The 56,124-nt window shown below is 66.9% G+C and carries 51 protein-coding genes and 1 riboswitch (2 of these 52 running past the window's edge); of the genes, 33 read left to right on the forward strand and 18 right to left on the reverse strand.

Annotated features, from left to right (window positions below):
• The 8 genes from ACA097_RS14555 to ACA097_RS14590 all read left to right on the forward strand — a co-directional run.
• On the forward strand, nt 1-2,077 hold the 3' portion of the coding sequence (locus tag ACA097_RS14555) for a DUF2339 domain-containing protein (RefSeq protein WP_371364108.1). 1,541 nt of this gene lie to the left of the window's left edge; only the last 2,077 of its 3,618 coding nucleotides appear in the window; its start codon lies beyond the left edge, outside the window; it ends in the stop codon at nt 2,075-2,077.
• Nucleotides 2,074-3,441: a DUF3999 domain-containing protein gene (locus tag ACA097_RS14560; RefSeq protein WP_371364111.1), complete on the forward strand. Its 1,368-nt coding sequence runs from the start codon at nt 2,074-2,076 to the stop codon at nt 3,439-3,441. The genes ACA097_RS14555 and ACA097_RS14560 overlap by 4 nt, the downstream gene beginning before the upstream one ends.
• A gap of 148 nt (nt 3,442-3,589) precedes the next feature.
• Complete coding sequence (gene estP, locus ACA097_RS14565) at nt 3,590-5,506, forward strand: esterase EstP (RefSeq protein ID WP_371364113.1); 1,917 nt, start codon at nt 3,590-3,592, stop codon at nt 5,504-5,506.
• 77 nt (nt 5,507-5,583) lie between these two features.
• Nucleotides 5,584-6,114, forward strand: coding sequence for a lactoylglutathione lyase (gene gloA, locus ACA097_RS14570; RefSeq protein ID WP_160288653.1), 531 nt, complete (start codon nt 5,584-5,586; stop codon nt 6,112-6,114).
• 137 nt (nt 6,115-6,251) lie between these two features.
• Nucleotides 6,252-7,262: a class 1 fructose-bisphosphatase gene (locus ACA097_RS14575; protein ID WP_043256041.1), complete on the forward strand. Its 1,011-nt coding sequence runs from the start codon at nt 6,252-6,254 to the stop codon at nt 7,260-7,262.
• Entirely contained in the window at nt 7,262-7,870 is a 609-nt protein-coding gene (locus ACA097_RS14580; RefSeq protein ID WP_043256039.1) for a DUF924 family protein, read from the forward strand. Before ACA097_RS14575 ends, ACA097_RS14580 begins: the two co-directional genes overlap by 1 nt.
• 72 nt (nt 7,871-7,942) lie before the next feature.
• Nucleotides 7,943-8,197 carry an outer membrane protein assembly factor BamE gene (bamE, locus tag ACA097_RS14585; protein WP_043256038.1) on the forward strand — a complete coding sequence of 85 codons (255 nt, stop codon included), beginning with the start codon at nt 7,943-7,945 and terminating at the stop codon, nt 8,195-8,197.
• A gap of 1 nt (nt 8,198) precedes the next feature.
• On the forward strand, nt 8,199-8,750 hold the full coding sequence (locus ACA097_RS14590) for a lipocalin family protein (protein ID WP_371364116.1): 552 nt from the start codon (nt 8,199-8,201) through the stop codon (nt 8,748-8,750).
• Nucleotides 8,751-8,797: 47 nt separating this feature from the next.
• On the opposite strand, the gene ACA097_RS14595 is transcribed toward ACA097_RS14590, so the two are convergent.
• Entirely contained in the window at nt 8,798-10,162 is a 1,365-nt protein-coding gene (locus ACA097_RS14595; RefSeq protein ID WP_371364118.1) for a formimidoylglutamate deiminase, read from the reverse strand.
• Nucleotides 10,163-10,263: 101 nt separating this feature from the next.
• Here ACA097_RS14595 and hutC (ACA097_RS14600) point away from each other — a divergent pair, with 101 nt between their 5' ends.
• The gene (hutC, locus tag ACA097_RS14600; RefSeq protein WP_371364120.1) at nt 10,264-11,016 is read left to right on the forward strand and encodes a histidine utilization repressor; all 753 of its coding nucleotides are present in this window, start codon (nt 10,264-10,266) and stop codon (nt 11,014-11,016) included.
• Nucleotides 11,013-11,600: a HutD family protein gene (locus ACA097_RS14605; protein ID WP_043256032.1), complete on the forward strand. Its 588-nt coding sequence runs from the start codon at nt 11,013-11,015 to the stop codon at nt 11,598-11,600. The genes hutC (ACA097_RS14600) and ACA097_RS14605 overlap by 4 nt, the downstream gene beginning before the upstream one ends.
• 188 nt (nt 11,601-11,788) lie before the next feature.
• Here the strand turns inward: ACA097_RS14605 and hutC (ACA097_RS14610) are convergent, their stop codons facing one another.
• Together hutC (ACA097_RS14610) and hutH are read right to left on the reverse strand one after the other, a co-directional pair.
• Nucleotides 11,789-12,532, reverse strand: coding sequence for a histidine utilization repressor (gene hutC, locus ACA097_RS14610; RefSeq protein ID WP_371364122.1), 744 nt, complete (start codon nt 12,530-12,532; stop codon nt 11,789-11,791).
• Between the two features lie 83 nt (nt 12,533-12,615).
• Nucleotides 12,616-14,145: a histidine ammonia-lyase gene (hutH, locus tag ACA097_RS14615; RefSeq protein ID WP_371364124.1), complete on the reverse strand. Its 1,530-nt coding sequence runs from the start codon at nt 14,143-14,145 to the stop codon at nt 12,616-12,618.
• A gap of 680 nt (nt 14,146-14,825) precedes the next feature.
• Between hutH and hutU the strand changes: the two genes are divergently transcribed.
• The 6 genes from hutU (at nt 14,826) to hutG (ending at nt 22,354) form a co-directional block, all read left to right on the forward strand.
• Nucleotides 14,826-16,505 carry a urocanate hydratase gene (gene hutU / locus ACA097_RS14620; protein ID WP_371364126.1) on the forward strand — a complete coding sequence of 560 codons (1,680 nt, stop codon included), beginning with the start codon at nt 14,826-14,828 and terminating at the stop codon, nt 16,503-16,505.
• Between the two features lie 10 nt (nt 16,506-16,515).
• Nucleotides 16,516-17,691: a CaiB/BaiF CoA-transferase family protein gene (locus ACA097_RS14625; RefSeq protein WP_043256011.1), complete on the forward strand. Its 1,176-nt coding sequence runs from the start codon at nt 16,516-16,518 to the stop codon at nt 17,689-17,691.
• Nucleotides 17,681-18,826 carry an acyl-CoA dehydrogenase family protein gene (locus ACA097_RS14630; protein ID WP_043256009.1) on the forward strand — a complete coding sequence of 382 codons (1,146 nt, stop codon included), beginning with the start codon at nt 17,681-17,683 and terminating at the stop codon, nt 18,824-18,826. The genes ACA097_RS14625 and ACA097_RS14630 overlap by 11 nt, the downstream gene beginning before the upstream one ends.
• A gap of 110 nt (nt 18,827-18,936) precedes the next feature.
• Nucleotides 18,937-20,334, forward strand: a complete 1,398-nt coding sequence (locus ACA097_RS14635; RefSeq protein WP_043256007.1) for a cytosine permease — start codon at nt 18,937-18,939, stop codon at nt 20,332-20,334.
• Between the two features lie 15 nt (nt 20,335-20,349).
• A complete protein-coding gene (gene hutI, locus ACA097_RS14640; protein ID WP_371364129.1) occupies nt 20,350-21,558 on the forward strand; it encodes an imidazolonepropionase in 1,209 nt (402 codons plus the stop codon).
• A complete protein-coding gene (gene hutG, locus ACA097_RS14645) occupies nt 21,551-22,354 on the forward strand; it encodes an N-formylglutamate deformylase (RefSeq protein WP_043256003.1) in 804 nt (267 codons plus the stop codon). The genes hutI and hutG overlap by 8 nt, the downstream gene beginning before the upstream one ends.
• Before the next feature lie 116 nt (nt 22,355-22,470).
• Here the strand turns inward: hutG and ACA097_RS14650 are convergent, their stop codons facing one another.
• From ACA097_RS14650 to ACA097_RS14660, 3 genes are read right to left on the reverse strand one after another with little or no spacing between them, the layout of a single operon-like run.
• Nucleotides 22,471-22,932: a M23 family metallopeptidase gene (locus tag ACA097_RS14650; RefSeq protein ID WP_371370521.1), complete on the reverse strand. Its 462-nt coding sequence runs from the start codon at nt 22,930-22,932 to the stop codon at nt 22,471-22,473.
• 47 nt (nt 22,933-22,979) lie between these two features.
• Nucleotides 22,980-23,453, reverse strand: coding sequence for an NUDIX domain-containing protein (locus ACA097_RS14655; protein ID WP_371364131.1), 474 nt, complete (start codon nt 23,451-23,453; stop codon nt 22,980-22,982).
• A complete protein-coding gene (locus ACA097_RS14660) occupies nt 23,450-23,884 on the reverse strand; it encodes a hypothetical protein (RefSeq protein WP_371364133.1) in 435 nt (144 codons plus the stop codon). Before ACA097_RS14660 ends, ACA097_RS14655 begins: the two co-directional genes overlap by 4 nt.
• Before the next feature lie 109 nt (nt 23,885-23,993).
• Here ACA097_RS14660 and pip point away from each other — a divergent pair, with 109 nt between their 5' ends.
• From pip to ACA097_RS14695, 7 genes are all read left to right on the forward strand, one after another.
• Complete coding sequence (gene pip, locus ACA097_RS14665) at nt 23,994-24,965, forward strand: prolyl aminopeptidase (RefSeq protein ID WP_371364135.1); 972 nt, start codon at nt 23,994-23,996, stop codon at nt 24,963-24,965.
• Entirely contained in the window at nt 24,962-25,399 is a 438-nt protein-coding gene (gene dtd / locus ACA097_RS14670) for a D-aminoacyl-tRNA deacylase (RefSeq protein ID WP_371364137.1), read from the forward strand. The genes pip and dtd overlap by 4 nt, the downstream gene beginning before the upstream one ends.
• Before the next feature lie 215 nt (nt 25,400-25,614).
• Entirely contained in the window at nt 25,615-27,189 is a 1,575-nt protein-coding gene (locus ACA097_RS14675; protein ID WP_160288640.1) for a glucan biosynthesis protein G, read from the forward strand.
• Nucleotides 27,182-29,764: a glucans biosynthesis glucosyltransferase MdoH gene (gene mdoH, locus ACA097_RS14680; protein ID WP_371364139.1), complete on the forward strand. Its 2,583-nt coding sequence runs from the start codon at nt 27,182-27,184 to the stop codon at nt 29,762-29,764. Before ACA097_RS14675 ends, mdoH begins: the two co-directional genes overlap by 8 nt.
• A 228-nt stretch (nt 29,765-29,992) precedes the next feature.
• The gene (locus ACA097_RS14685) at nt 29,993-30,790 is read left to right on the forward strand and encodes a transporter substrate-binding domain-containing protein (RefSeq protein ID WP_043255990.1); all 798 of its coding nucleotides are present in this window, start codon (nt 29,993-29,995) and stop codon (nt 30,788-30,790) included.
• Between the two features lie 72 nt (nt 30,791-30,862).
• On the forward strand, nt 30,863-31,825 hold the full coding sequence (locus tag ACA097_RS14690) for an amino acid ABC transporter permease (RefSeq protein WP_043255988.1): 963 nt from the start codon (nt 30,863-30,865) through the stop codon (nt 31,823-31,825).
• Nucleotides 31,818-32,552, forward strand: coding sequence for an amino acid ABC transporter ATP-binding protein (locus ACA097_RS14695; RefSeq protein WP_371364142.1), 735 nt, complete (start codon nt 31,818-31,820; stop codon nt 32,550-32,552). Before ACA097_RS14690 ends, ACA097_RS14695 begins: the two co-directional genes overlap by 8 nt.
• 181 nt (nt 32,553-32,733) lie before the next feature.
• Here the strand turns inward: ACA097_RS14695 and ACA097_RS14700 are convergent, their stop codons facing one another.
• From ACA097_RS14700 to ACA097_RS14725, 6 genes are all read right to left on the reverse strand, one after another.
• Nucleotides 32,734-34,791 (reverse strand): DEAD/DEAH box helicase, encoded by a 2,058-nt coding sequence (locus tag ACA097_RS14700; protein WP_371364144.1) that lies wholly within the window; start codon nt 34,789-34,791, stop codon nt 32,734-32,736.
• A gap of 242 nt (nt 34,792-35,033) precedes the next feature.
• Entirely contained in the window at nt 35,034-36,101 is a 1,068-nt protein-coding gene (locus ACA097_RS14705; protein WP_160288637.1) for a hypothetical protein, read from the reverse strand.
• A 61-nt stretch (nt 36,102-36,162) separates the two neighbouring features.
• On the reverse strand, nt 36,163-37,008 hold the full coding sequence (gene metF / locus ACA097_RS14710; RefSeq protein WP_043255981.1) for a methylenetetrahydrofolate reductase [NAD(P)H]: 846 nt from the start codon (nt 37,006-37,008) through the stop codon (nt 36,163-36,165).
• A 62-nt stretch (nt 37,009-37,070) separates the two neighbouring features.
• On the reverse strand, nt 37,071-38,480 hold the full coding sequence (gene ahcY / locus ACA097_RS14715; RefSeq protein WP_160288636.1) for an adenosylhomocysteinase: 1,410 nt from the start codon (nt 38,478-38,480) through the stop codon (nt 37,071-37,073).
• A 22-nt stretch (nt 38,481-38,502) separates the two neighbouring features.
• Nucleotides 38,503-38,607: riboswitch (S-adenosyl-L-homocysteine riboswitch) on the reverse strand.
• A 159-nt stretch (nt 38,608-38,766) separates the two neighbouring features.
• Entirely contained in the window at nt 38,767-39,990 is a 1,224-nt protein-coding gene (locus tag ACA097_RS14720) for a CaiB/BaiF CoA transferase family protein (RefSeq protein ID WP_371364147.1), read from the reverse strand.
• Between the two features lie 68 nt (nt 39,991-40,058).
• Nucleotides 40,059-41,240 (reverse strand): acyl-CoA dehydrogenase, encoded by a 1,182-nt coding sequence (locus tag ACA097_RS14725; RefSeq protein WP_043255976.1) that lies wholly within the window; start codon nt 41,238-41,240, stop codon nt 40,059-40,061.
• Between the two features lie 216 nt (nt 41,241-41,456).
• Here ACA097_RS14725 and ACA097_RS14730 point away from each other — a divergent pair, with 216 nt between their 5' ends.
• The 5 genes from ACA097_RS14730 to ACA097_RS14750 all read left to right on the forward strand — a co-directional run bounded on the left by ACA097_RS14730 (nt 41,457) and on the right by ACA097_RS14750 (nt 44,864).
• Nucleotides 41,457-42,365, forward strand: a complete 909-nt coding sequence (locus ACA097_RS14730) for a LysR substrate-binding domain-containing protein (RefSeq protein WP_371364149.1) — start codon at nt 41,457-41,459, stop codon at nt 42,363-42,365.
• 104 nt (nt 42,366-42,469) lie between these two features.
• Complete coding sequence (locus tag ACA097_RS14735) at nt 42,470-42,877, forward strand: acyl-CoA thioesterase (protein ID WP_043255972.1); 408 nt, start codon at nt 42,470-42,472, stop codon at nt 42,875-42,877.
• Nucleotides 42,878-42,955: 78 nt separating this feature from the next.
• Complete coding sequence (locus tag ACA097_RS14740) at nt 42,956-43,786, forward strand: EamA family transporter (protein WP_371364151.1); 831 nt, start codon at nt 42,956-42,958, stop codon at nt 43,784-43,786.
• 97 nt (nt 43,787-43,883) lie between these two features.
• Entirely contained in the window at nt 43,884-44,270 is a 387-nt protein-coding gene (locus ACA097_RS14745; protein WP_043255968.1) for an MAPEG family protein, read from the forward strand.
• A gap of 135 nt (nt 44,271-44,405) precedes the next feature.
• On the forward strand, nt 44,406-44,864 hold the full coding sequence (locus tag ACA097_RS14750; protein ID WP_043255966.1) for a cytochrome c: 459 nt from the start codon (nt 44,406-44,408) through the stop codon (nt 44,862-44,864).
• 107 nt (nt 44,865-44,971) lie between these two features.
• Here ACA097_RS14750 and ACA097_RS14755 read toward each other — a convergent pair whose 3' ends face one another.
• On the reverse strand, nt 44,972-45,358 hold the full coding sequence (locus ACA097_RS14755; protein WP_371364154.1) for a DUF1090 domain-containing protein: 387 nt from the start codon (nt 45,356-45,358) through the stop codon (nt 44,972-44,974).
• 146 nt (nt 45,359-45,504) lie between these two features.
• Here ACA097_RS14755 and ACA097_RS14760 point away from each other — a divergent pair, with 146 nt between their 5' ends.
• Complete coding sequence (locus ACA097_RS14760) at nt 45,505-46,500, forward strand: PHB depolymerase family esterase (RefSeq protein WP_371364156.1); 996 nt, start codon at nt 45,505-45,507, stop codon at nt 46,498-46,500.
• Here the strand turns inward: ACA097_RS14760 and ACA097_RS14765 are convergent.
• The 5 genes from ACA097_RS14765 to ACA097_RS14785 form a co-directional block, all read right to left on the reverse strand.
• Nucleotides 46,479-47,222: a metallophosphoesterase gene (locus tag ACA097_RS14765; RefSeq protein ID WP_371364158.1), complete on the reverse strand. Its 744-nt coding sequence runs from the start codon at nt 47,220-47,222 to the stop codon at nt 46,479-46,481. The two genes, ACA097_RS14760 and ACA097_RS14765, sit on opposite strands and share 22 nt — an antisense overlap.
• Before the next feature lie 52 nt (nt 47,223-47,274).
• Nucleotides 47,275-48,936, reverse strand: coding sequence for an NAD-dependent DNA ligase LigB (ligB, locus tag ACA097_RS14770; RefSeq protein WP_371364160.1), 1,662 nt, complete (start codon nt 48,934-48,936; stop codon nt 47,275-47,277).
• A 142-nt stretch (nt 48,937-49,078) separates the two neighbouring features.
• Complete coding sequence (gene metK / locus ACA097_RS14775) at nt 49,079-50,269, reverse strand: methionine adenosyltransferase (protein ID WP_043255957.1); 1,191 nt, start codon at nt 50,267-50,269, stop codon at nt 49,079-49,081.
• A gap of 17 nt (nt 50,270-50,286) precedes the next feature.
• Entirely contained in the window at nt 50,287-51,288 is a 1,002-nt protein-coding gene (locus tag ACA097_RS14780) for a metalloregulator ArsR/SmtB family transcription factor (RefSeq protein ID WP_043255955.1), read from the reverse strand.
• Nucleotides 51,289-51,334: 46 nt separating this feature from the next.
• The gene (locus ACA097_RS14785; protein WP_371364163.1) at nt 51,335-51,460 is read right to left on the reverse strand and encodes a hypothetical protein; all 126 of its coding nucleotides are present in this window, start codon (nt 51,458-51,460) and stop codon (nt 51,335-51,337) included.
• Nucleotides 51,461-51,545: 85 nt separating this feature from the next.
• Between ACA097_RS14785 and tkt the strand changes: the two genes are divergently transcribed.
• The 4 genes from tkt to ACA097_RS14805 all read left to right on the forward strand — a co-directional run.
• Complete coding sequence (gene tkt / locus ACA097_RS14790; RefSeq protein ID WP_043255953.1) at nt 51,546-53,543, forward strand: transketolase; 1,998 nt, start codon at nt 51,546-51,548, stop codon at nt 53,541-53,543.
• 57 nt (nt 53,544-53,600) lie between these two features.
• Nucleotides 53,601-54,638 (forward strand): erythrose-4-phosphate dehydrogenase, encoded by a 1,038-nt coding sequence (gene epd / locus ACA097_RS14795; protein ID WP_371364165.1) that lies wholly within the window; start codon nt 53,601-53,603, stop codon nt 54,636-54,638.
• A gap of 34 nt (nt 54,639-54,672) precedes the next feature.
• The gene (locus tag ACA097_RS14800; RefSeq protein ID WP_043255951.1) at nt 54,673-55,836 is read left to right on the forward strand and encodes a phosphoglycerate kinase; all 1,164 of its coding nucleotides are present in this window, start codon (nt 54,673-54,675) and stop codon (nt 55,834-55,836) included.
• A 99-nt stretch (nt 55,837-55,935) separates the two neighbouring features.
• Nucleotides 55,936-56,124: the 5' portion of an MliC family protein gene (locus ACA097_RS14805; RefSeq protein WP_043255949.1), read on the forward strand. It continues 153 nt past the right edge of the window; only the first 189 of its 342 coding nucleotides appear in the window; it begins with the start codon at nt 55,936-55,938; its stop codon lies beyond the right edge, outside the window.

Raw genomic sequence — 56,124 nt, forward strand, 5'->3', positions numbered from 1 at the left:
CTGGCTCGGCCTGCGCCAGGGCCGCTGGCTGGCACGCGCCTTCGCGCTGCTGCTGCAGGCTGGTGCGGCCATCGCCTTCCTCGGCTCGTTGCGTTCGGGTGTGGATAACCTGCTCGACGGTGCGCCGCTGGGCGCCCTGATGCTCGGTGCGGCGCTGCTGTTCAGCTACTGGCAACTGCGTCGCCAGGGCGCTGTCGGCCTGTTCGACTGGGAGTCGCGCTGCCAGCCGGTACTGGCGGTGTTCGGCCTGGCGTTCGTCTACCTGATTGCGCCCCTGTGCTTCGCCGTGCCGGGCACCGCCATGAGTTGGGCGCTCGCGGGTCTGGCCACGCTGCTCGCAGGTCTGCGCCTGCGTTCGCGGACCTTCCTGTTCTGCGCCTTCGCCGTGCAGTTGCTCGGCGGTGCGCTCTTCCTCGCCAACCTGCGTGCGGCGGATGCCGGCAGCGGCGTGCTGGGCAGCGGCTGGACCGGCCTGTTCGGCGCCAGCCTGATCGGCCTGGCGCTGATCGTCGGCATGCTGCTGGCTGCGCGCGACCCGCTGGTGCGCGACGACCGTCGGCTGATGCTCGGCCTCAGCGGCGTGCTGCTCGCCGGTCTGGCCTTCGTCAACCTGGCGGTGCTGTTCGTCCTGCCCTGGCGCAGTGCAGCGGCGGTGTGGGCCGGCAGCGGTTTGCTGATCCTCTGGCTGAGTTTGGTCCTGCAGCAGCGCGCCAGTTTCGTCTTCGGTCTTGTGCTGCAGGTGCTGGGTGGCGCGGCGCTGCTGTTCAGCGGTCAGGCGTTGCTGGGTGGTCTCTCTGGCGAGGGCCTGACGCCTTTCGCCCACAGCGGCTTCTGGTGCCCGGCGGTGCTGGCGCTGGCGGCGCTGGTCGGCGCCTGGCGCTTGCATCGTGCCGCTCAGGCGGATGATCCGATGGACCTGGGAGTATTGACCCTCGAGCGCCTGTCGCAGCTCTTGCTCGCCTGGGGCGCTGGCTGGTGGGCGTTGACCGCGCTGTGCGAGATCACTCGCTTCGTGCCTTCGGCCATGCGTGAGCATGTGGCGGTATTGGTCGCTGCCTTGAGTGTGGTGCTGTGGACGCTGATTGCGCGCCGCGAGCAATGGCCTGCGCTGGCGCTGGCGTGCCTGGCCCTGACGCCGCTGGGCGTGTTCGCCCTGGCGAGCGCCTTCCACCTTCAATACCAGCCGCTGGCGGAACTTGGCTGGCTCGGCTGGGGCGCGCTGTTCGCCGCGCACCTGTGGTCGCTGCGCAAGCTGGAACCGCTGCTGCCGTCGCCGCCGCTGCGTGCCGCTCATGTGTTGGGCTGCTGGCTGCTGCTGACGGTCCTGGCGCTGGAATTGCGCTACGCCTTCCTGACCCTCGCCGAGCACTACAACGCCTGGCGCTGGCTGGGTTGGGCGCTGGTGCCCAGTGCCTACCTCGTCCTTGTTGGCACCCGTCCGAACCTGCCTTGGCCGGTGGCGGCCTTCCCCCGCGAATACCGCAGCATTGCTGCTGCGCCGGTTGCCGTGGTGCTGCTCGGCTGGTTCTGGCTGGTCAACCTGTTCAGCGATGGCACAGCGCAGCCCCTGCCATACCTGCCGCTGCTCAACCCGCTGGAGCTGGGCATGCTGATCGTCCTGGCGGCGATCTTCCGCTGGAGCCGCGAGGGCCTGCCGCCGCTCGGCCTTCCAGTGGAGCGCGTGCGCCTGCCGGTGCAGGCCGTGCTCGGCGCCTCGCTGTTCGCCTTGCTGACCATGGCGGTGTGCCGCACCGCGCACCACTGGGGCGGCGTGCCTTTCGCGGCGGACGCGCTGCTCGACTCGATGCTGGTGCAGGCCGGGCTTTCCATCGTCTGGACGCTGATCGCCCTCGGCCTGATGGTCGGCGGCCACCTGCGCGCGCGGCGCGACCTGTGGATGGTCGGCGCGGCGCTGATCGGCGTGGTGGTGATCAAGCTGTTCTTCGTCGAACTGGGCAACAGCGGCAGCCTGGAACGCATCGTTTCCTTCATCGGCGTCGGCGTGCTGCTGCTGATCGTCGGCTACTTCGCTCCCTTGCCACCGCGCCGTGCGGAACAGGAGTTACCCCCGGCATGAAGCTTCATTCCCTCGTTTGCTTCCTCGGCCTGGCGACCGGATTCGCCAGCGCCGCGGAAAACCTCGCCGATTATCCGCAGCAGGCACCGCTCACGCTGCAAGGCGAGGGCCCCTGGTATCGCCTGCAGGTGCCGATGGCGGTGCAGCTGGCGGCGAAGCATGCCGACCTGCGCGACCTGCGCGTCTTCGACAAGGAAGGCGAGGCTCTACCCTATGCGCTGAACGTGGTTTCCGCCCAGGCCAGCAGCACCGAGCACAGCGCCACGGCGCGGTTATTCCCGCTCTACGGCGCGGCGGCCGATCCCGGCCAGCAACCCGGCCTGCGCATCCAGCGCAGCACCGTCGGCACCGTGGTGGAAGTGCTGAGCGATACGCCGCCGGCGACGGGCGAAAGGCGCAGCGGCTGGCTGCTGGATGCCGGCGACGCTGACTTCCCCTTCGAACGCCTGGCGCTGGACTGGAACAGTAGCGCCGAGGGCTTCCAGCACTTCCGCATCGAAGCCAGCGACGACCTGCAGCACTGGCGCCCCTGGGGCGACGGCCAGCTCGCGCGGCTGAGCTTCAACGGCGAGCGCATGGACGTCAGCGACATATCGCTGCCAGGCCAGAAGGCCCGCTACCTGCGCCTGCTGTGGGCGAACGGGCAGGAAGCGGTCGAGCTGAAAGGCGCGCGCCTGCAGGGGCGAACCGACATGGCGGCCGCCACGCCGCTGGTGTGGTCGGAGCCCATTGCTGGTCGTCGCGAGAGCGATGGCAGTTTCCGCTGGGACCTGCCCTTGGTGCTGCCGCTGGAGCGCGTGCGCTTCAGCCTCGATCCGGCGCAGCAGCACCTGATGGCGCCGGTGGCGCTGTCAGGGCGCACCGGCAAGGGGCAGGGCGAGCAGGAGGGCTGGTATCCGCTGGCCCGTGGCGTGCTCTACGACCTGCCGATGGAGGGGCGCCAGGTTCGCCAGGACGAGCTGACGCTGGCGGGCAGCCCGGTGCGCCAGTTGCGCCTGGTCACCGACGAACGCGGCACCGGATTGGGCTCTGCGGCGCCGAGCCTGAGCGTGGCGATGCGCGCCAGCGAGCTGGTGTTCCTGGCTCGTGGCAGTGCGCCCTACAGCCTCGCGCTGGGCAAGGCGGACGCACATTCGGCCAGCTTGCCGCTGAGCGTGCTGATCCCCGGCTATGACGCGCAGAAGCCTGCACCGATTGGCCAAGCCAGCCTCGCAAGCCCGTTGCAGGGCGCCAGTGCAGCAGCGCAGGCGGTAGGCGAGGGCAACTGGAAGCGCATCGGCCTGTGGGCGGTGCTGCTCGCCGGCGTGGCGCTGCTCGGGGGCATGGCGTACAGCCTGCTGCGTGGGGGCAAGACGAGCGCCTGAGCGGCTTTTGCGTCGAAAAGCGAAGGAATCGGGGAAATCACGCCAGCTTATGTAGGGAAAAGCGTCAAGAACGCTACTCTGCGTGAATCTTCTGATACTGTAATTCGCGTTGTGCACTACCAATAAGAACAAGCACGGAGTCTGCAGAATGATCAAACAGGTGCTCACGCCCCTGGCCGCCGCCTGCCTGCTCGGCATCGCCGGCCAAGCCTCGGCTTCCCCCTCCCCGTATTCGACCATGGTGATCTTCGGCGACAGCCTCAGCGACGCGGGGCAGTTCCCCGACGCCGGCGGCCCGGCCGGAGCTTCCACGCGCTTCACCAACCGCGTCGGTCCAACCTACCTGGACGGCAGCGGCGAGATCTTCGGCCCCACCGCGGCCATGATCATCGGTGGCCGCCTAGGCGTTTCCGCCGCCGACCGTGGCCCCTCGACCTCGCTGGTGAATGCCGCCAACGGCCTGCCTGACGGCAACAACTGGGCAGTGGGCGGCTACCGTACCGACCAGATCTACGACTCCATCACCGCGCCGGGCGGCTCGGTGGTCAGCGCCAGCGGCCAGACCCGTACCCGCGACGGCTACCTGGTCGGCCGCCGCGCCGACCCAAACGCGCTCTACTACCTCACCGGCGGTGGCAACGACTTCCTCCAGCTGAGGATCACCAACGATCCGACCGCGCGGGCCGCCGCCGGACGCCTGGTGGACAGCGTCAATGCGCTGAACCAGGCCGGTGCGCGCTACATCATGGTCTGGCTGCTGCCCGACCTCGGCCTGACCCCAGCCACCAACGGTACAGGGCTGCAGGCTTTCGGCACCCAGCTCAGCGGCATCTTCAACGAAGAACTGGTGAGTGAGCTGTCCGCCAGCGGCGCCAACGTCATTCCGCTGAACATCCCGAAAATGCTCGGCGAAGTGCTGGCGGACCCCGGCGCCTATGGCCTGGCCACCGGGCAGAACCTGGTGGGCACCTGCTTCAGCGGCAACAGCTGCCCGGAGAACGCCACCTACGGCCGCCACGGCGCCAGCCCCGATCCGACCAAGCTGATCTTCAACGACGGCGTGCACCCGACCATCGCCGGGCAGACGATCATCGCCGACTACGCCTACTCGATCCTGTCCGCGCCCTGGGAGGCGAGCCTGCTGCCGGAGATGGCGCTGGGCACCCTCAATACCTTCCAGGACACCCTGCGCAGCCAGTGGCTGGCCGACTGGGGCGAGTGGCAGCGCGTCGGCCAGTGGCGCGGCTTCATCAGCGGCGGCGGCCAGCACCTGGACTACGACGACCAGGACAGCGCCGCCAATGGCGACGGCTTCGGCTACAACCTGAACCTCGGCGGCAGCTACCGCCTCGACGAGGCCTGGCGCATCGGCGTCGCAGCCGGCATCTACGGGCAGAAGCTGGAAGCCGGCCCCGAGGACTCCGACTACAAGCTCAACAGCTACATCGGCAGCCTGTTCGCGCAGTTCCAGCAGGATCGCTGGTGGGCCGACGCCGCAGTCAGCGCCGGGTATCTCGACTACGCGGACGCCAACCGCAAGTTCGCCATCTACAAGCGCACCGTCGAGGAGAAGGCCGACACCAACGGCAACCTGATCGCCTTCAGCGGCCGTCTCGGCTACGACATCGCCCAGGGCGGCGAGAACTGGCACCTGTCGCCCTTCGTCAGTGCCGACTGGGCGCGGGTGAAGGTCGATGGCTACACCGAAGGCAGTGGCGATGCCGAGGCGATCTCGTTCAACGAGCAGAACCGCTACTCGCGGCGCCTGGGTGCGGGTCTGCAGGGCAAGTACGACCTATCGAACGAAACCCGGCTGTTCGGCGAAGTGGGTGTCGAGCGTGAATACGCCGACGACACCCAGAACATCGGCATGAACCTCACCAGCCTGTCGACGCTCGACTTCACCCTGCAGGGCTACACCCCGCAGAGCCACATGCAGCACGCGACCCTCGGCTTCGACCAGAAGCTGACCCCGGAACTGTCGCTGCGCGGCGGCTACAGCGCGCACCGTAGCGACGACAACCTGCAGCAGGGCGTGAACCTGGCCCTGAGCCTGGACTTCTGACCCGGTAGTAGTCCGCTGTTACCCCGTGAGGCGGGTGCGTCGCTAGAATGGCCGCCCGCTTCACGAGGACCTTCCGCATGAGCTTCACCACCGAGCTGCAACCCGGCATCTGCGCGGAGCCGGACGCCGTCACCCAGGACTACGTGTTCAACCACACGATGCTGCGCGTCAAGGACCCGCAGAAGTCGCTGGACTTCTACAGCCGTGTGCTGGGCATGCGCCTGCTGCGCCGCCTGGACTTCGAAGAGGCGCGCTTCTCCCTGTACTTCCTCGCCCACACCCGCGGCGAGCAGGTGCCCGAGGATGTGTCCGAACGCCAGCGCTACACCTTCGGCCGCCAGTCGGTGCTCGAGCTGACGCACAACTGGGGCACGGAAAACGACGACAGCCAGTACCACAACGGCAACGGCGAGCCGCGCGGTTTCGGCCACATCTGCTTCGCGGTGCCGGACATCCACGCCGCCTGCGCGCGCTTCGAGGCGCTCGGCGTGTCCTTCGTCAAGCCGCTGGACCGCGGCATGAAGAACATCGCCTTCATCGCCGATCCGGACGGCTACTGGATCGAAATCGTCCAGGCCGACCTGAACGGCGCCATCGGCCGCGACTGACGGCCGCGGGAAGCAGGGAACCGCGCGTCAGCCGTGGGCTCCAAGCAGGGGCTGGTCGCGCCGCACAGGAGGCGGCGCGATCGATTCCACGCTAGAATGCGCGCTGTTTTTTTCCTACTTCTCCCTCGGAGCCGTCCATGTCCCGCGTTACCCTGAGCCGCTACCTGATCGAGCAGACCCGCAGTCACAACACCCCGGCCGACCTGCGCTTCCTCATCGAGGTGGTGGCGCGCGCCTGCAAGGAAATCAGCCATGCCGTGTCCAAGGGCGCCCTCGGTGGCGTGCTCGGCAGCATGGGCACCGAGAACGTGCAGGGCGAGGTGCAGAAGAAGCTGGACGTGATGTCCAACGAAATCCTCCTCGAAGCCAACGAGTGGGCCGGCAACCTGGCCGGCATGGCCTCCGAGGAGATGGACCACCCCTACCAGATCCCCGGCCGCTATCCCAAGGGCGCCTACCTGCTGGTCTTCGATCCGCTGGATGGCTCCAGCAACATCGACGTCAACGTCTCGGTCGGCACCATCTTCTCGGTCCTGCGCTGCCCGCAGGAGCACCTGAGCCAGAACGACAGCCTGAGCGAGGAAGCCTTCCTCCAGCCGGGCACCAAGCAGGTCGCGGCCGGCTACGCCATCTACGGCCCGCAGACCATGCTGATCCTGACCCTGGGCAATGGCGTGAAGGGCTTCACCCTGGACCGCGAGCTGGGCAGCTTCGTGCTGACCCACGAGAACATCAGCGTGCCGACCAGCACCGCCGAGTTCGCCATCAACATGTCCAACCAGCGCCACTGGGAAGCTCCGGTGAAGCGCTACGTCGACGAGCTGCTGGCCGGCAAGGAAGGCCCGCTGGGCAAGAACTACAACATGCGCTGGATCGCCTCGATGGTGGCCGACGTGCACCGCATCCTGACCCGCGGCGGCGTGTTCATGTACCCGCGTGACGCCCGCGAGCCGGAGAAGCCCGGCAAGCTGCGCCTGATGTACGAAGCCAACCCGATGTCCTTCATCATCGAGCAGGCCGGCGGCGCCGCTACCAACGGCACCCAGCGCATCCTCGACATCAAGCCGGAAAGCCTGCACCAGCGCGTCGCCGTCTTCCTCGGTTCGAAGGAAGAAGTCGAGCGCGTCACCGGCTACCACCAGGCCTGATGACCTCGGTACCCGCCTGGCAGGCGTTGCTGGACTGGTGGTTCGGCGACGCCCTGAGCGCCAGTGACGTCGCCGCCCAGCGCCACGGCCTCTGGTTCGGCAAGAGCGCCTGCGAGGACGTGGCCTCGGACCTGCGATTCGGCGGTCCGACGCGCCAGGCCCTCGATGGCGGGCTGGCCGACTGGGCCGGCTCGGCGCAGGGTTGGCTGGCGCTGATCCTGCTGCTGGACCAACTGCCGCGGATGATCTTCCGCGACTCGCCGCGCGCTTTCGCCGGCGATTCGCGCGCCCAGGCACTGGTGCGCAAGGGCATTGCCGCCGGGCTGGACCGCCAGCTGCAGGCGATCGAGCGGGTCTTCGTCTACATAGTGCTCGAGCACGCCGAGGACCTCGCCCTGCAGGACCAGGCGGTGCAATGCTTCGCCGAGCTGCACGAGACAGCGGACGAGCAGGACAAGCCGCTGTTCGCCGACTTCCTGGACTATGCCGAAAGGCACCGCGCGGTGATCGCGCGCTTCGGCCGCTTCCCCCATCGCAATGCGATTCTGGGCCGCGAATCCAGCGCCGAAGAAGTGCAATTCCTCACGGAACCCGGCTCACGTTTCTGACTCCAAGGCAGCGCCTCGGGCCTGGCCTGTGCCAAGATTGACCGGCGGCCCCCATCTGCCAAGGAGTTGCCCATGACCTTCCGCCGTATCGCCCTGCTTGCCCTCTGCATCGCCATCAGCGCCTGCAGCAAGATCAACCAGGAAAACTATTCCAAGCTCCAGGCCGGCATGACCAAGGCGGACGTCGAGAAGCTGCTCGGCAAGCCCACCGAGTGCGCCGGCGCGCTGGGCTTCGCCAGCTGCACCTGGGGCGACCAGAAAACCTACATCAGCGTGCAGTACGCCGGCGACAAGGTGCTGATGTTCTCCGGCGAAGGACTCAAGTGACATGCGCGCCCTGACACTGCTTGTGCTGGGCGCCGCGCTGGCCGGTTGCGCCGGACACTCGCCCGAGCCGCCGGCCACGGTCCAAGTCGATCCGCAGCGCTACCAGGGCACCTGGTACGAGCTGGCGCGCAAGCCGATGATCTTCCAGCGCGCCTGCCGGCAATCGGAGGCGCACTACAGCCTGCGCGCCGACGGCAGCCTCGGAGTGCTCAATCGCTGCCGCACGGATGATGGCAGCTGGAAGCAGGTGGTCGGCACGGCGACGCCGCAGGTGCCCGGCCGCACCGACGCCTTCTGGGTGCGCTTCGATAACTGGCCGACGCGGCTGTTCCCCGACCTGGTGCGCGGCGACTACCAGGTGCTCTACGTCGATGCGGCCTACCAGACCGCGCTGGTCGGCAGCCGCGACCGCGCCTACCTCTGGCTGCTGTCGCGCCAGCCGAGCCTGCCCGAGCCCGTCCTGCGTCGCCTGCTGGCCGAGGCCAACAGGCGCGGCTACGACACTGCCGACCTGATCTGGCGCAGCGACGACAGCGCCATCGGCAAGCCCTGAAATGCAAAACGCCCCGAAAGGGGCGTTTTTCATGGTGGCCGGGATCGTCAGCCCAGCAGTTGGCGCAGCACCGTGGTGAATTCCTCGGCGCTGCTTTCCTCCAGCGCGTGGCGGCGTTCGCGCACCACCCACTGGCCGTTGACCATCACGTCGCGCACCTGGCGGTCGCTGCCGGCGAACAGCCAGCGGTTGAGCAGGGCATCGTTGCCCGCCGTCGCCAGGTAGGGATCGTGGCCGTCGAGCACCAGCAGGTCGGCGCGCTGGCCTTCGGCGAGCTGGCCCACCGGCTGGCCGAGGGCCTGGGCGCCGCCGAGCAGCGAGGCTTCGTAGAGCGTCTGGCCGACGTTTGGCTGCTTCTCGCGGTAAAGGCGGTTGCGGCGCTGATCGCGCAGGCGCTGGCCGTACTCCAGCCAACGCAACTCCTCGACCACGCTGAGCGAGACGTGGCTGTCCGAACCGATGCCCAGGCGGCCGCCCTGGGCGAGGAAGTCCACCGCCGGGAAGATGCCGTCGCCGAGGTTGGCTTCGGTGGTCAGGCACAGGCCGGCCACCGCTCGACTCGCGGCCATCGCGCGGACTTCGTCGGCCTGCGCGTGGGTCGCGTGGACGAGGCACCAGCGCTCGTCCACCTCGATGTTGTCGTACAGCCACTGCAGCGGACGGCGGCCGCTCCACGCCAGGCAGTCGTCGACTTCCTTCTGCTGTTCGGCGATGTGAATGTGGATCGGCCCTTCGCTGAAGTCCGACTCCAGCACGTCGGTGATCTGTTGCGGGGTCACCGCGCGCAGCGAGTGGAAGCACAGGCCGACACGTTGCGCCGGCTGCCCGGCAAGACGGCTGCGCAGGTTCGCCTGCAGGTCGAGGTAGGCGTCGGTGCCGTTGATGAAGCGCCGCTGCCCCTCGCTCGGGGCCTGGCCGCCGAAGCCGGAATGGGAGTAGAGCACCGGCAGCAGGGTCAGGCCGATACCAGCTTCGCGGGCGGCCTGGCTGATGCGCAACGACAGCTCCGCCGGGTTGGCGTAGGGGCGGCCGTTGCCGTCGTGGTGCACGTAGTGGAATTCGGCGACGCCGGTGTAACCGGCCTTGAGCATCTCGATGTACAGCTGGCGGGCAATGACTTCGAGCTGTTCCGGGGTGATGCGGCCGACCAGGCGGTACATCAGCTCGCGCCAGGTCCAGAAGCTGTCGTTGGGGTTGCCCGCCACTTCGGCGAGGCCGGCCATGGCGCGCTGGAAGGCGTGCGAGTGCAGGTTCGGCATGCCCGGCAGCACCGGGCCGGCGAGGCGCTGGGCGCCTTCGGCGCTGGCGCCGACCTGGACCTGGGCGATCAGCCCCTGGGCGGAAACCTCGAAGCGGACGGCGTCGGCCCAGCCCGTGGGGAGGAGGGCGCGTTCGGCGTAATAGGCGGGCATAATCATGCTCCTGCACGCATGGATTTATTTGTATATACATATACAGACGTTCATGGGCTGCGTAAACTGCCGTTGAGGTCATCCCGCCAAGGAGCGCTCCGATGCCGAATTCACACCCTTCGTCCACGCCGCTGGCTGCGCAGCTCGGGGAAACGCCGGCGCCGCTGTACGCGCGGGTCAAGCAGATGATCACCCAGCAGATCACCAGCGGCGCCTGGCCGGCGCATCACCGGGTGCCCTCCGAGAGCGAGCTGGTCGCCGAGCTGGGCTTCAGCCGCATGACCATCAACCGCGCGCTTCGAGAGCTGACCGCTGACGGTCTGCTGGTGCGCATGCAAGGGGTGGGTACCTTCGTCGCCGAGCCCAAGGGTCAGGCGGCGCTGTTCGAGGTGCACAACATCGCCGACGAGATCGCCAGCCGTGGCCACAGCCACCGCGCCGAGGTCATCGTCCTCGATGAGGTCAAGGCGACGCCGGAGCGCGCCATGGCCCTGGACCTGCGCGAAGGCCAGCGCCTGTTCCATTCGCTGCTGGTGCACTTCGAGAACGGCGTGCCGGTGCAGATAGAGGAGCGCTACGTCAATCCGCAGGTCGCGCCGCACTACCTGGAGCAGGACTTCACCCACGACACGCCCTACGCGTACCTGTCCGCGCAAGCGCCGATGACCCAGGGCGAGCACGTGGTCGAGGCGGTGCTGGCCACGCCGGCCGAATGCAAGCTGCTGAAGATCGAGCGCGGCGAGCCCTGCCTGCTGATCCGTCGTCGCACCTGGTCCGGCCGTCAGGTGGTGTCCAGCACCCGCCTGCTGTATCCGGGCACCCGTTACCGACTCGAGGGGAAATTCGAACAATGATCGACCTGCTGCGCGCCGCCGACTATCCCCGCATGCCCTGGAAGAACGGGGCCGGGACCACCCTGGAGATCACCCGCGACGATGGCGCGGGGCTGGAGGGCTTCGGCTGGCGCCTGTCGATCGCCGACGTCGGCGAGTCCGGCGGTTTCTCGGCCTTCAACGGCTACCAGCGGGTCATCACGGTGCTCGAAGGCGCCGGCATGTCCCTGTGCGTCGATGGCGTGGACTCGCGGCCGCTGCTGCCACTCGATCCCTTCGCCTTCAGCGGCGACAGCCGCGTGCACTGCACCCTGCTGGGCGGAGCGATCCGCGACTTCAACCTGATCTACTCGCCGGCCCGCTACGACGCGCGCCTGCAATGGCTGCGCGTCGATGGCGAACAGCGGCTGTTCTCCTCGCCTGGCGTCTGGCTGCTGTTCAGTTGCGGCGATGGCCTGCGCGTCAGCCTCGACGGGCATGACTGCGGTGTGCTCGGGCAGCACGATTGCCTGCGAGTCGAAGGCGTCGATGGGCTCGCCGAACTGTGCCTGGAGTCGGACGGGCCGGTGAATTGCTGCTTGATCGAGCTCAGCGCGCGGGGCTGATTCGCGCCGCGCTTCCACCGTACGGCACGAATTCCGACCCCGTAGGGCGAATAACCCCGAAGGGGTTATCCGCCGTGTTCGTGCCGGTTGGCGGCGCATAACCGCGAACGCGGTTATGCGCCCTACGGGTGGATCGGCGCGAGGGTTTTCGCGGATGAGATCCGCTCCTACGCCGGGCGGGTCTGGCGCTAGCCCGCCCGATTGACCCCGTTCACCGGCATGCGACTGCCCAGGCGGTAGCGCGACGACGGGTGGACGAAGCGCACATAGGTCACTGCCTTGTTCTGCACCCAGGTCCGGCGCATCAGCACCAGGCAGGGTTCGTTGCCTTCCAGTTCGAGCAGTTCCGCTTCCGCCGGTGTGGGCAGCACGGCGTCGACGATGTGCTCCATCTCGTCCGGTGCGATGGTGTTAAGCAGGTACTGGGACGGCTGCAGGTCGTTGTCGAACCTTTGCAGCAGCAGCTCCGGAATCAGCTCGGGATTCACGTAGCGGTCTTCCAGTTGCACCGGCACGCCTTCCTCGCAGTGCACGCAGGTGACGTGGAACACCGAGCTGCCTGTGGGTAGTGACAGCGCGGCCGCGACCGGCATCGAGGCCGCCTCGCGGGTCAGGGTGATCAGCCGGCATTCGTAAGCGTGGCCGCGGGCGCGGACCTCGTCGGCGAGGTTGGCGATCATCAGCAGGTTCGACTGCGGCTTGCGGTCGGCGACGAAGGTGCCGACGCCGGAGAGGCGCACCAGGCGCCCCTCGGCGGTCAGCTCGCGGAGTGCGCGGTTGACCGTCATGCGCGACATGCCCAGCTCCGTCACCAGGCGGTTCTCCGAGGGAATCAGGTCGCCGGGCTGCCACTCGCCGGAGCGCAGGCGGTCCTCGACATAGGACTTGGCCTGGCGGTACAGGGCTTGCGGGGCGGTGGACTTGGCATTCATGGCGCAACGGCTCCGTGGCTACGGCGGATCGGGCGGGGCGGTCGGCGAGTGTAACCCGCTTCGCGCCCCTGGCCGGTGCGGACTCAGGCGTACAGCGCGTCAGGCTGCAGCCAGCGGGCGAAGGCGCCGCCCTCGACCCAGGCGCGCGCGGCGGCGATGTCCGGGGCGAAGTAGCGGTCCTCGTCGTAGCCCGGTACCTCGGCGCGGATCATGTTCATCACCTGGACCAGCTTCGGCGAGGTCTGCAGCGGCAGGTGGAAGTCCACGCCCTGGGCCGCGGCGAGCAGCTCCACGGCGACCACCGCCGAGCTGTTGCCGGCCATGTCCAGCAGGCGGCGCGCGGCGAAGGTGGCCATGGATACGTGGTCCTCCTGGTTCGCCGAAGTCGGCAGGCTATCCACCGAGGCGGGGTGCGCCAGGGTCTTGTTTTCCGAGGCCAGGGCCGCGGTGGTGACCTGGGCGATCATGAAGCCGGAGTTCAGCCCGCCCTCGCGCACCAGGAATGCCGGCAGGCCCGACAGCGCCGGATCGACCAGCTGCGCCACGCGGCGCTCGGACAGCGCACCGATCTCGGCGATCGCCAGGGCCAGCACGTCGGCCGCCATGGCTACCGGCTCGGCGTGGAAGTTGCCGCCGGAGAGCACGTCGCCGTCGGCGCTGAACACCAGCGGGTTATCGGAAACCGCATTGGCCTCGCGCAGGAACACGCCGGCGGCGAAGCGCAGGTGGTCGAGGCAGGCGCCCATCACCTGCGGCTGGCAGCGCAGCGAGTACGGGTCCTGCACGCGCTTGCAGTGGATGTGCGACTGGTTGATCTGGCTGTCGTGCAGCAGGCCGCGGTAGAGCGCAGCCACATCGATCTGCCCGGGCTGGCCGCGCACCGCCTGGATACGCGCGTCGAAGGGTACGTAGGAGCCTTTCAGCGCCTCGACGGTCAGGCTGCCGGCGACTACCGCAGCGGAGAACAGCTTCTCGGCGGCGAACAGGCCACGCAGCGCCAGGGCGGTGGATACCTGGGTGCCATTGATCAGCGCCAGGCCTTCCTTCGGCCCAAGCTCCAGGGGTTCCAGGCCGGCGATGGCCAGGCCTTCGGCGGCTTCGAGGATGCGCCCTTCATGACGCACCTGGCCAACGCCGATCAGCACGGCGGACATGTGCGCCAGCGGCGCCAGGTCGCCCGAGGCGCCCACCGAACCTTGCGACGGGATGCACGGGAAGACCCCGGCCTGGTGCAGCTTGCGCAGCCCCTCGATGACTTCCCAGCGCACGCCGGAGAAGCCGCGCGCCAGCGAGGCCGCCTTCAGCGCCATGATCAGGCCGACGGTGGCGTCGTCGAGCAGCGGGCCGGTGCCGGTGCAGTGCGACAGCAGCAGGTTGCGCTGCAGCTTGGTCAGCTGGTCGCCAGGGATGGAGGTGCGCGCCAGCAAGCCGAATCCGGTGTTGATGCCGTACACGGTGCGTTGGTTGGCGATGATCTCGTGGACCGTGCGCTGGCTGGCGTGGACGGCGACGAGGCAGCTGTGATCAAGCTCGAAGTGGGCGCCCTGCTGGTGGATCTGACGCAGCTGGTCGAGGGTGAAGTGGCCGGGAAGGATGCGGACGCTGTTGGTCATGGAAGTGTTACCTGGCAGTGGGGGCGGACTCTGCCGCGAGGGGATGTCGGTGGCATACATGCCTGTATATACAGCTAGGCAATTAGTGGGCCAGGAAATGCCCGGCGGCGGGCTAGAGCGCTGCGCCGGAATCGGCGGGCTCCGGTGCGGCGCCGGGGTGTCACCGAAAGTGCCAGCGCGTGCGGCGGCCTGTGTAGCGCCTGCTCAGGCTGAGCGGATGCGCGCGGGCGCAGCGGTGGCGCGAAGGCGAGCCGCTGAAGAGGGAAGGTTCGTGCTGTTGTAGCTGTATATACAGATACGCTGGTCGAGCCTGCGCCAGGGCGATGGCACCTGTGGGGGCCAAGGGGGCTGCTCATGCAGGAAGGCAGGTAATTGTCTGTTACCGGTTCGCCCCGCAATGGGGCGTCATGCTCCAGAAAGTGTCACCGCTGTAGGGCTGGGTAACACCTTGGGTGCCCCGTGACTGCGATCACTCTGCCGTCGCCGTCGAAGCTGAAATCCCCGACTGCCGCGTCCTAGAGCGGCATCCCCGATTTTTTTGCCAGGTGTCCTGCCATGTTGGCCCTAGTCATGCATATTCTTGTATGTACAAGTAGATATGTGTGTGGACGTCCAGGCGGCCGCACCGCTAACCCGGTCGCCTAGAAGGCCCAACAGTCACCCGAGTCAGGAGTCATCCCGTGAGCAACTCGAACACCAAATTCCGCGATGTCGAAATCCGTGCCCCGCGCGGCACCCAGCTGAACGCCAAGAGCTGGCTGACCGAAGCGCCGCTGCGCATGCTGATGAACAACCTCGACCCGGATGTCGCCGAGAACCCGAAAGAGCTGGTGGTATACGGCGGCATCGGCCGCGCCGCGCGCAACTGGGAGTGCTACGACAAGATCGTCGCCACCCTTAAAGAGCTGAACGACGACGAGACCCTGCTGGTGCAATCCGGCAAGCCGGTCGGCGTGTTCAAGACCCACCGCGACGCCCCGCGCGTGCTGATCGCCAACTCCAACCTGGTGCCGCACTGGGCGACCTGGGAACACTTCAACGAACTGGATGCCAAGGGCCTGGCCATGTACGGCCAGATGACCGCCGGCTCCTGGATCTACATCGGCAGCCAGGGCATCGTCCAGGGCACCTTCGAAACCTTCGTCGAAGCCGGCCGCCAGCACTACAACGGCAACCTGGCCGGTCGCTGGGTGCTCACCGCCGGCCTCGGTGGCATGGGCGGCGCCCAGCCGCTGGCCGCGACCCTTGCCGGCGCCTGCTCGCTGAACATCGAGTGCCAGCAGAGCCGCATCGACTTCCGCCTGAAGACCCGTTACGTCGACGAGCAGGCCACCGACCTGGACGACGCCCTGGCGCGCATCGCCAAGTACACCGCCGAAGGCAAGGCCATCTCCATCGCCCTGCACGGCAACGCTGCCGAGATCCTGCCGGAACTGGTGAGCCGTGGCGTGCGTCCGGACATGGTCACCGACCAGACCTCTGCCCACGACCCGCTCAACGGCTACCTGCCGATCGGCTGGACCTGGGACCAGTACCGCGACCGCGCCAAGACCGATCCGGCCGCCGTGGTGAAAGCCGCCAAGCAGTCCATGGCCGTCCACGTGAAAGCCATGCTCGACTTCCAGAAGCAGGGCGTACCGACCTTCGACTACGGCAACAACATCCGCCAGATGGCCAAGGAAGAGGGCGTGGCCAACGCCTTCGACTTCCCCGGCTTCGTTCCGGCCTACATCCGTCCGCTGTTCTGCCGTGGCGTCGGTCCGTTCCGCTGGGCCGCGCTGTCGGGTGATCCGCAGGACATCTACAAGACCGACGCCAAGGTCAAGGAACTGATCCCGGACGACGCCCACCTGCACCGCTGGCTGGACATGGCCCGCGAGCGCATCAGCTTCCAGGGCCTGCCGGCACGCATCTGCTGGGTCGGCCTGGGCCTGCGCGCCAAGCTCGGCCTGGCGTTCAACGAGATGGTCCGCTCCGGCGAGCTGTCCGCGCCGGTGGTGATCGGCCGTGACCACCTGGACTCCGGTTCGGTGGCCAGCCCCAACCGTGAAACCGAGGCCATGCAGGACGGCTCCGACGCCGTCTCCGACTGGCCGCTGCTCAACGCCCTGCTGAACACCGCCAGCGGCGCCACCTGGGTTTCGCTGCACCACGGCGGCGGCGTGGGCATGGGCTTCTCCCAGCACTCGGGCGTGGTGATCGTCTGCGACGGCACCGACGAGGCCGCCGCGCGTATCGCCCGCGTGCTGACCAACGACCCGGCCACCGGCGTAATGCGCCATGCGGACGCTGGCTACCAGATCGCCATCGACTGCGCCAAGGAGCAGGGCCTGAACCTGCCAATGATCACCGGCAAGTGAGGCCCGGACGATGAACCCCCTGACCGATAACCCCGCTCCACGGCCGCTGCAGGGCGTGCGGGTGCTGGACCTGAGCCGCGTGCTCGCCGGTCCGCACTGCACTGCCATGCTCGCCGACCTGGGCGCCGAGGTGATCAAGTTCGAAGTACCCGGGCATGGCGACGACAGTCGCCACCTCGGCCCCTTCAAGGACGGCGAGAGCGTCTACTTCGGCCTGATCAACCGCGGCAAGCGCAGCGTCGAACTGGACTTCAAGGCCAGCGCCGACCTGCTGCGCTTCTACGAACTGGTGGCCGACGCCGACGTGGTGGTGGAGAACTTCCGCCCCGGCGTCACCCAGCGCCTGGGCATCGACTTTGACAGCCTCAAGGCGCACAACCCGCGGTTGATCTACGCGAGCATCTCGGGGTTCGGTCAGGACGGCCCGCTGTCGCGGCGCCCGGCCTACGACATAGTCGCGCAGGCGATGTCCGGGTTGATGAGCGTCACCGGCTTCGAGCAGACCGGCCCGACCCGCAGCGGCGAAGCCCTGGGCGATCTCTGCGCCGGGGTCTACGCGGCCTGGGCGATCAGTAGCGCGCTCTTCGCCCGCGAACGCGGCGCCAGCGCGCAGTACATCGACGTGGCCATGTTCGACGTGCTGGTCAGCCTGCAGATGACCGGGCTGTCCAACCTCTTCGCCAACGGTCGCGCGCCGGGCCTGGTGGGCAACCGCCACCCGGTGTCCACGCCCTTCGACACCTACCGCGCCGCCGACGGCCTGGTGGTGATCGCGGTGGCCAGCGACAAGCTGTTCCGGCGCTTCTGCGAAAGCATCGGGCGCGCCGAGCTGGCCGACGACCCGCGCTTCGCCGACGACCCGTCGCGCACCCGCCACGAGCAGGCGCTGCGCGCCGAGATCGAGGCCTGGACCGGCCAGCGCAGCGTCGAGCAGGCCTGCGACCTGCTGCTCGACGCCGGCGTGCCGGCCTCGCCGGTGTGGAACCTTGCCGAGGCCACCGGCAGCGAGCAGGCGCAGGTGCGCCAACTGCTGCTCGATGTCGGCGACGGCGAGCCGCCGCTGGTGCCGCAGCCGGTGTTCTTCAACGGGCGCAAGCCCCATGTCACGGCCCGCGCGCCGCGCCTCGGCGAAGGCAATGCGGCGTTCGGCCTCAACGATGTTGCTGGAGCTGTGAATGAACTTTGAAATCGACGCCACCGAGCAGGCCATCGTCGACGCCGCCGAGCGTGTCTGCCGTGAAGTGCTGGCGGCCAACGCGCAACGCTACGACGAAACCGAGAGCTTCTGCGCGGAAAGCCTGAAGGCCTTGGGTGAGCTGGGCTTCATGGGGATCAACCTGCCCGAGCAGTACGGCGGCTTCGGCATCGGCAGCCTGGCGATGAGCGCGGTGGTCGAGGCTGTCTCCGCCGCCTGCGCTTCCACCGCTTCGGCGCTGACCGCGCACTTCCTCGCCACCGACTCGATCCTCATCGGCGGCACCGAGGCGCAGCGCCAGGAATGGCTGCCGCGCTGCGCCAGCGGCGAACTGCTGGGTGCCTTCGGCCTCACCGAACCGGCCGCCGGTTCCAACCCGGCGGACATGCGTACCCGTGCCGTGCGCGAGAACGATGGCTGGCGCATTCGCGGCAGCAAGCACTACATCACCAATGCCCGCGAGGCGGACTTCATCGTCCTCTATGCCAAGACCGACCCGGAAGCGGGCGCCCGCGGCATCAGCGCCTTCATGATTCCCCGGGGCACCGAGGGCGTTACCTTCTCCAACCCGGAGAAAACCATGGGCCTGCGCGGCAGCACCATCTACGAGCTGGCGCTGGACTGCTGGCTGCCTGCGTCGGCGCTGCTGGGCCAGGAAAACCACGGTTTCCGCACGGCGATGGAAGTGCTCGACCGCGGTCGCGTGGAGGTCGCCGCCATGTCGCTGGGCATCGCCCGCGCGGCCATGGAATACGCGCTCAAGTGGGTGGACGAGCGGCAGATCGGCCCCAAGCCGTTGTCCGCCTACCAGGGCACCCAGTGGCGCATCGCCGACATGCACGCGCAGTTCGAGGCCGCGCGCCTGTTGACCATGAAGGCTGCGGCCCGGCGCGACAGCGGCCAGCGTTTCAGCCTGGAGTCGGCCACCGCCAAGCTGTTCGCCGCCGAAGCCTGCGGTTTCATCACCGACGCCGCGCTGCAACTGCACGGCGGCTACGGCTACATCCGCGACCTGCCGCTGGAGCGCTTCGTGCGTGACGCGCGCATCCTGCGGATCTTCGAGGGCACCTCGGAAGTGCAGAAGATCATCATCTCGAGAGCCGTGCTGGAGGCCGCCCGCCAGTGACGGCAGGGGGAGGGGGCGGTGCTTGCGCCGCCTCCGCGAGGAATCAGGATTCGCTGTGCATAAAAACAATGGCGCGGTCGCCGTGAACGGCCGCGAGCGAGGAGAGCTTCATGGCTGGTAAGTCCCTGATCGAAACCCGTTCCATCGACTACATCCCCGAGAAAGAGCGGCACGGCCGCCTGCTCAGCCAATTCACCCTGTGGTTCGGCTGCAACCTGCAGATCACCGCCATCGTCACCGGGGCCCTGGCCGTGGTGCTGGGCGGCGACGTGTTCTGGTCGCTGATCGGCCTGTTCATCGGCCAGGTCTTCGGCGGCGCGGTCATGGCGCTGCACGGCGCCCAGGGGCCGAAACTCGGCCTGCCGCAGATGATCTCCAGCCGCGTGCAGTTCGGTGTGTTCGGCGCCGTGATCCCGCTGGTGCTGGTGTGCATCATGTATGTCGGCTTCAACGCCACCGGTGCGGTGCTTGCCGGGCAGGCTGTCAGCTCCCTGCTGGGCGTGAGCGAGACAGCGGGCATCCTGATCTTCGCCGCGGTGATCGTGGTCCTCACCGTCTGCGGCTACCGGGTCATCCACATCCTGGGCAAGGCGGCCAGCGTGATCGGCGTGGCCGCCTTCGCCTATCTGTTCGTGCGCCTGCTGTCGACCAATGACGTCGGCGTGCTGCTGGACAACCGCCACTTCGCCTGGGGCAGCTTCCTGCTCGCGGTGTCGCTGTCGGCCTCCTGGCAGATCGCCTTCGGCCCCTACGTCGCCGACTACTCGCGCTACCTGCCGAGCCACACCTCGTCGCTGAAGACCTTCCTCGCCGTTGGCGTCGGCTCGGTGCTGGGCTCGCAGGCCTCGATGGTTCTCGGCGTGTTCGCCGCGGCGCTGGCCGGCAAGGCCTTCTCCGGCCAGCCGGTGGCCTTCATCGTCGGTCTCGGCGCCAGCGGCCTGCTGGCTTCGGCGCTGTTCTTCAGCGTGATCCTGGGCAAGACCACCATCTCCACTCTCAACGCCTACGGCAGCTTCATGTGCATCGCCACCATCATCAGCGGCTTCCGCGGCCAGCTGACCATCAGCCGCGCCCAGCGCCTGGTGTTCGTACTGTGCATCGTCGGCCTGTCCACCGGCCTGGCGCTGGCCGGACAGCATTCGTTCCTGGCGGCGTTCAAGTCCTTCCTGCTGTTCCTCCTGGCGTTCTTCACCCCGTGGAGCGCGATCAACCTGGTGGACTACTACGGCATCACCCGTGAGCGCTACGACGTACCGGCCCTGGGCGATCCGGACGGCCGTTACGGTCGTTGGAACTGGATCGGCATCGGCGTCTACGTCTTCGGCGTGCTGATTCAGATGCCGTTCATCGACAGCGCCTTCTACAGCGGCCCGATGGTCGAGAAGCTCGGTGGCGTGGACATTTCCTGGCTGGTCGGCCTGGCGCTGCCGGCGCTGGTCTATTACTTCCTGGCTCGCGGCAGCAAGCGCCAGGTTCCGGCGCAGATGGTCCTGCCGAGCCAGGCCTGACGACGAGAGGTAACGATGAAACAGCTCTGGCAAAACTGCCACGCGGCGACCATGGTCGGCGGCAAGTACTCGATCATCGAGGATGCGGCCGTCCTCACCGACGGCGAGCGGATCAGCTGGATCGGCCCGCGCGCCGAGCTGCCGGCACATGACGCGCAGCGCAGCCACGACCTGGACGGCGCCTGGCTGACGCCGGGGCTGATCGACTGCCACACGCACCTGGTGTTCGGCGGCGACCGCAGCGCCGAGTTCGAGATGCGCCTGGAAGGCGCCAGCTACGCCGAGATCGCCGCTGCCGGCGGCGGCATCGCCAGCACCGTGCGCGCTACCCGCGAGGCCAGCGAGGACGACCTGCTGAGCAGCGCGGTCCGCCGCGCCCGGCCGCTGTTGGCCGACGGCGTGACGGTGCTGGAGATCAAGTCCGGCTACGGCCTGGACCTGGCCAGCGAACGCAAGATGCTGCGCGTCGCCCGCCGCCTGGGCGAAGTGTTGCCGGTGACGGTGCGCACCACCTGCCTCTCGGCCCACGCATTGCCGCCGGAATACGCCGGGCGAGCCGACGACTACATCGACTTGATCTGCAGCGAAATCCTCCCGGCGCTTGCCGCCGAGGGGTTGGTCGACGCGGTGGACGCCTTCTGCGAGCACCTGGCGTTCTCCCCGGCGCAGGTCGAGCGGGTGTTCAAGGCCGCCAAGGCCCTCGGCCTGCCGGTCAAGCTGCACGCCGAGCAACTGTCGTCGCTGCACGGTTCGAGCCTGGCGGCGCGCTACCAGGCGCTTTCGGCCGATCACCTGGAATACATGACCGAGGAAGACGCCATTGCCATGGCCGCCGCTGGCACCGTTGCCGTGTTGCTGCCGGGTGCCTTCTTCGTCCTGCGCGAAACCCAGCTGCCGCCGATGGATGCGCTGCGCAAGCACGGCGTGGCCATCGCCCTGGCCAGCGACCTCAACCCCGGCACCTCGCCGGCGCTGTCGCTGCGCCTGATGCTGAACATGGGCTGCACCGCCTTCCGCCTGACCCCGGAAGAAGCGCTGGCCGGCGTGACCCTGTACGCCGCTCGTGCGCTTGGCCTGGAAGCCGACCACGGCAGCCTGGAAGCGGGCAAGCTCGCCGACTTCGTCGCCTGGGACATCCAGCGCCCGGCCGAACTGGCCTACTGGCTGGGCGGCGACCTGCCCAAGCGCATCATTCGCCACGCAGAGGAAATCACCTGTGGATAACGTCCTGAGCTTCAGCCGCGGCCGCGTTCCGCTGCTGATCAGCATGCCGCACCCGGGCGTGCGCCTGACCCCGGCGGTGGCCGCCGGCCTGGTCGACGAGGCGCAGGAGCTGGCCGACACCGACTGGAACATTCCGCGCCTGTACGACTTCGCCGAGGAGCTGGGCGCCAGCACCCTGGCGGCCAACTATTCGCGCTACGTCATCGACCTCAACCGCCCGGCCGACGACCAGCCGCTGTACGCCAGCGCCACCACCGGCCTGTACCCGGAAACCCTGTTCGACGGCCGCCCTCTTTATAAGGAAGGCCAAACCCCGTCGAAGGAAGAGCGCGCGCGCTACCTGGCGGAAGTGTGGACGCCTTACCATCGCACCCTGGAAGAGGAGCTGGCGCGGCTGAAGGCCGAGTTCGGCTACGCCTTGCTGTGGGATGCGCACTCGATCCGCTCGCACATCCCGCACCTGTTCGACGGCCGCCTGCCGGACTTCAACATCGGCACCTTCGCCGGCGCCAGCTGCGATCCGCAAATCGCCGAGCGCCTGCAAGCAGTCTGCGCCGAGGCGGTGGGCTACAGTCATGTGCTCAACGGTCGCTTCAAGGGCGGCCACATCACCCGCCACTACGGCCAGCCGCAACAAGACGTGCACGCGGTGCAGCTCGAACTGTCGCAGTGCACCTACATGAACGAGATAGCGCCCTTCGACTACCGCGAGGAACTGGCTGGCCCGACCCGCGCGGTGTTGCGGCAGATGCTCGAGAGCTTCCTCGCCTGGGGGCGGGAGCGTTACGGGCGCTGATCGACTGCACCTGTAGGAGCGGACCTTGTCCGCGAATCGCGCGCATGGCGCGCTCCTACAGGGAAGCTTCGGTGCTGGGATTTCGCGGATGAGATCCGCTCCTACAAAGCCCGTGGTCAGGGCGCCTGGAGATAGGCACCCGGGTCGATGAAGAACATCTTCTTCCAGCCCTGACTTTCCCGGGTCATCGCCCAGGGGCGCGGCAGCAGCGACAGCACTGAATAGTGCAGGTGTGGCGGCCGGCCATTGGCGTTGCCGCTGGTGCCCACCGTCCCGAGCACTTCGCCACGACTGACCGGCTCCAGCGGCGAGGCGCTCGTGTCCTGCAGGTGCGCCATGTAGTGCAGGCGCCATTTCGGGCCGAGCAGCACCACCACCTTGCCGCCGAGGCTGAGTTCGCCGCGGTACAGCACCAGCCCCGACACGGGCGCGACGACCGGCGTGCCGGAGTCGGCGAAGATGTCTATGCCCTTGTGCACGCCGGATAATCCCCAGGGCTCGTACCAGAAGGAACGCGAATTCCAGTCGCGGCTGCGCGCGCCCTGTACCGGGATCTGCGGATGCTCGGGAAGCAACATGGGCGCGCCGATCAGCACGGCCAGCAGGGCGAGGACGCGCCGGCGCTTCAAACCTGCAGGCCCAGGTGGCGGATCGGCGGGATGGGGGCGGCCAGACGGTCCCAGACGTCGTCGAGCAATTCGGCGGGGTAGAAGGAGGGCAGTCGCGTCAGGTCGTCGCGCGCCACCCAGGCCACTTCGCGGATGTCGTGCTCATCGCCGCCCAGGCCGATCAGGTTGTCCAGGCTGAGTTCACCGCGCCAGGCGTCGACTCGGTAGAACAGCTCCATGTGGAAGCGCCCGGCCAGTGGCTCGGCGAATTCGCGGACGTAGACCAGCGGCCCGACCTCGACTTCCAGGCCTGTTTCCTCGCGGCACTCGCGCTTCACCGTGTCGCGCGTCGATCGGTCGCTCTGCGACTCGAAGCCGCCGCCCGGGGGAATCCAGTAGATGTCGCCGTCCACTTCGTGGCGCACGAGAAGAATGCTCTGCTCGCGGACCAGCAGGCCGGCGGCGCGGATACGGTGCTGCAGGGGATTCATCGCCAGTCGAGCCTCGCCAGCTTCCAGGTGTAGCCGTCGCGCCACCATTCCAGGCTGACGCTGTAGGGCCGGTTGCGCCGGCGTTCGGGCAGCAGGCCGGCGCCGCCGGTGACCGCCAGTTCCACCTGGGTGCGACCGATGCCGTCGTAGAGGCGGTCGACCCGGGTGCTCTTGCCCAGGGCGATGAAGCGCATGCCCTGCTGCTCGGCAAATACCTGGCCGAGGGTGCGGTGCGCCCAGTCGCGGTCGTAGCCACCCTGGGTGCGGAAATCCTGGTGCAACTGCTCGAGCACCGCCTGGGTATCGTGCGCGTCGAGGTTGCGCTTGAGTTGGCGCACCGCGTCGCCCAACTGGTCCTGCGGGGTGTCGCTGCCGCATCCGGCGAGCAGACAAGTGGCGAACAACAGGCAAAGATACAACTTCCTTCGCATGCTGCATGAACTCCTTATCGGTTTTTCGCGGGCGCAGGTATCATGCCCGACAACCTAGGGATGGTATCCGGTCGAAGGACGACCGCACGTGCAGATTCGGGAGTGCGCCATGCAACTTTTGTATCCGGAAATCAAGCCTTACGCCCGCCACCAGTTGGCCGTCGAAGAGCCCCACGTCCTTTATGTGGACGAGAGCGGCACCCAGGACGGCCTGCCGGTGCTGTTCGTGCATGGCGGTCCGGGTGCGGGTTGCGATGCGCTGTCGCGACGCTTCTTCGATCCCAACCTCTACCGCATCGTCACCTTCGATCAGCGCGGCTGTGGCCGCTCCACGCCCTTCGCCAGCCTGGACAACAACACGACCTGGAACCTGGTGGCGGACATGGAGCGCATCCGTGAGCACCTGGGCATCGAGAAGTGGGTGCTGTTCGGCGGCTCCTGGGGTTCGACCCTGTCGCTGGCCTACGCCCAGACTCATCCAGAACGCGTCCATGCGCTGATCCTGCGCGGCATCTTCCTGTGCCGCCCGCAGGACTTGCAGTGGTTCTACCAGGAAGGCGCCAGCCAGATGTTCCCCGATTACTGGGAGGACTACCTGGCGCCGATTCCGGCGGATGAGCGCGGCGACCTGATGCAGGCATTCCGAAAGCGCCTGGTGGGCAGCGACCAGATCGCCCAGATGCACGCCGCGCGCGCCTGGTCGGTGTGGGAGGGGCGTACCGCCACCCTGCGGCCGAACCCGGCGGTGGTCGATCGCTTCAGCGATCCGCACCGTGCGCTGTCCATCGCCCGCATCGAGAACCACTACTTCATCAACGGCGGGTTCCTCGAACCGGACCAGTTGCTGAGCAACATGCACCGCATCGCCCATCTGCCCGGCGTCATCGTTCACGGCCGCTACGACGTGGTCTGCCCGCTGGACAACGCCTGGACGCTGCACAAGGCCTGGCCGAACAGCGAGCTGCAGATCATCCGCGACGCCGGCCACGCCGCCAGCGAGCCGGGTATCGCCGATGCGCTGGTGCGTGCCACCAATGAAATCGGTCGCCGCCTGCTGAACCTCCCGCCGGAGGCTGAATGAAGGCGCTGATCCAACGGGTGAGCGCGGCGCGCGTCGAGGTCGACGGGGAAATCGTCGGCGCCATCGACCAGGGCCTGCTGGCGCTGGTCGGTGTGGAACCGCAAGACGACGAACCGGGCGCCCAGCGGTTGTTGCACAAGCTGCTTAACTATCGAGTGTTCGCCGATATTGAAGGTAAAATGAACCTTTCTCTTGGCGATGTTGGCGGCGGCCTGCTGCTGGTCTCGCAGTTCACCCTGGCCGCCGACACCCGCAAGGGTCTGCGGCCGAGTTTTTCCAGCGCGGCGCCCCCGGCACAGGGCGCCGCGCTGTTCGATTACCTGGTAGAGCAGGCACGAGCCCGTCATCCGCTGGTCGCCACCGGACGTTTCGGCGCCAACATGCAGGTTCACCTGGTCAACGACGGGCCGGTGACCTTTCTTCTGGAGGCTTGAACGCACGGCAGCCTGTAACCGGGCCGTAGGATGATGGTAACGCGCATGCAAGCACAACAATGGCTCCCCGGGAGCGCCGGCCACCGGGCCGGACAGGGGTTCCCCGAACGTAACGGGGAATCATCCGGGCTCACCGGGGTCGTATCTCAATCGCCGGCACTTGGCATCGTCCAGGCCGGCTTTGGTTTATGTAAGTTCACGGACGAGGGGGACTCGTGATTTTCCGTTCCGTTCAGCAACCCGCATCCCGTAATTTCCTGCGCGACCTCATGCTGGTCGGCTCGGCCATTCTGGCCATGGGCGCCAGCCAGGCCTGGGCCTTCAACATCGATGACGTCGCCGCTCAGGCGAAGACGCTCGCCGGCGAGAAGTACAGCGCGCCGACCAGCAACCTGCCGAAGGTCTTCAGCGAAATGAAGTTCGCCGATTACCAGCAGATTCGCTTCCGCACCGAGAAGGCCTACTGGTCCGACCAGAAGACGCCGTTCAAGCTGAGCTTCTATCACCAGGGCATGCACTTCGACACCCCGGTGAAGATCAATGAAGTGACGGCCACTGGCGTCAGCGAGATCAAGTACGATCCTTCGCGTTTCGACTTCGGTTCGCTGCAGTTCGATGCCAATGCCACCAAGGATCTCGGCTACGCCGGCTTCCGCGTGCTCTACCCGATCAACAAGGCCGACAAGCTCGACGAGATCGCGACCTTCCTCGGCGCGAGCTACTTCCGCGTCGTCGGCAAGGGTCAGGCCTACGGTCTGTCTGCCCGCGGCCTGGCGCTGGACACCGCGCTGCCGTCCGGCGAAGAGTTCCCGCGCTTCCGCGAATTCTGGATCGAGCGTCCGAAGCCGCAGGACAAGCACCTGGTGATCTTCGCCCTGCTGGATTCGCCGCGTGCGACCGGCGCCTATCGCCTGATCATCCGTCCCGGCAAGGACACCGTGGTCGACGTACAGGCCAAGGTCTTCCTGCGCGACAAGGTCAGCAAGCTCGGCATCGCGCCGCTGACCAGCATGTACCTGTTCGGCTCCAACCAGCCTTCGGCGCAGCACAACTACCGTCCGGAGCTGCATGACTCCGCCGGCCTGCAGATCCTCGCCGGCAACGACGAGTGGATCTGGCGCCCGCTGAACAACCCGAAACACCTGGCGGTGAGCAGCTACAGCGTGGAGAACCCGAAAGGCTTCGGTCTGCTCCAGCGCGGTCGCGAGTTCAGCCGTTATGAAGACCTCGACGACCGCTACGACCTGCGCCCGAGCGCCTGGATCGAACCGCGCGGCGAGTGGGGCAAGGGCAGCATCGAGCTGGTCGAGATTCCGACCCCGGACGAAACCAACGACAACATCGTCGCCTTCTTCAACCCGGAGAAGCGCCCGGAGCCGGGCCAGTCGATGGACTTCTCCTACCGCCTGCACTGGACCATGGACGAGGATGCCCTGCATTCGCAGAAGATCGCCCAGGTCAAGCAGACCATGCGCTCCGTGGGTGATGTGAAGCAGGCCAACCTGATTCGCCAGCCCGACGGCAGCACCGCCCTGGTGGTGGACTTCGAGGGTGCGAACCTGAAGGTCCTGCCGCCCGATGCGCCGGTCACCACCCAGGTGAGCACCGACAGCAACGCCGAGGTCAAGGAAAACGCCCTGCGTTACAACCCGGTGACCCAGGGTTGGCGACTGACTCTGCGGATCAAGGTGAAAGATCCGAAGAAGCCGACGGAGATGCGTGCCGCGCTGGTCAAAGATGGACAGACCCTGTCCGAAACCTGGAGCTACCAGCTGCCCGCCGATGAATAACCCGACCTCTACCAAGGCCCCGCTGGCCGAGTACCTCGAGCACCTGCCGCTTTCTGAGCAGGCGCGCGAGGAACTGGCCGGCAGCGGCTCCTTCGAAGACCTGCACCAGCGCCTGGCGGCACAAGCCGCCCAGGCGCCGGCTGCCGCCGGGGACGCCGCGCTGGCGTCCATCGGCCCACGACTGCAGCTTGGCTATGGCCCGACGCCGGACGACGGCGAGATGCTCGGCATGGACGACAACGGCCGCGCCTACCTCAAGGCCGCGCCGCCGATCCAGCGCACCAAGGTGCTTCCCGAGCCCTGGCGGACCAATCCGCTGATGCGTGGCTGGCGTCGCCTGACAGGCCGCAGCAACCCGTCCAAACCGGCTCGCGACCTGCCCAAGGCGCGCTGGCAGAGGGTTGGCTCGCTGCGTCGGATGATCCTGCTGCTGCTGATGCTCGGCCAGACCAGCATCGCCACCTACTACATGAAGGGCATCCTGCCCTACCAGGGTTGGGCGCTGATCGACCTCGAGGAGATCAACCGCCAGACCTTCCTGCAGACCGCGGAGCAGGTGCTGCCGTATCTGATCCAGTTCGGCGTGCTGCTGCTCTTCGCCATCCTCTTCTGCTGGGTCTCGGCCGGTTTCTGGACCGCGCTGATGGGCTTCTGGGAGCTGCTCAGCGGCCATGACCGCTATCGCATCTCCGGCAGCAGCGCCGGCACCGAGCCGATCGCCGCCGATGCGCGTTGCGCCATCGTCATGCCGATCTGCAACGAAGACGTTCCGCGCGTGTTCGCCGGCCTGCGGGCGACCTTCGAGTCGGTGGCAGCCAGCGGCGAGCTGGATAGCTTCGATTTCTTCGTGCTCAGCGACACCTACCAGGCCGATATCGCCGTCGCCGAACAGCAGGCGTGGATCGAGCTGTGTCAGGAGACCAAGGGCTTCGGCAAGCTGTTCTATCGCCGCCGTCGCCGTCGCGTGAAGCGCAAGAGCGGCAACATCGACGACTTCTGCCGTCGCTGGGGCAGCCAGTACAAGTACATGGTGGTGATGGACGCCGACAGCGTGATGAGCGGCGACTGCCTGGCCAAGCTGGTGCGGCTGATGGAAGCCAACCCGGAAGCCGGGATCATCCAGACCGCGCCCAAGGCGTCGGGCATGGACACCCTGTACGCGCGTATGCAGCAGTTCGCCACTCGCGTCTATGGTCCGCTGTTCACCGCCGGCCTGCACTTCTGGCAGCTCGGTGAGTCGCACTACTGGGGGCACAACGCGATCATCCGCATGAAGCCCTTCATCGAGCACTGCGCCCTGGCGCCGTTGCCCGGCAAGGGTTCCTTCTCCGGGGCCATCCTTTCCCACGACTTCGTCGAAGCCGCGCTGATGCGCCGCGCCGGCTGGGGCGTGTGGATCGCCTACGACCTGGAAGGAAGCTACGAGGAACTGCCGCCGAACCTGCTCGACGAGCTCAAGCGCGACCGTCGCTGGTGCCACGGCAACCTGATGAACTTCCGCCTGTTCCTGGTCAAGGGCATGCACCCGGTGCACCGCGCGGTGTTCCTCACCGGCGTGATGTCCTACCTGTCGGCGCCGCTGTGGTTCTTCTTCCTGGTGCTGTCCACCGCGCTGCTGGCGGTGCACCAGTTGATGGAGCCGCAGTACTTCCTGGAGCCGCGCCAGCTGTTCCCGATCTGGCCGCAGTGGCATCCGGAAAAAGCCATCGCGCTGTTCTCCACCACCCTGACCCTGCTGTTCCTGCCCAAGCTGCTCAGCGTCATGCTGATCTGGGCAAAGGGCGCCAAGGCCTTCGGTGGGGTGATCAAAGTCACCCTGAGCATGCTTCTGGAAATGCTCTTCTCGGTGCTGCTGGCGCCGGTGCGCATGCTCTTCCACACCCGCTTCGTGCTCGCCGCGTTCCTCGGCTGGGAAGCGCAGTGGAAGTCGCCGCAGCGTGACGACGACGCCACTCCGTGGAGCGAAGCGCTGCGCCGGCACGGCATGCAGACCCTGCTGGGCCTGTGCTGGGCGCTGCTGGTCGTGTGGCTGAACCCGCGCTTCCTGTGGTGGCTGTCGCCCATCGTCGGTTCGCTGATGCTGTCGATCCCGGTGTCGGTGATCACCAGCCGGGTCAACCTCGGCCTGCGTTCGCGTGACGAGAAGCTGTTCCTCATTCCCGAGGAATACGACACCCCGCGCGAGCTGCGTTCCACCGACGAATACACCTATCAGAACCGCTGGCAGGCGCTGAAGGACGGCTTCGTGCGCAGCGTCACTGACCCGCTGCTCAACGCCCTGGCCTGCGCCATGGGTACCGCGCGCCACGCGCAGTCCCCGGCCATCGAGGCGATGCGCGAACGCCGTGTGCGCGAAGCGCTGGAAGTGGGGCCGGAGAAGACCGTTGGCGAGGCCCGTCTGGCCCTGCTCAGCGATCCGGTCGCGCTGTCGCGCCTGCACCTGCAGGTCTGGAAGGGCGGTCACGACAACTGGCTGGGCGTGTGGCGCAAGTCGCTGCAGGCCGACCAGCATTCGCCGGCGCTGCCCCTGGCACCGGCCGAGGCTGGCGGTGGCGCGACCCTGCCTGCCGCCTGACCCGCCTGCCGCACCCCGTCGCTCGGCGGGGTGCGGCACGGCAGCCGGCTCTCCCCGATGCGGGGCCGCTGCCAACCTTCGCAACAACCTGAAAAGCCTCCTCGCCGCCGTCCTCTGGTACCATGCGCGCCCTTTCGTGCGCCTGCAGCGGCCATCGCGCGTCCCAGGACGCCACCTCGCTCGGCGATTGGGCGCACGCACCTTTTCGACTGCCTAGGAGTTCGGGGAATGAAGAAGTATCTGGCATCGCTGCTGATGGGCGTCTGCGCCCTGGTCGGCGTGGGCGCGGCACAAGCCGGCGCGATCGACGAGGCGGCCAAGCGCGGCACACTGCGCGTCGGCATGGACCCGACCTACATGCCCTTCGAGATGACCAACAAGCGCGGCCAGATCGTCGGCTTCGAAGTCGACATCCTCAAGGCCATGGCCAAGTCCATGGGCGTCAAGCTGGAACTGGTCTCCACGGGCCTCGACGGCATCATCCCGGCGCTGCTGACCGACAAGTTCGACATGATCGGCTCGGGCCTGACGCTGACCCAGGAGCGCAACCTGCGCATCAACTTCACCGAACCCTTCGCGGTGGTCGGCCAGACCCTGCTGATCCGCAAGGAGCTGGAAGGCACCATCAAGTCCTACAAGGACCTGAACGATCCGAAGTACCGCATCACCTCCAAGGTCGGCACCACCGGCGAGTTCGTCGCCAAGAAGCAGATCGCCAAGGCCCAGTACCACGGTTTCGACAACGAGCCCGAGGCGGTCATGGACGTGGTCAACGGCAAGGCCGACGCCTTCATCTACGACTCGCCTTACAACGTGGTCGCGGTCGGCAAGTTCGGCGCCGGCAAGCTGGTGTTCCTCGACCAGCCGTTCACCTACGAGCCGCTGGCCTTCGGCCTGAAGAAGGGCGACTACGACTCGATCAACTTCATCAACAACTTCCTCAAGCAGATCCACGAAGACGGCACCTACGATCGCCTGCACGACAAGTGGTTCAAGAGCACCGATTGGCTGAAGGACATGGAATAATCCACGTCCCGAATGTGTCGCCCCGACGCGCAGGCCCCGGCCTGCGCGTTCGCATTTTCACGGTAGAGATTCGTGTCTAGAACGAAACGCCCCACCTGGCCCTGGCACGGGCTGACCGCGCTGATCCTCCTGCTGATCGGCGTCGGCCTCTGGTATTCCACCTCGCTGATCTCCTACGAGTGGCGCTGGAACCGCGTCCCGCAGTACTTCGCCTTCCAGGCCGAGGACGCGCAGCGCGCCGAGAGCGTGTCGCGGGTGGAGAAGATCGAACAGGGCGGCCGCAGCGCTCACGTCACCCTGGTCGCCGAGGATGGCAAGCAGCAGCTGCTGAGCGTGGCCAGCGACAGCCTGCAGTTCTCCGAGAACGATGATGTCGACGAAGGCGACGTGGTCGGCGTGCAGCGCCACTGGACCGCCGGCCCGCTGCTCTGGGGCCTGTGGACGACGCTGTGGATCTCCGTCGTGTCGGGCGCCATCGGCCTGTTCATCGGGCTGTTCGCCGGGCTCTGCCGGTTGTCGAAGAACCCGACGCTGCACGACCTGTCGACCCTCTACGTCGAGCTGGTACGCGGCACACCGCTGCTGGTGCAGATATTCATCTTCTATTTCTTCATCGGCACCGTGCTCAACCTGTCCCGCGAGTTCGCCGGGGTAGCCGCGCTGGCGCTGTTCACCGGCGCCTACGTGGCCGAGATCGTCCGCGCCGGCGTGCAGTCCATCGCTCGCGGGCAGAACGAGGCGGCTCGCTCGCTGGGCCTGAGTGCGCCCCAGGCGATGCGCCACGTGATCCTGCCGCAAGCCTTCAAGCGCGTGCTGCCGCCGCTGGCCGGGCAGTTCATCAGCCTGGTCAAGGACACCTCGCTAGTCTCGGTGATCGCCATCACCGAATTGACCAAGAGCGGCCGCGAGGCGATCACTACCTCGTTCTCGACCTTCGAGATCTGGTTCTGCGTGGCCGCTCTCTACCTCGTCATCAACCTGCCGCTGTCGCACCTGGCGAGCCGGCTGGAACGGAGGCTCGGACAAAGTGATTGAAGTCCGCAACCTGACCAAGGTGTTCGACACCCGCGGCCATGTGGTGCGCGCGGTGGACGACGTGACCACCCGCGTGGAAAAGGGCGAGGTGGTGGTGGTGATCGGGCCGTCCGGCTCGGGCAAGTCCACCTTCCTGCGCTGCCTCAACGGCCTGGAGGAGTTCGACTCCGGCTCGGTGAGCATCGACGGCGTCGACCTCGCCAACCCGAAGACCGACATCAACGCCTACCGCCGCGAAGTCGGCATGGTGTTCCAGCACTTCAACCTGTTCCCGCACATGACCGTGCTGGAGAACCTCTGCCTGGCGCAGAAAGTCGTGCGCAAGCGCGGCAAGAAGGAGCGCGAGGAAAAGGCTCGGGCGTTGCTGGCCAAGGTTGGCATCGAGCAGAAGGCCAACGAGTATCCGTCGCGCCTCTCCGGCGGCCAGCAACAGCGCGTGGCCATTGCCCGCGCGCTGTGCATGGAACCGAAAGTGATGCTGTTCGACGAGCCGACCTCGGCGCTCGACCCGGAGATGGTGGGCGAAGTGCTGGACGTGATGAAGGCCCTGGCGGTGGAAGGCATGACCATGGTTTGCGTGACCCACGAAATGGGCTTCGCCCGCGAAGTGGCCGACCGCGTGCTGTTCTTCGACCATGGCAAGCTGCTGGAAGATGCGTCGCCGGCGCAGTTCTTCGAAGAGCCGAGCGATCCGCGCGCACAGAGCTTCCTGCGTCAGGTGCTCTAAACGATCGATAAACGAAAAAGCCGCCTTCGAGGCGGCTTTTTTTGTGCTTGTAGGAGCGGATCTTATCCGCGAATCGCGCCGAGAACCCCGGCTATCGCGGACAAGGTCCGCTCCTACCGGCGCATTTACGACGGTGCAAAAAGAAACCGCCCCGAGGGGCAGCTTCTTCAGTGGCTGGCAATCAGCGATTGCGCGTCAGTAGCGCCGGGCGTTCGCCCTTGCGGCGCGGCTCCAGCTCTTCCAGCTGCTCGGCGGTGGGGAAGCGGTCGCCCTTCACCAGGTCGCGCTTGTTGATCACCACCGGCTGGCGGGTCGGTTTGGCCGCGCCGTATTCGCTAGGCTCGCGCAGCGGCGCGTCGCTCATCAGCGAGGGCGCGCCCTTGCCACCACGCTTGTTGCGTGCGGCGCGTTGCTTGCCCTGAGCGTTGCCGCCTTGGCCACCCTGGCCACCGCGTTGCTGACCGTTGGCGTTCTTGCCGCGGCCGCCCTGGCCGGCGCCTTTCTGACCCTGCTTGCCCTGACCTTGACCTTGACCTTGACCTTGACCTTGACCCTGAGCCTGGCCTTGACCTTGCCCGCGGGCGCGCTGCTGGCCCTGCTTGGGCTGGCCCTGACCTTGACCCTGGCCTTGCTGGCCCTGGCCGCCACGACGGCGTTGGCCGCGCTGCTGGTCCTTGTCCGGGTAAGGGCTGACGTAGTCGGCGCGGTTGCCGAAGTTGTCGAAATCGTCGTCGAGGAATTCCTCGGGGTCGCGATCCGCGGAATTTGCCTGCTGCGGGCGCGGGGCTTTCGGTTGGCGCGGCTGCCGAGGCTGGTTGTCGCCGCGCTGGGCCTGTTGCTCGCCTTGCGGCTGGCCCTGGCCTTCGCCCTTGTTCTTGCCGCGGCCGCCACGACGGCGGCGCTTGCCGGCCGGCTTGTCGCCCTGGGCTGCTTCATCTTCTACAGGCGCGCCTTCGGCGGCGGCGGGCTGGGCCTGCTGCTGTTCTTTCGGTTTGCGCTCGCTACGCTCGCTGCGCTTGGCCTTGTCCTTGCGCGGTTGGCGCTGGGGCTGCTCGCGCGGTTCGGGTTGGGCCACTTCCGGCAGTGCGGCATTGGGGTCGAAGCCCTGCATGTCGCCGGTGGGGATCTGCTGCTTGGTCAGGCGCTCGATGGCCTTGAGCAGCTTTTCCTCGTCCGGGGCGACCAGCGAGATGGCTTCGCCGCTACGCCCGGCACGGCCGGTACGGCCGATGCGGTGGACGTAGTCTTCCTCGACGTTGGGCAGCTCGTAGTTGACCACGTGGGGCAACTGGTCGATGTCCAGGCCGCGGGCGGCGATGTCGGTGGCGACCAGGATGCGCACGTCGTTGGCCTTGAAGTCGGCCAGTGCCTTGGTGCGCGCGTTCTGGCTCTTGTTGCCGTGGATCGCGGCAGCCGGCAGACCGTGCTTGGTCAGGTATTCGGCGAGGCGGTTGGCGCCGTGCTTGGTGCGGGTGAAGACCAGCACCTGTTCCCAGGCACCTACAGTCACCAGGTGCGCGAGCAAGGCGCGCTTCTGCGGTGCGGAGATGCGGAACACGCGCTGCTCGATACGCTCGACGGTGGTGTTCGGCGGGGTGACCTCGATGCGCTCCGGGTTGTGCAGGAGCTTGTTGGCGAGGTCGGTGATGTCGCGGGAGAAGGTCGCCGAGAACAGCAGGTTCTGACGCTTGGGCGGCAGCTTGGCGAGAACCTTCTTCACATCGTGGATGAAGCCCATGTCGAGCATGCGGTCGGCTTCGTCGAGGACCAGGATCTCCACGCGGGAGAGGTCCACGCTGCCTTGGCCGATGAGGTCGAGCAGGCGGCCGGGGCAGGCGACCAGGATGTCGACGCCCTTGGACATGGCCTGGACCTGGGGATTCATGCCGACGCCACCGAAGATGCAGGCGCTCTTCATGGGCAGGTCGCGGGCATAGACCTTGAAGCTGTCATGCACCTGGGCGGCCAGTTCGCGGGTCGGCGTCAGCACCAGGACGCGCGCCTGGCGCGGGCCGTGGCGGTGTTCGCGGTCGGGGTGGCCTTCGGGGAACAGGCGCTCGAGCACCGGCAGGGCGAAACCACCGGTCTTGCCGGTACCGGTCTGCGCCGCGACCATCAGGTCACGGCCCTGCAGCACGGCGGGGATGGCGCGTTGCTGGACCGGAGTGGGTTGGCTATAGCCCGCAGCCTCTACTGCGCGGGACAGCGCCTCGGACAGACCGAGGGAGGAAAAGGACATGCGGGTATTCCTATATGAGCTGGCCGCAGGCCAGCGAATGTGAAATCACCAAGTTCGTAGAACTCCTCTGTGCCCTCGTTCCCGCGTCGGAAAGGAGGGGGCGGCCGGCGCGCTGCCCGTTGGCGCTGCGCCGGTCTACTAGCAGGTGCCCATGTGGGCTCCACCGGGGCCGCCGGCGAAGCTGGCGGCCAGGGGGGGCGCCCGGCCCCGGGGGGAAGGCGCTGCCAGAGGAGGGCTGCCGTTCAGAGCAGGTCCTGCTGGCGTAGGTGCTGACGAATATCCTCGAGCCTGGGGCCGAGGAGTGCGCGCAACACCTTGTGATTCAGCCAGTCACCGAGCTGTTCTTCCACCGCCTGGTCCGGGTGGCGCTCGATGGCATTGGTCGCGGCTTTTTCCCACCAGACGGGGCCGCAGGCCCGGTCGAACTCGTTGTCGTAGTGATGGCAACCGTAGAACAGCTCCAGGCTGAACTGGCGCATCGATGCCGGCAGCGACAGGGTTCTCAGCTTGTACAACAGGCGCGAGGCACGTGGTGGACGTGGCAGGCGATCGGTCACCAGCAAGGTGTCATCGAGGGCCGGCGTGCTGAGAAGGGACGTTCGGTGCTTGTTCAGCCAGGCCTGGATCTTCGCGCGGAACAGCTGCTTGCGGCTCCAGTAGTGGTGGAGCAGGTCGGTGCAGCCTATCGGTTCCAACCGTCCATAAGCGGCCAGGGCGAGAACAAACTGTTCAAGAGTATAGGCCCCGCGGGCAATTGGATAGAGGTCATCCATCAATTCCAACGAACGGTCGAGGATTTCCCGGTCGTCGCTCGTCAGTCCGATGACCCCGGAGTTGACTAGCGGCGTCCGTTCGTCGGCGAGCCCGCGCTCTTTCAGGTACTCGATCATCCCCCGGTAAACCGGCGACGGGGTGTCGGCCAGCGGTCCGTCGATGGCGTTGCACAGCAGGGCGCCCTGGCGCACTCGCTCGAACAACTGCACGGGCGATACGCGGAAGAAGGTATCGGTGTCGATCAGGACTGCGCTGGGGCGCTCGTCCAGAGCTTCGCGCAGGACGATGTGCTTGGCCCGGAAGTGGTAGTCGTGCGGGCCACGCCAGCGGGCGAGGGTGGTCGGGTCGAGCCGATGAATGCGCAGCGGCAGACCGGCATAGGGCTCGCTGTTGTCCGTGACGACCAGCACGTCGAGCGTCTGCCCGGGCGTCTCGCGCAAGCGCGCAAAGGCGCTGGCGATGCTGAACAGCGCCTCTTCGTGATAGCTGTCCCGGCCGTAGACCAGGTAGATCAGGGTGTGGGTCGTGTCGACCATGCGCCACCTCGTTCGTCCATGAGGTCGAACCGCCGCCTTGTGGGCGGCGGTCCGGTCAGGCTCAGCGCGGCAGCTGCAGGTTGTTCCACAGTGCCAGGCTGGGTTCGGCCTGGTTCAGGGTATAGAAGTGCAGGCCCGGCGCGCCGCCTTCGAGCAGGCGTTCGCACATCTCGGTGATCACCTGCTCGCCGAAGGCCTGGATGCTGGGAATGTCATCCCCGTAGGCTTCCAGCTGCTTGCGGATCCAGCGCGGGATTTCCGCGCCGCAGGCGTCGGAGAAGCGCGCCAGCTTGGAATAGTTGGTGATCGGCATGATGCCCGGCACGATCGGGATTTCCACGCCCAGCTTCTGTGCGCGCTCGACGAAGTGGAAATAGCTGTCGGCGTTGAAGAAGTACTGGGTGATGGCGCTGTCGGCACCGGCTTTCACCTTGCGCACGAAGTTGGCCAGGTCGCTCTCGAAGTTGCGGGCCTGCGGATGGACTTCCGGGTAGGCGGCGACCTCGATGTGGAAGTGATCGCCGGTCTCGGCGCGGATGAACTCCACCAACTCGTTGGCGTAGCGCAGCTCGCCGCTGGCCATGCCCATGCCCGACGGCAGGTCGCCACGCAGCGCGACGATGCGCTGGATGCCGGCGTCCTTGTAGTGGGCCAGCAGGGCGCGCAGCTCGGCCTTGCTGTCGCCGACGCAGGACAGGTGCGGTGCGGTGGGAACTTTCACCTCGCCGTCCAGTTGCAGCACGGTCTGCAGGGTACGGTCGCGGGTCGAGCCGCCGGCGCCGTAGGTGCAGGAGAAGAAGTCCGGCTTGTAGCCGGCGAGCTGGCGCGCAGTGGCCAGCAGTTTTTCATGCCCGGCTTCGGTCTTGGCGGGGAAGAACTCGAAGCTGAAGCGACGTTCTTGAGACATAGACTTTCCTTCGCGCTACAGGAAACCGGCGGCGCAATGCGCCGCCGGTTCCCGTGCGAGCCTTAGTAGCGGTAGGTATCCGGCTTGAACGGACCTTCGACGGTGACGCCGATGTACTCGGCCTGTTTCGGGGTCAGTTGAGTGACCACGCCACCGAAGCCCTTGACCATTTCCAGGGCCACTTCTTCGTCCAGCTTCTTCGGCAGCACTTCGACGGTCAGGCGTTCGGCTTTCTTCTCGGCGGAGAGGTCAGCGTACTTCTGCTCGAACAGGAAGATCTGCGCCAGTACCTGGTTGGCGAAGGAGCCGTCCATGATGCGGCTCGGGTGGCCGGTGGCGTTGCCCAGGTTCACCAGGCGGCCTTCGGCCAGCAGGATCAGGTAGTCGTCGTTGGCCGGATCGAAGTCGCCGGCGCCGGTGCGGTGGATCTTGTGCACCTGCGGTTTGACCTCTTCCCATGCCCAGTTCTTGCGCATGAAGGCGGTGTCGATCTCGTTGTCGAAGTGACCGATGTTGCACACCACGGCGCGCTTCTTCAGGGCCTTGAGCATGCCGGCGTCACAGACGTTGACGTTGCCGGTGGTGGTGACGATCAGGTCGATCTTGCCCAGCAGCGCGGCGTCGACGCTGGCCTCGGTGCCGTCATTGATGCCGTTCTTGTACGGGGAAACCAGCTCGAAGCCGTCCATGCAGGCCTGCATGGCGCAGATCGGGTCGATTTCGGAAACCTTCACGATCATGCCTTCCTGGCGCAGGGACTGGGCCGAGCCCTTGCCCACGTCGCCGTAGCCGATCACCAGGGCCTGCTTGCCGGACAGCAGGTGGTCGGTGCCGCGCTTGATGGCGTCGTTCAGGCTGTGGCGGCAGCCGTACTTGTTGTCGTTCTTGCTCTTGGTGACCGCGTCGTTGACGTTGATCGCCGGGACTTTCAGGGTGCCGGCCTTGAGCATGTCGAGCAGACGGTGCACACCGGTGGTGGTCTCTTCGGTGATGCCGTGGATGCGCTCGAGCATCTGCGGGTATTTCTTGTGCAGGATCTCGGTCAGGTCACCGCCGTCGTCCAGCACCATGTTGGCGTCCCACGGCTGGCCATCTTTCAGGATGGTCTGCTCGATGCACCACTCGTATTCCTGCTCGGTTTCGCCCTTCCAGGCGAATACCGGGATGCCGGCAGCGGCGATGGCGGCGGCGGCCTGGTCCTGGGTGGAGAAGATGTTGCAGCTCGACCAGCGCACTTCGGCGCCAAGGGCGACCAGGGTCTCGATGAGCACGCCGGTCTGGATGGTCATGTGGATGCAACCGAGGATCTTCGCGCCTTTCAGCGGCTGGCTGGCGGCGTACTTGCGGCGCAGGCCCATCAGAGCCGGCATTTCGGACTCGGCGATGATCAGCTCGCGGCGGCCCCAGGCGGCCAGGGAAATGTCGGCGACTTTGAAGTCGGTGAAACCGGCAGGCGTCATGACAGCGCTCATGCGTAACTCTCCATTCGTTGTCTGCGAATGGGCGCCGTTGATGCGTAGTGCGCGCGGCGGATGCCGAGCGGGACGCGCCCCGTCCGAGCCTGACAAGCTTTCGCTTGCTGCAGCGCCCCTCGGACAGGTGGCGGGAGCGACCGGAGCGGTGCCGGCCGTTTGAAGCCTGCGGATTATAGCGGCGAGCGGCGGCAAGCCAAAGGTTTTCCGTCGTCTGCGCTGCGACGGCCGGGCCCGCCGCTGCCCGCGCCAGGGGCCGTGAAAACCCTGGCGCGGGGCGACGGGTTCAGATCACGCCCTGCGCGCGCAGCTTGTCGATGGCGGCGGCGTCGAGGCCGAGCACGCTTTCGAGGATCTGCTCGGTGTGCTGGCCGAGGGTCGGTGGGGCGTTGCGGTATTCGACCGGGGTCTCCGACAGGCGGATCGGGCTGGCCACCTGCGGCACGCTGCCGGCCAGCGGGTGCGGCAGGTCGACGCGCAGGCCGCGGGCGATCACCTGCGGGTCGGCGAATACCTGGGACAGGTCGTTGATCGGCCCGCAGGGCACGCTGGCCTCTTCCAGCACGGCGATCCACTCGGCGGTAGTTCGCATCACGGTGGCCTGGCGGATCAGCGGGATGAGCACGTCGCGGTGCGCTACGCGTGCCTTGTTGGTGGCGAAGCGCTCGTCGTCGGCCCATTCCGGGTGCCCGGCCAGTTCGCAGAACTTGCGGAACTGCCCGTCGTTGCCGACGGTGAGGATCATGTCGCCATCGGCAGTCGGGAAGTCCTGGTAGGGCACGATGTTCGGGTGTGCGTTGCCCAGCCGGCGCGGCGGTACGCCGGTGGTCAGGTAGTTCAGGGTCTGGTTGGCCAGGCAGGCGACCTGCACGTCGAGCAGGGCCATGTCGATGTGCTGGCCGATGCCGCTGACGTCGCGGTGGGCGAGGGCGGCGAGGATCGCCGTGGCCGAGTAGAGGCCGGTCATGATGTCGGTCAGCGCCACGCCGACCTTCACCGGGCCTGCGCCTTCCTCGGCGTCGGAGCGCCCGGTGATGCTCATCAGGCCGCCCAGGCCCTGGATCATGAAGTCGTAGCCGGCGCGCTTGGCGTACGGGCCGTTCTGGCCGAAGCCGGTGATCGAGCAGTAGATCAGCTTCGGGTTGATCTTCTTCAGCGACTCGTAGTCCAGGCCGTAGCTCTTCAGGCCGCCGACCTTGAAGTTCTCCAGGACGATGTCGGCCTTGGCCGCCATCTCGCGCACCAGGCGCTGGCCCTCGGGCTGGGTGAAGTCGACGGTGACGGATTTCTTGTTGCGGTTGGCCGACAGGTAGTAGGCGGCCTCGCTGGTGTCGCGGCCTTCGGCGTCCTTCAGGTAGGGCGGGCCCCAGGCGCGGGTGTCGTCGCCGCTGCCGGGACGTTCGATCTTGATCACTTCGGCGCCGAGGTCGGCGAGGATCTGCCCGGCCCAGGGACCGGCCAGGACGCGGGAGAGGTCGAGTACGCGGATATGCGAGAGGGCGCCGGACATGGAGGACTCCTGGCAGCGAAGGACAGGCGGGAAGCTGCCGGCGGCCGTGTGGCCGCCGGCAATGGGCATCAGAAGAAGGCCTGGATGCCGGTCTGTGCGCGGCCGAGGATCAGCGCGTGGACGTCGTGGGTCCCTTCGTAGGTGTTCACCACTTCCAGGTTGACCAGGTGACGGGCCACGCCGAACTCGTCGGAGATGCCGTTGCCGCCCAGCATGTCGCGGGCCATGCGGGCGATGTCCAGGGCCTTGCCGCAGCTGTTGCGCTTCATGATGGAAGTGATTTCCACCGCGGCGGTGCCTTCGTCCTTCATGCGGCCCAGGCGCAGGCAGCCTTGCAGGGCGAGGGTGATCTCGGTCTGCATGTCGGCCAGTTTCTTCTGGATCAGCTGGTTGGCAGCCAGCGGGCGGCCGAACTGCTTGCGGTCCAGGGTGTACTGGCGGGCGGTGTGCCAGCAGGCTTCGGCGGCTCCCAGGGCGCCCCAGGAGATGCCGTAGCGAGCCGAGTTCAGGCAAGTGAACGGGCCGCGCAGGCCACGCACTTCGGGGAAGGCGTTTTCTTCGGGGACGAACACGTTGTTCATCACGATCTCGCCGGTGATGGACGCGCGCAGGCCGACCTTGCCGTGGATCGCCGGGGCGGACAGGCCTTCCCAGCCTTTTTCCAGGACGAAGCCGCGGATCTGGCCTTCGTCATCCTTGGCCCAGACCACGAAGACGTCGGCGATCGGGCTGTTGGTGATCCACATCTTGGCGCCAGTCAGGCGGTATCCGCCGTCGACCTTCTTGGCGCGGGTGATCATCGAGCCCGGGTCGGAGCCGTGGTCCGGCTCGGTCAGGCCGAAGCAGCCGATGTATTCGCCGCTGGCCAGTTTCGGCAAGTATTTCTGCTTGGTGGCTTCGTTGCCGAATTCGTTGATCGGCACCATCACCAGGGAGGACTGCACGCTCATCATCGAGCGGTAGCCGGAGTCGATGCGCTCGACTTCACGGGCGATCAGGCCGTAGCACACGTAGTTCAGGCCGCTGCCACCGTATTGTTCGGGGATGGTCGCGCCGAGCAGGCCGGTTTCGCCCATCTCGCGGAAGATCGCCGGGTCGGTCTGCTCGTGGCGGAAGGCTTCCAGCACGCGCGGGGCCAGCTTGTCCTGGGCGAACTGGTAGGCGCTGTCGCGCACCATGCGCTCTTCTTCGGTGAGTTGCTGATCCAGCAGCAGCGGGTCTTCCCAGTTGAAGCTTGCTTTGGTGGCCATCGGGTTACCTCGGGGCAGTGACAGGGTGTCCGCTCCAGTTTAGGCGGACGGAGTGCGGCCGATCCTAGTCAGCCGCCGACCGGTGCGGCAACCGACTAATTCGCACGCTGTTGTGCTATTTTCTCACTCCGTGATTGCTCGAAGGCACGTGAAACGTGCGTTTGATTTGTGGTTTTGAGCGGTTATTCGAATTACGAGATTCCCAAGAGGCATTCGATGCGGCGCAAGATTCCCACCACGGCAGCGCTGGTCAGCTTCGAGTCCGCTGCGCGCCACGAGAGCTTCACCAAGGCGGCCGAAGAACTGTCGCTGACCCAGAGCGCGATCTGCCGGCAGATCGCCGGGCTCGAGGAGTTTCTCGGTGTCGAGCTGTTCCGCCGCTCGCGACGCGGGGTCAAGCTCACCGAGGCGGGCCTGGGCTACAGCCGCCGCGTCGCTGCTCAGCTGGATGCGGTCGAGCGCGACGCCCTGGCGGTAATGGGCCAGCAAGGCGGCGGCAGCATCGAGCTGGCGGTGGTGCCGACCTTCGCCACCCAATGGCTGCTGCCACGCCTGCGCACCTTCAAGGGGCTGCACCCGGAGATCACGGTCAACCTGACCAACCGCACACGGCCGTTCCTCTTCGCCGACACCGACTTCGACTGCGCGCTGTATTTCGGCGATGGCGCCTGGTCAGGCACCGTCTCGCACTTCCTCATGCACGAGGACCCGCTGCCGGTGTGCAGCCCGGAGCTGCTAGGCGGGCGCAACGGGCTGAGCGCCGCGGAAATCGCCGAGCTGCCGCTGATGCAGCAGACCACTCGGCCCTACGCGTGGCGCCAGTGGTTCGGTTCGCTCGGCATGAGCGTGGCGCATGACATGAACGGCACGCGCTACGAGCTTTTCTCCATGCTCGCCCAGGCGGCGATGCTCGGCATGGGCGTGGCGCTGATCCCGCCGATGCTGATCCAGCGCGAGCTGGCCGAGGGGCGATTGATCGTCGCCATGCAGCATGCCTATTTGAGCGAGAACGCCTATTACCTGATGATTCCCGAGCGCAAGGTGGAGTCGGCCAGTGTCCGGGCCTTCCGCGACTGGCTGCTCGACGAGGCGCGCCTCTACCGCAGCGAAGCCGGTTTAGGCTGACCCGCAGCACGGTGCCGCGTGCCGGATGGCGCCTGACTTGCATAGCCGGCGGGGCTTTCCCCGTCATCGCGCCCACAAGGCGCACCCGCACCTATGGAGTTTCCATGAATTTCCACACCCGTAAATGGATCAAGCCCGAAGACCTCAACCCCAACGGTTCGCTGTTCGGCGGCAGCCTGTTGAAGTGGATCGACGAGGAGGCAGCCATCTACGCCATCATCCAGCTGGGCAACCAGCGCGTGGTCACCAAGTTCATTTCCGAGATCAACTTCGTCAGCTCGGCGCGTACCGGCGACATCATCGAGATGGGCATCACCGCCACCGAATTTGGCCGCACCTCGATCACCCTGACCTGCCACGTGCGCAACAAGATCACCCGCAAGAGCATCCTCACCATCGACAAGATGGTCTTCGTCAACATGGGGCCGGATGGCGTGCCGGCGCCCCATGGCAAGACCGAGATCACCTACATCAAGGACCAGTTCAAGGACGAGGAAGATTCCGAGGTCTGACCGGGCCACCGGGCGGGCTTGCCCGGGCCGGGGGTGGCGAGGGTAGAATTAATCTGGTCTATACCAGGAATTCCCGCCTTGTTCGCCACCATGCTGGTCCTGCTCGCCGCCGTGCTCCATGCGGCCTGGAACACCCTCGTCAAATTCAGCGCCGACCGCCTGCTGGTGGTGGCCTGCATGGACCTCGTCGGGCTGGTCGTCGCCCTCGCACTGCTGCCCTGGATCAGCCTGCCGCCCGCCGAGGTATGGCCCTGGCTGGGCAGCGCCGTGCTGTTGCAGCTGGTTTACCGGGTGCTGCTGATTCAGGCCTACAAGGTCGGCGACCTCGGCCTGGTCTATCCGCTGATGCGTGGCCTCTCCCCGTTGGTAGTGCTGGCGCTGACCCTGCTGGCCGGCGGCGAGACGCTGAGCGACCGGCAGGTGCTCGGCATCCTGCTGATCCCGCTGGGGATGCTCTGCCTGCTCAAGGGCGGCGGCGGATCGAAGCTGCCGTGGATCGCCTTCCCGGTCGTGCTGCTGATGGGGCTTTGCATCGGCAGTTACACCTGGACCGACGGCAACGCCCTCAAGCGCTGGCCGCAGCCGCTGGACTACCTGGTCTGGCTGACGCTGCTCTCGGGACTGCCTTTCCCAGTGATCGCCGTTGGCGCGCGCACCCGTGCTTTCGCGCGCTTCTGGCAAACCCAATGGAGGCTCGGCCTCTGCGTCGGCGTCTGCGTGATGGCCAGCTACGGCCTGGTGCTCTGGGCCATGCAGCTGGGTTCCATCGCCGAGGCGGCGGCGCTGCGCGAGACCAGCGTGCTACTGGTGGTGCTGTTCGGCATGCGTTTCCTCAAGGAACCCTTCGGCCTGCTGCGTTTGCTGGCCTGCAGCCTGGTACTGGCCGGCATGCTGGTGATGAAGCTCTGAGATTGGCCGTGGCTGCGCGCGTTTTTTGCGTGCCGGTCATGGACGACCGAATGGGCTTGCGGCAGTCTGGCGCGCTCTTTTCGACGAGTCCTCAGACATGCCTATCGCCTTCTGGTGCATCCTCATCGCCCTGTTCCTGCCCTACCTGGGCACAGGCCTCGCCAAGTTCGCCGGCCGCGATTTCGGCCCGCGGCAGAACCGCGACCCGCGCTCCTTCCTCGAGGGGCTGGCGGGCTACCGCCGGCGCGCGCACAACTTCCAGCTGAACAGCTTCGAGGTCACGCCGGCATTCGCCATCGCCGTGATGGTGGCTTACGTGGTGGGCAATGCAGAACCGACGACCATCGACCGCCTGGCCATGGCCTGGATCATCAGCCGCCTGATCTACATGATCTGCTACCTCGCCGACCTGGCGATGCTGCGCTCGCTGGTGTGGTTCATCGGCATGGCGCTGATCGCGTCCTTCTTCGTTGTCTCTGCCTGAACGGCGGCTGAACGAAGGACGAATTCACTGCGGCCGATGGCCGCAGTGGCTGGCCGGCGGACTGGAACATTGTCCGGGGCGAGCGGATAATCCGGCGCTCCCCGTGTCTGGCCCATCCCCACAAGAGTCCGCTCGATGAAGCTGAAGACCCTGTCCGTTCTGCTGTTGGCCGGCGTCGCCCTGGCCGGTTGCCACCGCCTCGATCCGAACTCGCCGTTGGCCAAGCGCCAGGCGGTCTTCAAGCAGATGCTGCACGCGAGCGAGGACATGGGCGGCATGCTGCGCGGGCGCATCGTCTTCGATGCCGAGAAATTCCGCGCCGACTCGGTGAAGCTCAACGAGCTGGCCGGCCAGCCCTGGCAGTACTTCCCCACCAGCAAGCCGACCGACGAAGGCGGTGACAGCCGCGCCAAGGACGAGCTCTGGCAGCGCCAGCTGGAATTCCAGGCCGACTCCAAGACCTTCCAGCAGGCCGTCACTGCGCTGGAGGCCAACACCCGCGCAGCGACGCCGACTGCCGAAGGCGTGCGCAAGGATTTCGCCGCCGTGGAAGACGCCTGCGAAGCCTGCCACAAGAAATTCCGCGCGCTTTAACGCCGTAGGAGCGGATCTCATCCGCGATTCCCTGCGCCATCGGTGCTAGGAAAATCGCGGACAAGGTCCGCTCCTACAGGTTTATGCCGTCTATTCAGCCGCGAGCTCTATTCCGCCAGCTCGCGCTTGGCCTGCTCCAGCTCGGCACGGGCCTCGGCAAGCTTGGTCTTGCGCTTTTCGAGCTTCTCCGCGTCGCCCTTGTCCAGCGCCTTGCGCAGGTCCTTCTCGCGGCGGCTGACTTCCTTCTCTGCATCGATGACGCGCTGGGCGCGCTGCTGTGCCAGACCGTCGTCCGTGCAGTTGGCCTTGGACTTATCCAGGGCGGTCTGCAGCCCGGCGACCGCCTTCTGATCGCCGCGCGCCCGGGCTTCTTCCAGTTTTCCAGCGATTTCCGCCCGTTTCGCCGCGCAGCCGGTCAGGGGCTGCTCCGTCGGTGCCGCGAGGGCGCTGCCGCAGAGCATGAGGGCGAGGCTGAGGGAGAGGGATCGGAACATTCTCGGGTCCTGCGTTACCAAAAGGGAATGCCGCGCGGGCGAAGGGCTAGAGTTTGCCATTAAGCGCGCGGGATGACCTTGTCTTGCGGCAGGTCGCTGCTCGATCCGATCCACTTGTGCTCCGGGCCACGGAGCGGGGAGGCTGGATGCGTATCGCGATTCGCCTGGTGCAGGGGCTCATTGTCCTGCTGCTGGCAGCATTGCTGGCTGGTGCCTGGTATCTGCTGCCGGGTGAGCGATTGCGCGAGCCGGCGTTGACCGGCGTGAGCGAGGACAGCTCGCTGCGCACCGGCGGCATGCGCCGCTATTACGTCCTCTACGTGCCGGAGAAGCTGGCGCCCAATCCGGCCCTGCTGGTGGTGCTGCACGCCTCGCAGAGCAATGGCGAAGGCATGCGTCGAGACAGCGGTTACGGCTTCGATGCGCTGGCTGATCGCTACGGCTTCCTGGTGCTCTATCCCGACGGTTACGAGGGCCACTGGAACGATTGCCGCAAGGCCGCCAGTTACAGCGCGCGGACAGAGCACATCGACGACGTGACCTTCCTTAGCCGGCTGATCCGCCGCGTGAAGCGCGAGCGTCAGGTCGACCCGCAGCAAATCTTCGTTGCTGGCTACTCCAACGGTGGGCAGATGGCCCTGCGCATGGCCGCCGAAGGAAAGCTGCCGCTGGCCGGCATCGCCCTGGTGGCGGCCAGTCCGCCGACGCCGGAGAACGATGACTGCCGGCCGTTGGAGAAGCCGTTGGCGACCCTGCTGATGAATGGCACGCGCGATCCGATCAACCCCTACGCCGGTGGACGCGTGCGACTGTTCGGCTTTGGCGATCGCGGAGACGTGCTGGGCAGTGAGGATGCTGCCGCCGCGCAGGCCAAGCGCAATGGCATCGACGCCGCCGGCGAGCCCGAGCAACTGACCCGGCCGGGGCCGATCTGGTCCGAACGCCGTGTCTGGCAGGCGGCGGGCGCGCCGCCTGTCGAGCTAGTCAGTGTGCATGGCGGCGGCCACCTGCTGTCGCAGCCGGGCTATCGACCGCCGCGCCTGCTCGGCGCGGGCGATCCGGAGCTGGATGGGCCCGCTGAGATCTGGCGTTTCTTCAGCCAGAGCCTGCCGCCGGCCGCTCAGACCTCGACGACGCAGTAGGGATCGAAGCCGCCCCGTTCCCGGGGATAACCGCCCGGGTTGCACACCACCCGGCCGCGGCCGATGCGGTAGTCGAGGGCATCGTGAACGTGACCGTGAATCCACAGGTCGCACTGCGCGACCAGCGCTTCGAGGTCCGAGGCGAAGGCCGGCGACAGGCTGTCGCCGACATACTGCGGCGGGATCGAGCGCGCGCTGGGTGCGTGGTGGCTGACCACCACGGTCGGCCCGGCGAAAGGCTCGGCCAGCTGCGCCGCCAGCCAGTCGCGCGAAGCCTGGAACAACTGCTGGCTGAGCGCCGGCGTGTAGGGCTGGGTGAACCAGTCGATGCAGCTGAAGTCCGGCATCAGCTGCAACGCGCGTTGCAGTGTCAGGTCCCGGTTGTCTTCGCCGTACAAGCGGAAGTCCGTCCACAGGGTGGCGCCGAGGAAGCGCACGCCGTCGATGACCACCGCGTCGTTCTCCAGGAAGTGGATATCCAGGGCGCGCGCCAGGTTGCGCATGGCCTGGGTCAGGTCCGGCAGGTCGGAGTCGTAGAACTCGTGGTTGCCGGAGACGTACACCACCGGCGTGTCGGGGAAGGCCTCGCGGGCCCAGTGCAGGCCCTGGAGGTGCTCGTGGATGTCGCCGGCCAGCACCACGAGATCGGCTTCGACCTCGGGCAGTTCGCGGCGGCCGTCGAAGTGTTCGTGGTGCAGGTCGGACAGGACGCGAATGCGCATGGCGATGCTATCGGCTGAGAAGGGAGCGCAATTGTGCGCCTGCCCGGCGCATTCAGAAACCCGCTATGCCCGCACGGCGAAGCTGCTCCGCGAGGCTTCGCACCTCGGCATCGGCGAAGAAAGCCTGCAGTTGCCGGGCGCGCGTCGGGCCGATGTTGGGCAGGCGCTGCCAGTCCTCGACGGTGCGGGCGGACAGCTCGGTCCAGCGCTCATCCGGCAGGCTGTCGGCCTGCGGAGCGCCGAGCGCCCGTATCCACTGGCGGAAGGGACGGCTGCGCGCAGTCTCGAATTGCTGCTGCAGCTGTTGCGCGCTGCGTTCGCCAATGCCTGGCAAGGCCGCTAGCTGGTCGGCGGGCAGGTCCAGCCAGTCCAGCAAACCCTGCAACTGACCGGCTTCCAGCAGCGTTCGCCAGGTGCCCGGACCTACGCCCTGAAGCTTCAGCCCCTGCTTGCCGCCCAGCCAGGCGAGGCGGGCGAGGAACTGTTCCGCACAGCCCTCGTCAGGTCTCCAACAGCTGAGTGCGTGATAACGCCCAGCCGCCGGTGCCTGTACAGGCGCACGGTGCGGCGAGCGGCGGACCACCTCCTGCAATCGCGGAATGGTCAGGCCGGCGAGGGCGATGGCGACTTGGTCTCCGGGGCGGATATCCAGAGCCTGCCAGCGCCGCAACGAACCCAGGCTCACCTGGGCGATACGCCGGTCGTCCAGCTCGACGGGCTGCAATAGCAGGAGGGGCGTTATGCGCCCGCTGCGGCCGATCCTGAATTGCACCTCGCGCACTTCCGCCAAAGCCTGTCGATAAGGGTATTTCCAGGCGATGGCCCAGGACGCCGGCTGCGCGCGCCAGGTGCTGCCCGAAGCGCGCTGGCCCTGGCGGATGACGATGCCGTCGCTGGCGAAGGGCAGGGCGCTGCGGTACCAGTGCTCGCGCCATTTGCGTACGTCCTTGATGCTGCGAACCGGCTCGGTGAGCGCCGCGCTGTCGCCGAAGCCGAGTTTGCGCAGCGCTTGCAGGCGTGCGGGCATGTCCTGCGGGCCGAGTGGCAGCTCCCAGACGAACAGACCGATGCCTTGCGCCTGCTCACCTATCGATTGCCGGGCCATGAGCCCGGCCACCTTGCCGCGCGCGCCTTGCCCGCCGTCCTGGGCCTGCACATGACCGGGCTGGCGCCAGTACAGCTCGCCCTGCAGGACAAGCCGCCCATTGCCTGGCAGCCGCTGCGGAATGCTCGTCACCTGGCGCGCATTGGCGGTCCAGTCCTGGCCGGCCAGTCCGTCGCCGCGGCTGATCGCCTTGCGCAGTTCGCCGTCCTGGTAGACCAGCGTGACCGCGACGCCATCCACCTTCGGCTGGACCCAGAGGTCATCGCGATCCTCCAGCCAGTGGCTCACCGCTTTCTCGTCGAGCGCCTTGTCCAGGCCGGTGTGCGGCACCGGATGGCGCAACTTGCCGGCGGCACCCTGCATGGGCGGCGGCAGCTCGATGTGCAGCTGTGGATAACAGCGTTGCCACTCGCTGAACTGGTGGCGCGACTGGTCGTAGAGCTCGTCGGCGACCGGCGATTCGCCGTGCAGGTGATAGGCCCGGTCCCAGTTGGATATCTGTAGGCGCAGGCTGTCGAGTTCGACACGCGCACGCGGTTCCGGCCAGTCCGGGCAGGCCACGGCGATGGCGGGGCAGAGCAGCAGGCAGGTGAGCGGCAGGTGGCGCATGGCGGTGTCCTCGCGTCCGGAAGGGCGTTCCAGGCTAGGAGGACGGCGGCTGGGAAGGCGCCGGGGCGGGCGTGGGAGCTTTCCGCAACGCCCATGAAAAAGCCCTGCATGGGCAGGGCTTCTTCTTCGTGACGCTGGAGCCTTACAGGCCGGCGGCGTCGCGCAGGGCAGCGGCCTTGTCGGTGCGCTCCCAGGTGAAGGCGGTGAAGGTATCGTCGCCGTAGGTCATCTCGAACGGGTTGCGGCCGAAGTGACCGTAAGCCGCGGTCGGCTGGTACATCGGGTGAAGCAGGTCGAGCATCTTGGTGATCGCGTACGGACGCAGGTCGAAGTGCTCGCGGACCAGTTGGATGATCTTGTCGTCGCCGATCTTGCCGGTGCCGAAGGTGTTGATCGAGATGGAGGTCGGCTGGGCCACGCCGATGGCGTAGGACACCTGGATCTCGCAGCGCTCGGCCAGGCCGGCGGCAACGATGTTCTTGGCCACGTAGCGGCCGGCGTAGGCAGCCGAACGGTCGACCTTGGACGGGTCCTTGCCGGAGAAGGCGCCGCCGCCGTGGCGAGCCATGCCGCCGTAGGAGTCGACGATGATCTTGCGGCCGGTCAGGCCGCAGTCGCCCACCGGGCCGCCGATGACGAAGTTGCCGGTCGGGTTGATGTGGAACTGGGTGTCCTTGTGCAGCAGCTCGGCCGGCAGCACGTGCTTGATGATCAGCTCCATCACGCCCTCACGCAGGTCCTTGTAGCTGACCTCGGGGTTGTGTTGGGTGGACAGCACGATGGCGTCGATGCCGACGACCTTGCCGTTTTCGTAGCGGCAGGTGACCTGCGACTTGGCATCCGGACGCAGCCACGGCAGCAGGCCGGACTTGCGCGCTTCGGCCTGGCGCTCGACCAGACGGTGGGAGAAGCAGATCGGCGCGGGCATCAGCACGTCGGTTTCGTTGCTGGCGTAGCCGAACATCAGGCCCTGGTCGCCAGCGCCCTGGTCTTCCGGCTTGGCGCGGTCGACACCCTGGTTGATGTCCACGGACTGCTTGCCGATGATGTTCAGCACGCCGCAGGTGGCGCCGTCGAAGCCGACGTCGGAGCTGTTGTAGCCGATGTCGATGATGACCTTGCGCACCAGCTCTTCCAGGTCGACCCAGGCGGAGGTGGTGACTTCGCCGGCGATGATGGCAACGCCGGTCTTCACCAGGGTTTCGCAGGCCACGCGGGCGTACTTGTCCTTGGCGATGATGGCGTCCAGCACGGCATCGGAGATCTGGTCCGCGATCTTGTCGGGATGGCCTTCGGATACGGATTCAGAAGTGAAAACAGAATATTCGCTCATCTAACGGTTCCTATTCATTACCGGTGGGTGAGGACGCTTCGCGAATCCGGCTTGGCGAAATGCCGAACCTGGATCTGAAAGCCATTACGCAAACCAATGTAAACACTCTCCCCGGGCGCGAGCCCGGCGGCGTCGGCCCAGCGGGCCAGGTCTTCCTGTTCGAACCCCAGCCAGAGATCGCCACAGGCCTCCCTGGCCCAGCTCTGGTCGTGGCTGCAGAGATCCGTCACCAGCAGGCTGCCACCCGGTTTGACCAGGCGCGCCAGCTGGCGCAGGGCATCCGCCGGTGCCGCGAAGTGGTGCAGCACCATGTTCAGTACCACGCAGTCCGCCGCATCTTCGGCGTCCTGCAGGGCATCGGCCAGCCGCAGCCGGACGTTGCCCAGTCGTTCGTCGGCGCAGCGTTGCCGCGCCAGTTCGAGCATGGCCGCGCTGTTGTCCAGCGCGGTGACCTGCGCGAAGCGCCGGGCCAGCTCGGGGAGGAATCCACCGTCGCCGGGGCCGACTTCCAGGGCCGTGGAGGCGCCGTCGAAACTCAGCGAGTCCAGCAGCGCCAGCACGCTTTCACGGTATTGCGGCAGTCCTGCGATCAGGTCCTGCGTGGCCTGCAGCTTCTCCGCGCTACGGGCGAAGTAGGTGCGGCTGACGGCGGCGCGCTGCGCATGCACCGCGGCGATCTGCGCCGCGACGTCGGCCGGCAGGTCCAATTCGTCGACTTCCTCCAGCAGCGCACCGTGCAGCGTGCCGCCGAGGCTGTCGGCCTGGGGCAGGGCGCGGCGATAGAAGATCGCGTTGCCTTCGCGGCGGGTGGCGACCAGCCCGGCCTGGGCCAGCACCTTGAGGTGGTGGCTCATCCCCGACTGGCGGATGCCGAAGATCTGCGCCAGCTCCAGCACGCCGAACGAATCGTTTGCCAGGGCGCGCAGCACGTTCAGCCGCAGCGGGTCGCCGCCGGCCTTGCACAGGGCAGCTAGCTGGTCGCACTCGTCGTGGCGGATTTCGGGCATGCGCAGACTCATAGGTCGCGCAGTCTAGTCGCGGGGTCCGGGGTGGGCAATAGCTGTATCAAAAAGTTTTGATATTGCTGACGAACTGCGCCAGCCATGGGATGCCGCCGCCATCGCGGGCATCGCGGCGAGCCCCGCGCCGCGTGGTGGGAGGCCGCGGCGCGTGCAGCTTGTCGATCATCATTGCCCCGGGGTGTCCGGCTGGGCGAAAATAGCTGCCTTTTTTCATCCCCTTCGATCATTCGAAGCACCCCGCAGGAGATTCAGCGATGCCCAGCCGTCGTGAGCGAGCCAATGCCATCCGCGCACTGAGCATGGATGCCGTGCAGAAAGCCAACAGCGGCCACCCTGGCGCCCCCATGGGTATGGCGGACATCGCCGAAGTGCTCTGGCGCGATTACATGAAGCACAACCCGAGCAACCCGCAGTGGGCCGACCGCGACCGCTTCGTGCTGTCCAACGGCCACGGCTCGATGCTGATCTACTCGCTGCTGCACCTGACCGGCTACGACGTCACCGTCGATGACCTGAAGAACTTCCGCCAGCTCAACTCGCGCACCCCGGGCCACCCGGAGTACGGCTACACCGCCGGCGTCGAGACCACCACCGGTCCGCTCGGCCAAGGCATCGCCAACGCCGTGGGCATGGCCCTGGCCGAGAAAGTGCTGGCCGCGCAGTTCAACCGCGACGGCCACAACATCGTCGACCACTTCACCTACGCCTTCCTGGGCGACGGTTGCATGATGGAAGGCATCTCCCATGAAGTCGCCTCGCTGGCCGGCACCCTGCGCCTGAGCAAGCTGATCGCCTTCTACGACGACAACGGCATCTCCATCGATGGCGAAGTCCACGGCTGGTTCACCGACGACACCCCGAAGCGCTTCGAAGCCTACGGCTGGCAGGTGATCCGCAATGTCGACGGCCATGACGCCGACGAGATCAAGACCGCCATCGAGACCGCCCGCAAGAGCGACGTCCCGACCCTGATCTGCTGCAAGACCGTGATCGGCTTTGGTTCGCCCAACAAGCAGGGCAAGGAAGAGTGCCACGGCGCGCCGCTGGGCAACGACGAGATCGCCGCCACCCGCGCTGCGCTGGGCTGGAACCACGCGCCCTTCGAAGTCCCTGCGGACATCTACGCCGAGTGGGACGCCAAGGAAGCCGGCGCCAGCCGCGAATCCGAGTGGAACCAGCGCTTCGCCGCCTACCAGGCCGCCCATCCGGAACTGGCCGCCGAGTTCCAGCGCCGCGTCGCTGGCGAGCTGCCGGCTGACTTCGCCGAGAAGGCCGCTGCCTACGTCGCCGAAGTCGCCGCCAAGGGCGAAACCATCGCCAGCCGCAAGGCCAGCCAGAACGCGCTGAACGCCTTCGGCCCGCTGCTGCCGGAATTCCTCGGTGGCTCCGCCGACCTCGCCGGCTCCAACCTGACCCTGTGGAAAGGCTGCAAGGGCGTGACCCCGGAAGACGCTTCCGGCAACTACGTGTTCTACGGCGTTCGCGAGTTCGGCATGAGCGCCATCATGAACGGCGTGGCCCTGCATGGCGGCTTCATCCCCTACGGCGCGACCTTCCTGATCTTCATGGAATACGCCCGCAACGCAGTGCGCATGTCCGCCCTGATGAAGCAGCGCGTGCTGTACGTGTTTACCCACGACTCCATCGGTCTGGGCGAAGACGGCCCGACCCACCAGCCGATCGAGCAGCTGGCCAGCCTGCGCCTGACCCCGAACCTGGACACCTGGCGCCCGGCCGACGCGGTCGAGTCCGCGGTGGCCTGGAAATATGCCATCGAACGCAACGACGGCCCGTCCGCGCTGATCTTCAGCCGCCAGAACCTGCCGCACCAGGCACGCGATGCCGAGCAACTGGCCAACGTCGCCCGTGGCGGCTACGTGCTCAAGGACTGCGACGGCGAGCCGGAGCTGATCCTGATCGCCACCGGTTCGGAAATCGGCCTGGCCGTTCAGGCCTACGACAAGCTGATCGCCGAAGGCCGCAAGGTGCGCGTGGTTTCCATGCCGTCCACCAGCGTCTTCGAGCAGCAGGACGCCGGCTACAAGCAGGCCGTGCTGCCGGTGCAGGTCGGTGCACGCATCGCCATCGAAGCCGCGCATGCCGACTACTGGTACAAGTACGTTGGCCTGGAAGGCCGCGTGATCGGCATGACCACCTTCGGCGAGTCGGCTCCGGCCGCCGCGCTCTTCGAGCACTTCGGCTTCACCGTCGAGAACGTGCTGGAAGTGGCCGCCGAACTGCTCGACGCCTGATAGCGCGTCCGCATCCGCCGGGGCCTGCGCCCCGGCGGTGATCGCCAAGGGATAACAATGTCCAAGCGCCCTTACCGAGTCGCCCTCAACGGCTACGGCCGCATCGGCCGCTGCGTCTTCCGCGCCCTGCATGAGCGTGGCGCCGCCGCCGGTTTTTCCATCGTCGCGCTGAACGACCTGGCCGACCTGCCCAGCCTGGAATACCTGACCCGCTTCGACTCCACCCACGGCCGTTTCCCCGGCGAGGTGCGCGTGGCCGATGGCTGCCTGCATGTCGGCGGCGATTGCGTGAAGGTACTGCGCCAGGCCGAGCCCGAGGCCATCGACTGGGCCGCGCTGGACATCGACCTGGTGCTGGAGTGCTCCGGCGTCTACCACACCCGCGCCGATGGTGAGCGCTTCCTGGCCGCCGGGGCGCCGCGCGTGCTGTTCTCGCAGCCGATGGCCAGCGAGGCCGATATCGACGCCACCGTGGTCTTCGGCATCAACCAGCAGCAGCTGAGCGGCGCCGAGAAGCTGGTGTCCAACGCCTCCTGCACCACCAACTGCAGCGTGCCGCTGCTCAAGTTGCTGAACGAGGCGGTGGGCATCGAGTACGTCTCCATCACCACCATCCACTCGGCGATGAACGACCAGCCGGTGATCGACGCCTACCACCACGAAGACCTGCGCCGCACGCGTTCGGCCTTCCAGTCGGTGATCCCGGTGTCGACGGGCCTCGCACGCGGCATCGAGCGACTGCTTCCGGAACTTGCCGGGCGTATCCAGGCCAAAGCCGTGCGGGTGCCGACGGTGAACGTCTCGGCGCTCGACATCACCCTGCAGGTCGCCCGCGACACTTCCGCCGCGGAAATCAACAAGGTGCTGCGCGAAGCCGCCAACCACGGGCCGCTGAAGGGCCTGCTGGACTACACCGAGCTGCCCCACGCCAGCTGCGATTTCAACCACGACCCGCATTCGGCGATCGTCGACGGCAGCCAGACCCGAGTTTCCGGTCCGCGCCTGGTGAACCTGCTGGCCTGGTTCGACAACGAATGGGGCTTCGCCAACCGTATGCTCGACACCGCGGGGCATTTCCTGCGGGTCGCCCAATGAACGCAATTCAAACAGCCCAGACAGGACTGACGTCATGACCGTTTTGAAGATGACCGACCTCGACCTCCAAGGTAAGCGCGTGCTGATCCGCGAGGACCTCAACGTGCCGGTGAAGGACGGCGTGGTGAAGAGCGACGCTCGCATCCTGGCCTCCCTGCCCACCATCAAGCTGGCCCTGGAGAAGGGCGCGGCGGTGATGGTCTGCTCGCACCTGGGTCGTCCGACCGAAGGCGAATACTCCGAAGAGAACAGCCTGCAGCCGGTCGCCGCCTACCTGAGCAAGGCCCTGGGCCGTGAAGTGCCGCTGGTCAAGGACTACCTCGACGGCGTCGAAGTGAAAGCCGGTGAAGTCGTGCTGTTCGAGAACGTGCGCTTCAACAAGGGCGAGAAGAAGAACGCCGACGAGCTGGCGCAGAAGTACGCCGCCCTGTGCGACGTCTTCGTCATGGATGCCTTCGGCACCGCCCACCGCGCCGAGGGCTCGACCCACGGCGTGGCCAAGTTCGCCAAGGTCGCTGCCGCCGGCCCGCTGCTGGCCGCCGAGCTGGACGCCCTGGGCAAGGCCCTGGGCAACCCGGCCCGCCCGATGGCCGCCATCGTCGCCGGCTCCAAGGTGTCGACCAAGCTCGACGTGCTGAACAGCCTGGCGCAGATCTGCGACCAACTGATCGTTGGCGGCGGCATCGCCAACACCTTCCTGGCTGCTGCTGGCTACAAAGTCGGCAAGTCGCTGTACGAAGCCGACCTGGTCGACACCGCCAAGGCCATCGCCGCCAAGGTCAGCGTGCCGCTGCCGGTGGACGTGGTCGTGGCCAAGGAATTCGCTGAAAGCGCCGCTGCCACCGTCAAGGCCATCGCCGACGTTGCCGACGACGACATGATCCTCGACATCGGCCCGCAGACCGCCGCCCAGTTCGCCGAGCTGCTGAAGTCGTCCAAGACCATCCTGTGGAACGGTCCGGTCGGCGTCTTCGAGTTCGACCAGTTCGGCGAAGGCACCAAGACCCTGGCCAAGGCCATTGCCGAAAGCCCGGCGTTCTCCATCGCTGGCGGTGGCGACACCCTGGCTGCCATCGACAAGTACGGCGTGGCCGAGCAGATCTCCTACATTTCCACCGGTGGCGGCGCCTTCCTCGAGTTCGTCGAGGGCAAGGTCCTGCCGGCCGTGGAAGTGCTGGAACAGCGCGCCAAGCAGTAAGGATCGAACGCGGCGGCCGTTGCTATGGTTCGCCGCGTCAGGCGAGAGCTCGGCCGCAAGACGGGCACCGTTGTTGCCGCCGATAGGGAGAGTTGCCCGATGAAGCCTTGTTACGCCCTGGCCCTGCTCGCCGTGCTGGCCGGCTGCTCCAGCCATCCGTCCGGAAGCGCCGGTTCGGTGAAGGGCAGCGGCTGGAACCACTGGGTCTGCGACACCAATGCGCAGGTGATCTGGCGCTATGTCGAGGGATCGTCGCGCTCGGCGGTCGTCGATCTGCGCCTGGGCGAG

The organism is Pseudomonas sp. QL9 (genome assembly GCF_041409665.1).
Taxonomy (GTDB): domain Bacteria; phylum Pseudomonadota; class Gammaproteobacteria; order Pseudomonadales; family Pseudomonadaceae; genus Pseudomonas; species Pseudomonas knackmussii.

What these genes read in the sequence shown, in the direction of transcription:
- ACA097_RS14560 (WP_371364111.1), top strand. Translation starts at nt 2,074, where the DNA reads ATGAAGCTTCATTCCCTCGTTTGCTTCCTCGGCCTGGCGACCGGATTC.
- estP (WP_371364113.1), top strand. Translation starts at nt 3,590, where the DNA reads ATGATCAAACAGGTGCTCACGCCCCTGGCCGCCGCCTGCCTGCTCGGC.
- gloA (WP_160288653.1), top strand. Translation starts at nt 5,584, where the DNA reads ATGAGCTTCACCACCGAGCTGCAACCCGGCATCTGCGCGGAGCCGGAC.
- ACA097_RS14575 (WP_043256041.1), top strand. Translation starts at nt 6,252, where the DNA reads ATGTCCCGCGTTACCCTGAGCCGCTACCTGATCGAGCAGACCCGCAGT.
- ACA097_RS14580 (WP_043256039.1), top strand. Translation starts at nt 7,262, where the DNA reads ATGACCTCGGTACCCGCCTGGCAGGCGTTGCTGGACTGGTGGTTCGGC.
- bamE (WP_043256038.1), top strand. Translation starts at nt 7,943, where the DNA reads ATGACCTTCCGCCGTATCGCCCTGCTTGCCCTCTGCATCGCCATCAGC.
- ACA097_RS14590 (WP_371364116.1), top strand. Translation starts at nt 8,199, where the DNA reads ATGCGCGCCCTGACACTGCTTGTGCTGGGCGCCGCGCTGGCCGGTTGC.
- ACA097_RS14595 (WP_371364118.1), bottom strand. Translation starts at nt 10,162, where the DNA reads ATGCCCGCCTATTACGCCGAACGCGCCCTCCTCCCCACGGGCTGGGCC.
- hutC (WP_371364120.1), top strand. Translation starts at nt 10,264, where the DNA reads ATGCCGAATTCACACCCTTCGTCCACGCCGCTGGCTGCGCAGCTCGGG.
- ACA097_RS14605 (WP_043256032.1), top strand. Translation starts at nt 11,013, where the DNA reads ATGATCGACCTGCTGCGCGCCGCCGACTATCCCCGCATGCCCTGGAAG.
- hutC (WP_371364122.1), bottom strand. Translation starts at nt 12,532, where the DNA reads ATGAATGCCAAGTCCACCGCCCCGCAAGCCCTGTACCGCCAGGCCAAG.
- hutH (WP_371364124.1), bottom strand. Translation starts at nt 14,145, where the DNA reads ATGACCAACAGCGTCCGCATCCTTCCCGGCCACTTCACCCTCGACCAG.
- ACA097_RS14625 (WP_043256011.1), top strand. Translation starts at nt 16,516, where the DNA reads ATGAACCCCCTGACCGATAACCCCGCTCCACGGCCGCTGCAGGGCGTG.
- ACA097_RS14630 (WP_043256009.1), top strand. Translation starts at nt 17,681, where the DNA reads ATGAACTTTGAAATCGACGCCACCGAGCAGGCCATCGTCGACGCCGCC.
- ACA097_RS14635 (WP_043256007.1), top strand. Translation starts at nt 18,937, where the DNA reads ATGGCTGGTAAGTCCCTGATCGAAACCCGTTCCATCGACTACATCCCC.
- hutI (WP_371364129.1), top strand. Translation starts at nt 20,350, where the DNA reads ATGAAACAGCTCTGGCAAAACTGCCACGCGGCGACCATGGTCGGCGGC.
- ACA097_RS14650 (WP_371370521.1), bottom strand. Translation starts at nt 22,932, where the DNA reads ATGTTGCTTCCCGAGCATCCGCAGATCCCGGTACAGGGCGCGCGCAGC.
- ACA097_RS14655 (WP_371364131.1), bottom strand. Translation starts at nt 23,453, where the DNA reads ATGAATCCCCTGCAGCACCGTATCCGCGCCGCCGGCCTGCTGGTCCGC.
- ACA097_RS14660 (WP_371364133.1), bottom strand. Translation starts at nt 23,884, where the DNA reads ATGCGAAGGAAGTTGTATCTTTGCCTGTTGTTCGCCACTTGTCTGCTC.
- pip (WP_371364135.1), top strand. Translation starts at nt 23,994, where the DNA reads ATGCAACTTTTGTATCCGGAAATCAAGCCTTACGCCCGCCACCAGTTG.
- dtd (WP_371364137.1), top strand. Translation starts at nt 24,962, where the DNA reads ATGAAGGCGCTGATCCAACGGGTGAGCGCGGCGCGCGTCGAGGTCGAC.
- mdoH (WP_371364139.1), top strand. Translation starts at nt 27,182, where the DNA reads ATGAATAACCCGACCTCTACCAAGGCCCCGCTGGCCGAGTACCTCGAG.
- ACA097_RS14685 (WP_043255990.1), top strand. Translation starts at nt 29,993, where the DNA reads ATGAAGAAGTATCTGGCATCGCTGCTGATGGGCGTCTGCGCCCTGGTC.
- ACA097_RS14700 (WP_371364144.1), bottom strand. Translation starts at nt 34,791, where the DNA reads ATGTCCTTTTCCTCCCTCGGTCTGTCCGAGGCGCTGTCCCGCGCAGTA.
- ACA097_RS14705 (WP_160288637.1), bottom strand. Translation starts at nt 36,101, where the DNA reads ATGGTCGACACGACCCACACCCTGATCTACCTGGTCTACGGCCGGGAC.
- metF (WP_043255981.1), bottom strand. Translation starts at nt 37,008, where the DNA reads ATGTCTCAAGAACGTCGCTTCAGCTTCGAGTTCTTCCCCGCCAAGACC.
- ahcY (WP_160288636.1), bottom strand. Translation starts at nt 38,480, where the DNA reads ATGAGCGCTGTCATGACGCCTGCCGGTTTCACCGACTTCAAAGTCGCC.
- ACA097_RS14720 (WP_371364147.1), bottom strand. Translation starts at nt 39,990, where the DNA reads ATGTCCGGCGCCCTCTCGCATATCCGCGTACTCGACCTCTCCCGCGTC.
- ACA097_RS14725 (WP_043255976.1), bottom strand. Translation starts at nt 41,240, where the DNA reads ATGGCCACCAAAGCAAGCTTCAACTGGGAAGACCCGCTGCTGCTGGAT.
- ACA097_RS14730 (WP_371364149.1), top strand. Translation starts at nt 41,457, where the DNA reads ATGCGGCGCAAGATTCCCACCACGGCAGCGCTGGTCAGCTTCGAGTCC.
- ACA097_RS14735 (WP_043255972.1), top strand. Translation starts at nt 42,470, where the DNA reads ATGAATTTCCACACCCGTAAATGGATCAAGCCCGAAGACCTCAACCCC.
- ACA097_RS14745 (WP_043255968.1), top strand. Translation starts at nt 43,884, where the DNA reads ATGCCTATCGCCTTCTGGTGCATCCTCATCGCCCTGTTCCTGCCCTAC.
- ACA097_RS14750 (WP_043255966.1), top strand. Translation starts at nt 44,406, where the DNA reads ATGAAGCTGAAGACCCTGTCCGTTCTGCTGTTGGCCGGCGTCGCCCTG.
- ACA097_RS14755 (WP_371364154.1), bottom strand. Translation starts at nt 45,358, where the DNA reads ATGTTCCGATCCCTCTCCCTCAGCCTCGCCCTCATGCTCTGCGGCAGC.
- ACA097_RS14760 (WP_371364156.1), top strand. Translation starts at nt 45,505, where the DNA reads ATGCGTATCGCGATTCGCCTGGTGCAGGGGCTCATTGTCCTGCTGCTG.
- ACA097_RS14765 (WP_371364158.1), bottom strand. Translation starts at nt 47,222, where the DNA reads ATGCGCATTCGCGTCCTGTCCGACCTGCACCACGAACACTTCGACGGC.
- ligB (WP_371364160.1), bottom strand. Translation starts at nt 48,936, where the DNA reads ATGCGCCACCTGCCGCTCACCTGCCTGCTGCTCTGCCCCGCCATCGCC.
- metK (WP_043255957.1), bottom strand. Translation starts at nt 50,269, where the DNA reads ATGAGCGAATATTCTGTTTTCACTTCTGAATCCGTATCCGAAGGCCAT.
- ACA097_RS14780 (WP_043255955.1), bottom strand. Translation starts at nt 51,288, where the DNA reads ATGAGTCTGCGCATGCCCGAAATCCGCCACGACGAGTGCGACCAGCTA.
- ACA097_RS14785 (WP_371364163.1), bottom strand. Translation starts at nt 51,460, where the DNA reads ATGATGATCGACAAGCTGCACGCGCCGCGGCCTCCCACCACGCGGCGC.
- tkt (WP_043255953.1), top strand. Translation starts at nt 51,546, where the DNA reads ATGCCCAGCCGTCGTGAGCGAGCCAATGCCATCCGCGCACTGAGCATG.
- epd (WP_371364165.1), top strand. Translation starts at nt 53,601, where the DNA reads ATGTCCAAGCGCCCTTACCGAGTCGCCCTCAACGGCTACGGCCGCATC.
- ACA097_RS14800 (WP_043255951.1), top strand. Translation starts at nt 54,673, where the DNA reads ATGACCGTTTTGAAGATGACCGACCTCGACCTCCAAGGTAAGCGCGTG.